The following is a 57,671-nucleotide window of genomic DNA, read 5'->3' on the forward strand; positions in this document are numbered from 1 at the left end:
AGCCATTTGCTGTTAACAAGATTTTATAACTTGAAAACCATGAATCACTATTAAATGTTGTGTAATTAATTGATGGGGTTGAATTATCAATGTAAACTTCAACAGTCGTAGTACCGGATTCATTTCCTGCCATATCTACAGCTTTACAATAAACTGTATATGAACCAGTTTTATTTAAAAGATAACTTGAACCTGTAGTCCAGTTATTTTGGTCTGTAGAAAACTTATAAGTCGATATTCCAGAATTTTCATCTGTACTCTTTGGTGTAATTGTAACTGAAGAACCATATTTATTTGCTTTTCCATTTACAATTGTTATTCCACCAACATTTGGATCTGTAAGTGTGAGAACAGGAGTTGATGGATTAACTTTATCGACTTTTAGTGTAATTTTTTCTGATATTGCATCATTTCCAGCTTTATCAGAAACATAGATATAAATATTATGAATTCCTGTGTCTAAATCAAAGACTTTATTAAAATCCTGACTTGGAGACATTTCAACTTTATCTCCGTTGTCAATACTATATTTCCATTTTGAAGTATCAAGAAAATAATTATCAGTAGCTGTTGCTGAAACTGTAACAGCTGATTTTGTCCAGTCTTTAGTATAAGGGTCAACTGTGATTACAGGTGGAGTTTTATCTACTGTAAAACTGATTTTTGAGCTAGAACCAGTATATCCAACTTTATCTTTGGCAGAAAAATAGAAATCAGTATATTTACCCTCTCTATCAAGAGATGCAGCGCTTCCAGTTCCAGTACCTACAACACCATTTAACTTGTATGAGTAAGAAACTGTATCAAGATTCGATTCTTCTACATTTGCTTGAATTATAGCTTGTTTAGAATAATCGTCTGGCATGCGTGAATAAGATACTTTTGGTGCAGTTTGATCGAGAATGTAAGTTCTTGATACTGTATTTCTATTTCCAAGATTATCACTCACACTAAAGCTTACAGTATAAGTTCCATCTGGTCTGTTGTTAAAATTAAAACTATTACTAGAAGATGACATTCCTAGTTGACTACATGAAACATTCCAAGACCCTGGATTTACACCAGATTGACCATCACTTGCTGAAGCACTTATTTCTACATTAGCACCGATACAGGCAGCAGTATTATTAATTGAAATTGAAGGTCCCTGAGTATCTTGTCTAAATAAAAAAGTATGAGTTTCAGAACTATCATATACATCATAATCTTGATTATGTCCCCAAAGAGGACCATCCCATACCCACTTTGTTTCTGTTCTATAATAATTTACAGTAATCGTTAGATTATAATCAGAAGAAATATATGAAGAACCACTTGCACTAACTTGACTTCCATATGATGACCATGAAACATTTACAGGATTTTTAAAATAAAATGTGCTACCTGATTTTATGGCAGTTGAATTTACAGTAAGATAGATACCACCTCTTTTTGAATTTGATATTGTGTATGTCTCAGAAAATAAAAGAGAAAATCCTAATGTTAAAATTAGAGCTAAAACAAACTTTTTCTTATTCATAAACCACCTCTGTATTGTTTACAATCAAAGAACCTTTGTTATAAACACAAGTTTTTGACTTATCATTTTTTGAATTTGTTAATATAAACTTTTCTTTGTTAGATTTATTAATGACATTTAATTCATCAGAAAGAAGAGTAACAGATTTTTCATCTTCAAAAATCCAAACATTCTGACTTTCTCTTCGTCTAATTTTTGTTCCAGCCATAATTGATTCTGCAGCTATATCTTTTACCTTTTGATAATCATCGAGAGAAATTACAATAAATTGTTTATTATCTAAATCTTCAAAAAGAATAAAATGATCATCAACATAATTTGCAAACTGATTTGTTGAAGCCAGATTTAATTCAACATCCTGAATATTGTTTTGAGTTATATTCAGTAATTTCCATTTATTATCAGTTTTATAAATCATCTTAACGTTATTTTCATCGCTGAAAATTATTTTTGCATCAGATGCAATATAACTGTCTTCAAGTAAATTTCTTTTTATTGTAAGTGTTGAATCATAGAATGAAATCTTATTTGACAAGCTGTTATTTGAAATTAATTCAGGATAATAAGCATATCCTTGTGTGTTTTCTTTTTCTTCAAAATTGAAATTATTATACTTTAATAAGATTGTTTTATTATCAGCAAAAAGCATCATATATAAATCTTTATTTTCAGTATAAAAGAAATCAACATATTCAATTACACCATTAGAGTTAATATCATTTTTTTCAAATTGATTACCATTTTTCTTTAAGAAGGTAATTTTTGTATTATCATTCGAAATATAATAACCAATCAAATCTCCTTCATACCAGTAATAAAACTTATATGAAGTTACAATATCATCTGGATTAGAAATTGATTTAATTTCATTTACTTCATTATCTGAAATTGAAATGTTGTATAAAATATTATTATTCAGGAAGGAATAGTTATAAACTTTTGATTCATCATTGTAATTCAATGAAAAATTAGAAAAAACACTTTGTTCAAAATTTAATGCATATTTTTTTAATTCAATTGAACTTTCATAATCAAGTCTAATAGTTATCAATTTGTAGATATCATTTTCTTTTCCGATACATACAAAATAATTAGAGTCTATCTCAGATAAACATAAACCTTGCACATCTGTTATAACCCCTGTTTCTTCAGGCAAATCAATTTTTTGTAACCTTGAAGACTCATCCGCGTTTATTGCTTTTAGAGAGCCATTTTGAACATAGAGAATTAATGCAGTACCATCATAATTCTGAGCGGCTTGCATTTCGGTAATTCCATTACCAACTCTCATTTCATTGGCAGACAGACAATAAATTAATACAAAAATTAGAAAAGAAAACAAATGTTTTTTCATAAACAAAACTCCATTCCCGTTATTTAGAGTTAAAGAATTTATGAAAAAAGAAATTTAATTTTTTTATTTTTTAAAATTCTTTTAATCATAAAACTTTTTTCCACCGCAATTTATAATGCATATATATAAAATTTGTCAATTAAGAAATCAGCCTCAAAATCACATTTATGACAAATGTCATAACATTTTGTTAATAATTTATGACAAATGTCATAACATTTTGTTATTATTTAATAATATATATTTCATTTTATGTTTACAATCACATAAAATAACCATGGTTATTTTAAAGTATACTTACATCCTACTTTAAAACTTCATAACTTCCGTTTATAATAAGACTATGACTTATCTAGCGAAAATTGGAGAACTTACTCTTAAAGGTTCTAATATTCAGGAATTTGAAAATCTTTTAAAACATAATGCAGCAAAATATCTGGAAGGCACTGGAGCAAAAATAGCGCTTCGTGCAGGACGTCTTTATATTGATTGCGAAGAAGCTGCTGCTGAAAAAGTAGAGTTTACACTTAATCATCTTATTGGAATTACCGGCTGGGCTAAGGCTGAAGTTTGCGAAAAGACTATTGAAGATATCAGCCGTGCCGTTTTTGAAATTGCTAAAAAGGAAGCTGAACGCGGATGCAAAACTTTTAAGATTGATGCCCGCCGTGCAGACAAAAGTTTTCCAATGAACTCTTACGAAATCTGCTGTGAAGCTGCAGGTGATGTTGAAGCAATAATGAAGGTTGATGTTCATCATCCTGATACAATCATTTATGTTGAAGTTCGAGAACGCTGTTTTGTTTATACTGATTCTAATACAGGCTGCCGGGGACTTCCTGTTGGCTGCAGCGGAAAAGGACTTTTGCTTTTGAGCGGTGGATTGGACTCTCCTGTTGCGGGTTACCGTATGCTTCGCCGCGGTATGAAAATTGAATGCTGTTATTTCCATTCTTATCCATATACATCTGAAGAAGCCAAGCAGAAGGTTGTTACACTTGCACAGAAGCTTGCTTATTACGGAATCACAACTTATCTGAACGTTATTCCTTTTACAGATGTTCAGATGAAGATTAAGGAAAAAGCTCCGGAAGCGTGGTCTACTCTTATGCTCCGTGTCTGCATGATGAAGCTTGCTAATCGTCTTGCACATCGCTGTAACGCTAAATGTATTATCACAGGTGAAAGTGTTGGTCAGGTTGCAAGTCAGACTATTGAAAATATGACAGTTACCGAGCATTTTGCTGAACTTCCACTTCTCCGCCCTCTCTGCGGTATGGATAAGGAAGAAATCATCAAAGATTCATATTTTATTGATACTTATGAGACTTCAATTCTTCCATATGAAGACTGCTGTGTATTGTTCAGCCCAAGACATCCTGTTTTAAGAGGTACTGCAGAACAGGCCGAAGAGATTTACAACTCGCTCGAAGTTGATGAGTTGATTGAGAAGTCTTATAAGGAACGGGAAATAATTAAACTTACTGTGAACGGAGAGCCTGTTAAGAAAACAGATTAAAAGATGCTGAACCAAGTTCAGCATGACGATGAATTATGAAAGCAGCTGATAAACAACTAATTTATACACTTCTCAAAACTGCAGATGCTTATGAATGCGGATATACAAGGGAGAAATTTGCCGCAGAGCCTGTATTTACAGACGATGCAGAAACTCCACAACAAGAAATGACTGTCGAGCCAATCCCGACAATGACAGATAGTTCTGCGAATGCAAATTCTGGTCTTACTATCGAAGAACTCAATGCAAAGATTCTTCGCTGTACACGTTGTGGACTTGCTCGTACCCGTAACAATGTTGTTCCTGGTATGGGTGTTCAGACTCCAGATGTTCTTGTAATTGGAGAAGGTCCTGGACATGACGAGGATATGCAGGGGCTGCCTTTTGTAGGAAAAGCAGGTATTTTGTTAGACCGAATGCTTGCTGCAATCGGATTGGATCGTAAAACTAACTGTTATATTGCAAACATTGTAAAATGCCGCCCACCAGAGAATCGTAATCCTCTTCCAGATGAACAGTCTGCCTGCTTCAGTTTCCTTGAGACTCAAATTCATATTCTCAAGCCAAAGATGATTCTTTGTATGGGAAAAATTGCAATCGAAAAAATTACAGGTCAGAGTATTTCAATAAATGCTCAGCATGGTGAATTCTTTGATTATAACGGAATCCCGGTTATGCCAACTTATCATCCGAGTGCCTTGCTTCGTAATGAACAGCTTAAACGCCCGGCATGGGAAGACCTGAAACTTTTCAAAAAACGCTTAGACGAAATAAATAATAATTAACGGCAGGTAGTTAATGCAGTATCTCGAAATCATACTGAATCTGCCTGTTAATCAGGGCTTTACATACTCTTATATTCCTCCAGAAAAAGAAAAACCTGAACTTATTCCTGCAATCGGAAAACGTGCAGAAATTATGTTCGGTAACAAGAAGACACAGGGATTCATCATTAATATCAGCGACAAATTACCGGAAAACTGTCCTGTTGCCCCTGAAAAAATCCGCCCGATAAAACGCGTAATAGATAAAGAACCTCTTTTTGGAAAAGAACTGATTGAAATGGCTCACTGGCTTTCACGCTATTATCTTTGTACACTTGGAGAAGCTGTTTTTTCAATGATTCCAAGTGGACGCCGAGAAACAAGTGCAGGCGGCTTTGGATTTGAAGAAGAAGTTGGTGAGAAAAAGAAGAATGAGTTGTCCCCTGAGCAATCAAAGGCGGTTGAGGAGATTCTTAGTGCAAGTGGATTGCTTCGCTCCGCTCGCAATGACGGAGGCGGACTTTTCCATTACCTTTACGGCCCGACGGGCTCTGGTAAAACCGAAGTATTTCTTTCACTTGCAGAAAAGATTCTTGAAATGGGAAAAGGGGTTATTTACCTTGTACCGGAAATTGGACTTACGGGTCAGGTTGTAAAAGCCGTAGCAGACCGGTTTGGAAATACTGCCGCGGTGCTTCATTCAGGACTCACTCCTTCTCAGCGGCTTTCTGAATGGCATAGAATCATGCACAGGGAAGCCCGCGTAATTGTTGGTGCACGTTCTGCGGTTTTTGCTCCGGTTCCTGATCTTGGACTTATTATTATTGATGAAGAACATGACGGTTCTTATAAATCCGGTAACAATCCACGTTATCACGCAAGACAGGTTGCTATGCACCGCTGTTCTACACTTAAGATTCCGCTTCTTATGGGAAGTGCTACACCAAGTGTTGAAGCCTGGTATGGAATGCAGGGCGGCTCTATTGTAAGACACCGTCTCACAAAACGTTTAGCCGGTGGAGAGATGCCTCACATTTCCTGTATAGATCTTTCATATTACCCCAATGACGGCTGTATTTCTAAACCTCTTGAAGATGAAATAAATAAAACACTCGCACAGAAACATCAGACAATTTTGTTTTTAAACCGCCGCGGCTTCACTCACTTTTTCCGCTGCAATCAATGCGGATATGAATTAAAATGCAAAAATTGTTCTGTACCACTAACCTACCATAAAATTGAAAACAGACTCCGCTGTCATTATTGCGGATGGTCAATATATCCACCGGAAAGCTGCCCACAGTGCGGTTCACTCGACATTGGAAGTTCTGGTTTTGGAACAGAATATATAGAAGCTGAAACACGTGCAAAGTTTCCGAATGCCCGTATTCTCCGTCTGGACACCGATGTCCTCAAAAATAAAGACGAACTCTTAACTTCCCTCGAAGATTTCCGACAGGGCAAATACGATATTCTGCTTGGAACACAGATGGTTGCTAAGGGACTAAACTTCCCTAACCTTCAGCTGGTTGGAGTTATTCTTGCAGATGCCGGACTCCATATGCCGGACTTCAGGGCCGGAGAGAGAACATTCTCTTTGATTACTCAGGTTGCAGGACGAGCCGGCCGTTATTTTCCGGACGGAAAAGTTATTGTTCAAACCTACAGCCCTGGTAAAGGACCTGTGCTTTATGCCTGCCAGAGCCGTATAGAAGATTTTTATGGAAGTGAACTTGCAGAACGCGAGATGCTTGACTTCCCTCCTTTCAGTCGACTGCTCCGACTTGTTTTCAGAAGCTTTAATAAATCACTTGCCGCACAGACTGCAGCAGATGCAGTAAAGATTCTCGAAGAAGGTGCTCCGCGCGGGATGGAAATTATTGGTCCTGCAGAATGTCCTATTGAGAAAATCAATTCTTCCTGGAGATATCAGATTTTATTAAAAGGTGGTTCAATCATTCCGCTTCAGAATGCAGCGCGTAAACTGCTTTTTGATTACACTCATAATCAGAATGTTTATATTGAATATGATGTGGATCCTGTGAGTTTATTATAAGATATCGTCATTGCGAGGAGCGCAGCGACGTGGCAATCCTGTAACTGGATTGCTTCGCTCCGCTCGCAATGACGGCAATTATACATGCCGGCGGATTCCGTCGAACTTGATTTCATACAAAAATAAACCGGTAGGTGGTGCTGTTACTCCGGCGACTTTACGGTCCTGTGCTTCCAGGATTTTTTTCATTGAATCTTCAGCAGCATTTGTTTTATCAAGATTCACAAGAGTGCCTGTAAGTGTTCTGACCATCTTCCACAGAAAAGCATTAGCTTCAATCTGAAAAACAAGCAGATCGTTTCCCCAGCGGTCTTTCTGTATAAAAAACTTTGCGTCATCTATATAGCGGTTATTTGAAACACTATCATCACCACTTGCAGCGAAAGAAGAACAGTCCAGTTCTCCCCTCAGACATTCACAGTATTTATTCAGTCGCTCAAGATTCGGTGTATAATTTTTTACAAGCCAGGTAAAGCGCATATTATCTGCAGCCGTAGTATCTCCAAAAGAAATAAAATAGCGATATACACGGCTTGTTGCAGATTTACGTGCACTGAAATCTTCCGTGACCTCACGGGCAGCCATTATCCTTACATCAGATGGCAAAAATGCATTCAAAGCCCTTACATAATTTTCTGCCGGCATTGAATCAATTGGTGAATAAAAATTTGCAGCCTGCCCTACAGCATGTACACCGCTGTCTGTTCTACCGGAACCGTAAAGAGTAGTTTTTTCTTTGTGGATTTTTTCAAGAGCCTTTTCTATTTCGCCCTGTACTGTACGTTCTGCTTCACCGCCGCTTACAGCATCATCCTGACGCTGCCAGCCACAAAAGTCTGTACCATCATATGAAATAGTTAGAAGTATATTGCGCATTTAGAACTCATCATCATTAACTAACTTTGAAAGATTATCATAGAGGTTTCGAGCATGCTCAAGCAATGGACCAGGTTTACTTTTAGAAGATTTTCCTAAACCAAAAATACGTGCAATTGCAGTTTTTGATTCGCTGAGTTTTTTCAACCTCATCTGAATATCTTCCTGCTGACCATACTTATATTCAAGAAGGCCGCAAAGATAGATTACTCCATCCCAGCCGTAGTTCTTATCAATATCAGGGCCCATATTATTTAAAGTAGAACTCTTTTCAATTCGTTCTGTTTCGTTTATAACAGCCTGCTGATAGAAGAACAATGCTTTACTGTAGAACATTTTCGAAATTAAATCATAATTATGATCTGCACAACGCTGGTTGATTTCTGCTGTGAGCCAGGCAAGTCTCAATGTAATAATAGCTTTTTTCATTGTTGGCAAAGCATAAGGTCCCATATCATCATAAGTCATGAGTGCAAGATAATACATTGCAGTACCATCAAAAAGAGAACGCTCATGCTTTAGATTATAATAAGGGAATATTTCTTCGCAGGCTTTATGACGTTTTTCTGAATGTTCAAAAAGTTTATCTGCATCATCTGGATCAATTTTTTCAGTAAAATCGTTCCAGAAAAGTGCTGTATGACAGTTAGGACAAACACCAATTTCATAAATCAGAGGATAGATCCGGCCGAATTTTGCTGACGGCTCATAAATACGATGAAGCTCTTCTGTAAGTCCACCGGCAATCATACGACCATTACCGCTTCGCATTACTTCTCGTTCAAAGGCTTTTTTGCAGACAGGACAACTTACCTTATCTTTAGACCAGTAGGAAATTCCAACTTTTTTTTCTGGTCCGCCTTTTTTTGATGTAGCCATTTTATCCCCCTGTTTAATCTATTTTTTTTCTAATATAACAAAAGCAACCGCATATTCTTTTTCATGACTAAGACTTACGAATGCATTGCAATCTCCAAGTCTTTCCTTGAGCAAAGAAAGCGCTGCCCCTTCAATATTCAACTCTGGCTTACCTTCACTGTTGTTTGTTATATAAACATCTTTCAGATTAAAGCCTATAATTCCTGTTCCAAGAGCTTTTGAAAAGGCCTCTTTTGCAGCAAATCTGACAGCATAGTGCTGACATTTTGCAGAATCAGACTTTGCAGATGAACGTTCCTTTTCATTAAAAAAACGTTCTATCATTTCGGGATTCTTCACCCATTTTTCAAAGCGCTTTACTTCAGCAATATCAGTTCCAATTCCTGCAATCATTACTGAACTCCAGCTTCGTCTGCAGAATTTGCTGCAGCTTCCTCTGATTCAGCTTTTTTTTCAGATTTTTTTATAACTGTTACGGTTATTTCTTCATCTGATTTTTCTACAAGCTGCAGATTTGCAGGTAGTACATATCTGAGAGGAATTTCATATTCGCCAGGTTCAGTTACATCTTTTAGATTCAACTGAACGGCATGCTTTGAAAGTATATAGTTTTCCAATACAGGCATTGTTCCGGAAAGCTTAATCATAACAGAAGGAAGTTCATCTTTAATTTCGAGAGAATCATCCAGATTAAAGATTTCAATTGGAATCCCCTGGAAAGTTCGTTCCATTGCCTGAGGTTTAATTGTAACTTCGGCTTTAAATGGACCTTCATCAAGAACTGTAAGAAGTTTATTTAATTTTTGGTATGAAGTTTCTGTAGAGAAATTGATTTCTGCATTAGATACGTTCAGACGAGTTGTATAAATCTGCTCAGTTGCATTTACCACTGATTCAGGACCAGCAATTTCTACTGTTGAAGGACTCATTGAAATTGAATCAATTTCATAACCATGCGCAACTTCACCTACAACTGACGGAACAATCGGAACATATTTGATTGCCTTTTTATCTACATCAATTGTAATAGAATCATCTTTCAGTTTTACTTCAAAAGGATCATAAGCCATAAGGCTTTCTGAAAGAGTGATTTTTACAGGAATCTTATAAGTTCCCTTTTGTGTAATTGTATCAAGACAAATTGAAGCAGAAATATCAGATGGAAGAACTGACTTAATTGTTTCTTCTCCGGCTCTCACCACAACAGAAACAGAACCTGGAGTATTTCCCATATGCATTACAATTCCATTCTCAATAATCTCAAGTGGAACAACGATAGTTTTTGAATCAATCATAGAGGCCTGATGAAAGAAATACAGGAAGATAGCAATAATAAGACAGATTACCTTAGCAGGCCACTTGTCGAGGATTTTATCGCGCAAATGTTTTGTGTTCATCTACAGTATCCTCCAGTACCTGAGCTTCAGAAGTGATTTCAAGAAGATTTTCAAGAATCTTTCGAACTTCTTCTATTGTAAGGTCGTAATTAAGCTTTGAATCATAAGCAAGACTAAGTGCACCAGTTTCTTCAGATACAACGAGTACAACTGCATCAGAAACTTCTGAAAGACCAAGGGCTGCACGGTGACGTGTACCGAAAGTCTTTTTGATTGTGTAGTTTTCTGAAGTTGGAAGGAAGCAACCGGCAGCAATAAGTTTTCCGCCCTGAATAAAGCAGGCTCCATCATGAAGAGATGTATCCTTACCAAAAATTGTCATAAGAAGACTTGAAGAAAGATCCGCATTCAAACGGGTTCCTGTCTGAATATGATTTTCCATTGGAGTATGGCGCATAAAAACGGCAAGCATACCGCGTCTCTGCTGAGAAAGCATTTCTGCGGCAATCAAAACGGCATCAACATAAGTATGCTTTGATCGGGTACCAAAAGCAAACCAGCCGTTCTGTCCAATTCTGATAAATAATTTACGGATTTCCGGCTGGAAAACAAGGGCAAACCCAATTATGAGTGCCGGTGCAATTATGTTCATTAACCAGAGGATTGTCTGAAGTTTTAAGAGAACTGCAACACCATAAACGATTACAACGATCAGAAGTGATTTAAGCATCTGAACGCCGTTTGTTTTTGAGATAAAATCGTATGCCTTAAACAGAATGAATGTCATGACAGCTATATCGAGGAACGGCCGTATGAAATCATAAAGATATAAGATTCTGTCAAAACCGAGCATTGAAACTTCCTAAACTACTGTGTCATTGCGAGCACGAAGTGCGTGGCAATCTATACAGATTGCTTCGTCGCAAGCTCCTCGCAATGACGTATTATGATAAATTATACTATATTATCGGAGAAATTTCATCACATTTAACGTATCAATTGCAGAAGAAACATCGTGTACACGGATTATTTTTGCGCCCTTTTGAACTGATATCATATCTGCAGCAAGAGTACCTGCCAGCCGTTCTTCTGCAGCACGACCTGTCATGTCACCGATACAGCGTTTTCGGGAAAGAGCCATAAGAACAGGGTAACGGTTACCGCAAAGAGCAGCTGGTTCTTTTATGAGTGCAAGATTCTGTTCTGTTGTTTTTCCAAAGCCAATACCGGGGTCAACGATGATTTTATCTGATGAAACACCGTTAGAAACACAGAATACAACCCGCTGTCCCAGAAAGTTAGAAACTTCTTCTATTGAACCAGGACCTGTATGCATGAGGATTACTGAAGCTCCGGTTTTAGCAATGTATTCTGCAGCTTCTATTGAAGGTTCAGCGGCAGCAGCGGCGGTTCCATCTGAGTTTGCTACGGTCTGTGTTCCGCTAAGTGCGGTTACGTCATTCCAGATGTCGGCTCCGGCAGCAAAGGCGGCACGAAAAACTGTAAATTTATTTGTATCTATAGAAATTGGGATTGAAGATTCTCGACGTACGGCTTCGATAACCGGCATAATGCGGCTGATTTCTTCTTCGGCAGTTACGGGGGTATAACCAGGACGCGTTGATTCGCCGCCGATGTCTAAGATGTCGGCGCCTTCTTCTATGAGACGGAGCGCACGGTCGACGCCGCCACGGCTATCTGGATAGAATGAATCTGGTGTAACATTTACGATTCCCATTACGAATGCTGGCCGTTCTGTTGCGGCGCGCTTTAAGCCAAACTTTAGTTGTAACATTCCTTTACCGCCTTTTTGATGTGAGACGGCGAAAGACCTGCCATCTCAAGAACTTCTTCACGTGAGCCATGACTAAAGAATTTATCTTCAAAGCCAAGAACACGTGTATTTTTCATTCCATTTTCGGCAAGAAGTCCTGCCAGATATTCACCCATTCCACCGGCAATTACACCATCTTCAACAAAAACAACGCCATTATAACGACTTGCCAGTTCAATAAAATAGGTTTCATCAAAAGGTTTAATAAAGCGAAGAAGATATACATCTGCATATCCGCCATCAAGCAGAACTGCACGAACAGCCTTCTGTACCTCGGAATACATTCCGCCTGTAGCTGTAATCAAAATCTTCTTTTTCTTTTTTTCTAGTTCAGCTTCACTTATATTTTCAATAACAAATTCTGTACAAGGAATAAAGATGCCTCGTCCAAGTTCAACCGGCTGACTCATCTGAGGAACTTCTGTAGGACAGGTAAGTTTAGGGTATCTGATTATAACAGAGGTTCCCTTATCTACTGCCCATTCAAAGCAAAGTTTTAAATCTGCTGCACTACAGACGGTCATCAATTCAAGTTCAGGAATTGGACGGAAAAGCGCTATATCATAAATTCCCTGATGAGTAACTCCATCAGCAGGAACAGCACCGGCACGATCAAGTATAAAAACTGAATGTGCTTTCTGAAGTGCTATATCATGCACCATTTGATCTACGGCTCTCTGTATAAATGTAGAATAGATACAGGTAACAGGAACTTTACCGCCTTTTGCGAGACCTCCTGCAAAAGTAACTGCATGCTCTTCTGCAATTCCAACATCAAAAAAACGATCCGGAAATCTGTGTGAAAAAGCAGAAAGCCCTGTACCTTTTGCCATGGCAGCTGTAATTGCAACAATATCTTTGTTTTTTTCACCTTCTTCACACATCAAATTACTGAAGGCTTCTGTAAAACTCTGAGCATCAAACTTTTCTACGGTACCATCACTAATCTGGAATGGTCCAATACCATGGAATAATTCCGGATTATTTTCTGCCGGACTATAGCCTCTTCCTTTTTTTGTAACTACATGTACTACCACAGGACGATGAAGCTGGCTTACACGACGCAACTGTTTTTCAAGGGCAGCTTCATTGTGTCCATCAAGAGGACCAACATATTCAAAGCCTAAATCAACAAAAAGATTGTTTGTAAGCAAAAGGCCTTTGACAGCTCTTTTTACGCGGAAAATAAATTTCTCAAGAGGACGTCCGATATATGGTATTTTATCAATTGCTTTATCAACACGATAACGGAAGGTCTGATAACCGGCTGTCATTGTAAGGCGGCTGAGATAACGGGATACAGAGCCTGTGTTATGGTCAATTGACATCTGATTATCATTCAAAATTACAATAAGATTTTTTGAAAGCTGACCGGCGTGAGAAAGACCTTCAAAAGCCATTCCACCTGTAAGTGCACCGTCACCAATAACTGCTATAACCTTTCCCTTTTCACCATTTAATTCACGTGCTGTAAGAAGTCCAAGAGCTGAAGATATTGAAGTTGATGAGTGTCCGTTTATAAAATAGTCATGTACACTTTCGTTTTTATTTGTGAAACCGGAAAGTCCTCCAGCTTTTCGGAGGCTTGGAAACTCTTCATAACGGCCAGTAAGAAGCTTATGTGTATAACACTGATGGCTTACATCCCAGACAATTGCATCTTCGGGACTGTTGAAAACGCGATGAAGCGCAATTGTAAGTTCAACAACTCCAAGATTACTTGCAAGGTGACCGCCATTTTTTCCAACAACATTTATTATAGTAGTACGGATTTCTGAAGCGAGTTGCTTGAGTTCTTTTTGAGAAAGCTTTTTTATATCCTGTGGCGAATGTATTTTTGAAAGTAAAATTTTTCAACCTCTTAAAGGTGGTTTCGACAAGTTCAACCACCGCGGTGCAAAAAAAAGACCGCGTAATACGCGGTCTTTCAACACATAGTCTCGACCTAAAAACTACTTGCTCTTATGTCGATTACGTCTAAGCATCTTCTTTCGCTTATGTGTCGCCATCTTCTGGCGCTTTCTTTTCTTTCCACAAGGCACGATGGCACTCCTTAAAACTTATATAAGTTTTTATATATTGCCAAAAATCACCCTCTCTGTCAAGGGGAAGACTGACATTTTTCTAAATCAGAATATCTCATGGAATTATCAAATGATTATCGGCAAACACTTTAACTAAGCCACACACTTTTTCAAAATCTTTTTCTGTGCCATTAAAATCTATTACTGTGCTTCCCGGAATTCCCCGAATATATGTATATTGTTTTTTTGCATATTTACAGCTGTGATGTTTAATAGCTTCTCTGATTTCATCCAGCTTATCCGCGCCAAGTAAAGATCCATCCTCATCAAACCATTCACTATAGCCGATTGCTTTAAGGCCGGGAGTATCTTTGTGATAACCCTGTTTAATCAGGGCTTTTACTTCTGAATCCAGGCCATCAGCAAACATAATATCTACCCTATCTCTAATACGCTGATAAAGAATATCCCTTGGAGGCTCAAGTACTAAAAACAGAAAATCATACTGACTGCGAAGCTCGGGTTCAATTTTGAATTCAGTTCTTGTTTTACCGGAAAGGTAATACACTTCTAGGGCACGGCAAATACGATATGCATCATTAGGATGAATTCTGGCAGCACTTTCGGGATCTATCTGTTTTAATTCCTCATATAAAACATCATTTCCTTCAGTTTTAATTCGGCTTTTCAGTTTTTCGCGTAATTCAGGATCAGAAACTGGAGTTGGAGCAATTCCATATAAGAAACTTCGGATATAAAAACCAGTCCCACCACATATAACAGGCAGTTTATGTCGTGAATATATATCGCGGCAAGCCAGATCAGCTGCATCTATAAAGTCGGATACATTAAACTGCTGTTCTGGAGAAAGAATATCAACAAGATGATGCGGGATTTCCTGGCAAAGTGCAGCATCAGGTTTGGCAGTTCCTATATCCATTCCTTTATAGACTGCCTGAGAGTCTGCACTTATTATTTCGGCGTTTAAAATAAAATGACTGCCTTGAGGTGAAAATAATTCCCTCGTTAAGGCAGTCTTTCCTGAAGCTGTAGGTGCAAAAATAACAAGAACTGGTATTTTGCCTTCTTCAGCAGGTTTGTTAGTCTTTGTGCTCAATACGGTAAGTTACTCTTTTTGTAAAAAGCTGTTTTGCAGCTGCACAAACAACCTTATCCTGATTTGCAGCGATTTCCGGGTCATCAACCTTAGCCATCTGATATGCACGAAGGCTTGCTGCAACTGTTATTTCATAGATATTTTCATCAAACTCAACTAACTGTTCCAAAGGAAAAACCATTATAGTACCCCTCAAAAGTAATAGATTATTTTAACAATTCCATGGGCTTATGTCAATTATATGTTGTAAATCATAATGCACTATAAATGATATTCCGCGCCTTTCTTGCTGCAGAAGTAGTTCCTGAATCACAGCGCTGCATTGTCATTACAATTGTAATTCCTGATTCACGATCTACACTCACATAAGGTCCAAGCCAGCCATCCCAGCCAAACTCGCCCTTATTTGTAATTACATTACAATTTCCAGGATTTGCCGCAACTCTTAAAAGATTACAATAGGTGTATCCTGCAAGATGAGGCATTTTCATATCAAAACGAGTCTGAAGTGCTGGTGTAAGTCTTGCTTCTGATAAATATCTGACTGTATTTTCACTAAGGATTCGTCTTCCTTCGTAAATACCGCCATTTACAAGCATCAGTGCAAACTTCATATAATCATCAATTGTAGAACAAAGTCCCGCACCACCACTTTCAAAAGCCGGTTCATGATTCATTTTGTCCTGAATACCTAAATTGCAGTATGTAAAAAGCTCTCCACCTGCACGGTATACCTTTGCAAGCCGGCCTCGTTTTGAATCTGGAACATAAAAAGCAGTATCGTTCATTCCAAGAGGGTCGAATATGCGTTTTTTAAGGAAGTCACTGAACTTCATTCCACTGGCAACCTCTATTACCGCGCCAAGAATGTCTGCAGAAAGACCATAGTTGTAGTCGGTACCAGGCTCAAAGCTGACAGGGATTTCCGAAAGACGTCGGGCTACTTCGCGGGTAGTAATCTTATTAGGACCGTTTTCTGCCTGATCTTTATTTAATTCCGCAATAAAATCTGATGTAAGATGTTCTCCAAGAGGGCAATCCTCACTCCAGGCACCGTAAGTATAGCCGCTTGTCATATTCAAAAGGTCAGAAATAAGAATATGTCTTGATACAGGACGAGGAATTCCTTTACGACCAGGCTCAGAACATACCTTTACTCCGCCAAATTCCGGTAAATATCGGAATACTTCCTCCGCAAAATCCAGTCGCCCCTCTTCCATAAGCACCATAGCGGCCGCCGCGGTTACAGGCTTTGTCATTGAATAAAGCCGAACAATCGTGTCGCGTGAATATGGTCTGCCAGCCGCCACATCAGCAAAACCAGACTCCCAGTAGCCGATTTCCTTCCCATCTTTACACACCAGAAGGTTCAGTCCGGCCGCTTCCTTTTTAGCCACAAAATCATCTAAAACAAATTGTAATTTATCGGAATTCTTAAAAATCATATTATTATCATACCATATAATAGTGGTTAGAACATCATAGAGATTACTTATAAAAAAAGACCTGCAGATATTTAATCTACAGGTCTTTTTAGTTTATTTCAAAGAAGTAAACTTATTTTTTCATTGCATAAACAGTTACTTTAGCTGTTTCTCCGTAATTGTTAGTAATTGTTGTTTCTCCAAAATATTTTGTCTTACCTTCATTTGTTTTTACAGGAACCGAATTTACAACTTGGTTAAGCCTATTAATATAAAAATCAGTATTTGCCAAGTCTTCAGCTGTTGCTTCTTCAACTTCAACCTGTACAAATGAGTTTCCTGAAATAATAACACCCTGTGCTTTTGCTGCCTCAATCATCTCGTCTGTCAATGCTCCCTCTGGGAAACTTCCTTTCTCAATCATTGTGGTCACACCTTTAGTAAAGGTAAAATCACCACCTGAAACAGTAAATTCAGCTCGCTCAATTTCAGTAAAGTAAACAGGACCTGTATAAGGACTTTCTTCCTCATATTCAGCTTTGATAGTAGCAGCCCAGTCTCCATCAGCGAATGTTATATCAGCAGGATCAACAGCTACAGAAACATCATCACTTGAGAAGAGTACACCAGTATCAACACCTGCAAGAGGATCTTCATCAGCATCCTTCTTACATCCAGCAAACATAGCTGCAGCTACTAAAAGAAGAGCAGTTACTTTTACAATTTTTTTCATATTTGACCTCCAACGTCAAGCAAGCATCTACTTGCGCAAAAATTTAATTATATAATAAATATACAATGAAATATTTTTTCTCTCAACAATCTTTTTTATAGAGATTAATAGTTTTTCTTATTCTTATGATAATATAACAGAAAATTATTTATAAACCATAAAAATATATTGAATTATACCTTTATAATAAAAACTCTTGATTTTTATTTTTAATAGCACTTTTAATTTTATGCTATCCGTAAAATTTTCCACATATTTCCCTAAGAATCTTAATTGTATAAATGACTAATATGGAATATAATGAATTTATAATTAGTTAAACCTTTAACTAAAAATGTCATACACAAATGACTGTCATGCTGAACTTATTTCAGCATCTATTTATAAGATCCCGAAACAAGTTCGGGATGACATTTAAGGAAAAAACGATATGGGAAACAAAGAACTTATTGAAAGCGGCAGTGCCGTTCTTGGAATTGAATTCGGTTCAACACGTATTAAGGCTGTACTGATTAACGACAAATATGAACCAATTGCAGGCGGTTCATATACCTGGGAAAACACACTCGATAACGGTATCTGGACTTACCCTCTTACTCAGATTCACGAAGGTCTTCAGACCTGTTACGCAGACCTTAAAAAGGATGTTCAGGAAAAATACGGCATAAAGCTTACAAAGTTCCGTGCAGGCGGTATTTCTGCAATGATGCACGGTTACCTTGCTTTTGATAAGGACGAAAATCTTCTTGTTCCTTTCAGAACATGGCGCAATACAATTACTGGTCAGGCTTCTAAAGAGCTTTCAGACCTTTTCAACTTCCCTGTTCCAGAGCGCTGGTCTGTTTCTCACCTTTATCAGGCTATTTTGAACAAAGAGCCACATATCTCAAAGATTGAAAACGTATACACTCTCGCAGGCTACATTCACTATATGCTCACAGGCAAGAAGGTTCTTGGGGTTGGCGATGCAAGTGGTATGTTCCCTGTAAAATATGATAACGGCAAGGCTGACTACAATCCTGATTTCAAGGCTAAGTTTGAAGCTCTTGATGGCGTAAAAGCTCTCGGTCTCAAGCTCGACAATGTTTTCCCTAAGGTTTTAATGGCTGGTGAAGAGGCTGGTACTTTGACTGATTCTGGTGCTAAGTTCCTTGATCCGACAGGAGATCTTCAGGCAGGTATTCCATTCTGTCCTCCAGAAGGAGATGCCGGAACTGGTATGGCTGCTACTAACTCTGTTGCCGCTAAAACAGGTAACATCAGTGCAGGTACATCAGTATTCAGCATGGTTGTTCTCGAAAAAGACCTTAAGAAAGCTTACCCTGGAATTATCGATATCGTAACTACACCTGCAGGACTTCCAGTTGCAATGGTTCACGCTAATAACTGTACAGGCGAGCACAACTACTGGATGGATTTGTTCTATGAAGTAGCAACTCTTATGTGCGGTGCAGAAAATACACCAAAAATTGGTAAGTTCTTTGATGATTTGATTGGTAAATCTCTTGAAGCTGATAAGGATTGCGGCGGTCTTCTCGCATACAACTATCTCTCAGGTGAAACAATCACAGGCTTTAATTCTGGCCGCCCATTGTTTGCCCGTGCAGAAAACGCTAAGTTCAATGTTGCAAACTTTATGCGCGTTCAGATGTTCGCTTCTCTCGGCGCTCTTCGTGCAGGTATGAACATTCTTTATGATGAAGAAAAAGTTCCTGTAGAAAGTATGACTGGTGCCGGCGGATACTTTAAGACAGAAGCAGGTTTGAAATATATGGCTGCTGCAATGAAGACTTCTGTAAGTGCTATGGAAACAGCCGGTGAAGGCGGACCTTGGGGTATGGCACTGCTTGCTGCATTTGCGGCTGAAGGCAAGAAAGACCTCGGAGACTTCCTGAACAAAGAAGTATTCGGTAACTGCAAGAAGACAACTTCTGCACCGGAAGCTGAACTTGTTGAGAGTTTTAATATTTACTTTGAAAGATATATGAAAGGATTAGCAATCGAGAAAGCTGCGGTTGAGAATCTTTAATATGGATTGCCACGTCGCTACGCTTCTCGCAATGACGTCATTGTGAGCGTAGCGACGCAATCCATCATGGAGAATAAATTATGACATTTGAATCACTTAGAAACGAAGCTTACGAAGCTAATATGAAAATCCCGGAGAATCATCTTGCTCTTTATACATGGGGCAATGTTTCTGCTTTTGATAAAGACAAGGGAGTTTTTGCGATTAAACCTTCTGGAGTTCCTTATCCAGAACTTACACCTGAATCAATGGTAGTTATTGATTTAGAGGGTAAAAAAGTTGATGGTTCTTTGAATCCTTCAAGCGACACCCCTACTCACGCAGTACTCTACAAGGAATTTGCTGTAAATAAGGGCGGCGAAGTTGGTGGTATCATTCATACTCACTCAACATGTGCTGTTGCATGGGCTCAGGCTGTTCGCTCTGTACCACTTTTTGGAACTACACACGCTGACCACATTCAGAAATCAGTTCCATGTACTCCATACCTCAGCCGCGAAGCCGTTGAACGCGATTACGAAAAAGAAACTGGTCTTTTGATTGTAAAACACTTTGAAGAACTCGGTCTTAATCCAAGCGAAGTAAACATGGTTCTCTGCGGAGGCCACGGACCTTTTGCATGGGGCAAGAACGCAGACAAGGCTGTTTACAACGGAACTGTTCTTGAAGAAATCTGTAAGATGGCAATGTATACACTTCAGATTCGTCCTGACGCAACTGAGCTTCCTGATTATATTGTAAATAAGCACTATATGCGTAAGCATGGACCTAACGCTTACTATGGTCAGGGTAAATAAAAAAATTAATCCTGGCTCCCGGTCCTGATCCATAAGTCAAAACGCGCAATATTGCGCTAGACGTTTTTTGGGGTTTAGAAACTATTATAATGCCACTCTCGCGGTATCCCCAAAAAAAGTCTTTTTGACTTATGTCTCACTCCCTCGCGCCAAATTCTCTGTATATTATAAAATCACTTTCATTGTATTTATTTCCCCACCGTAATCGTGTTATAATTAAGAAAAATGAACAGATCATCTTCCACCTCTGCAATAATACTCTCTTTAAAACCTCTCGGAGAAAATAATTCTTCAGTCACTCTACTCACTCCAGATAACGGTATAGTTTACGCAGTTTTATACGGTGGACCCAAAAGCCGCATGCGTTCGCTTGTTTCTCAATGGAACAGCGGTAAAGTGTGGCTTTATGAAAATCCTGAAAAAAATCAAATCAAAATAAGTGACTTTGAAGTTTCAAATTATCACACAAGCTTCAGTCAGAATCTATTTAAGTCTTATGCAGCATCACTTGCAGCAGAACTTGCCATTAAAACCCGTTGTGCCGGAAGTGCTCAGCAATGTCACCGACTAGTCAGCGGTTTTCTGGACGGAATGGAGCTTTGTGATGAAGAACAGAGCCGTCTCGGGCTTCTTCGTTTTTTATGGCGATATCTGGAACTGCTTGGAATTCAGCCGCAATCACATGCCTGCAGTAACTGCGGCAAAACTTTTTTAGATACAAGGTTTGCACCTGAGGCCGTTTCCTATTATAATAGTATGGAAAACAGTTTTATCTGTCCTGATTGTGCAGACCATCTTCAAGGCGAAAATATGCTTAGTGTAAAAAATACTGCCGTACAGTATCTTTCTGCACTGACCGTTCTAACTCCTTCCGAGGCCCGCAAACTTACAATTGATGAGGAAATCTACGGACAGATTCGACAGCTGGTTTTCTTTCTGATTGAAAACAGTATAGACCAGAAATTGAACTCGATCGAAACTGGGATGGGGATTTTGTGAGAGCCGACGCTTCTATTTCTAATGATTCATCAAGATGGGTAAAAAAGCCCGTATCTAAGCAGCAGATTGAACCGCTTTGTAATTTATTTAACCTGACACCACTACAGGCTTCTGTTTTTGTACGCAGAGGCATTACTGAAGGTAAGGAACTTCTTTATTATCTGGAAGATGATCTTCGTTTTCAGCATAATCCTTTTCTTTTTTCCGGAATGGAGGATGCAGTTGAACGCATTCTGCAGGCAAAAGAAGAAGGCGAAAAAGTTCTGATTTACGGTGACAGTGATGTTGACGGTGTTACCAGTACAGCAATTTTATATGAAGAACTTGTAAGACAAGGTATTGATGTTCAGTGGCGACTTCCTTTAGAAGATGACGGCTATGGACTGTCTATAAAAGCTATTGATGATTTTGCCGCTCAGGACGGCACTCTGATTATTACCGTTGACTGCGGTATTTCAAACAATGATGAAATTGCTCATGCAAATGATCTTGGAATTGAAGTAATTGTAACTGACCATCATAATCCGCCGGAAGAACTTCCTGAAGCAATCATAATTCTTGACCCGAAACTGGAAGATTCACTCTACCCGTTTGACGGAATCTCAGGAGCTGCAGTTGCCTATAAACTTGTCAGTGCGCTCCGTTTTGCAGACACAGATTTTTATAATGCAGAAATCAGCCTGCTTCAGCTTTCTGAAGATACACAAAACCAGTGTTATAACGTAGACTGCATCAAAATAAAAAATCTTGTAAAGATTAAAGAGCTTCACGAAAAAATTGTTCCGGGCCAGACTACTATTTATGATCTTAAGCTTCCTTACTTTCTGCAGGGACAACTGATTTATTCCTGGGATTCAAGACAAACTCTGAATCTTCTTGGTCAGATTTTTGGAAGTGGAATTGAGTTTAATCTGAATGATCTGCGCTCAGAAATCAGTAATGTAATTCCTTCTGTAAGGAATAAAACTTCAGCTCAGATAAAGGCGCTTTCTCAGATTGCAAAATATTCAGAAGGTGACGCATCTGAACTGGAAAGCATATATAATTTATATGTTACTTACTGTAAAAAAGTAATTGCAGCTAAAAAGCCAGAGCAGACCTTAAATGAACAAAAAGACCTTCAGCTGGTAGCTCTAGCAGCAATGGCCGACATCATGCCGATGAAAAATGAAAACCGCATTTTTGTTAAGGCCGGTATTGCATCAATAAAGAAAAACAGACCTCGACAGGGGCTTGCTGAACTTTTTAATAAGCTGAACATCAATCTGGACAGTCTTTCTTCTACAGATCTTTCATGGAATGTAATTCCTGCAATGAATGCAGCCGGCCGTATGGGACATCCCGAGATTTCTCTCAAGCTTCTTATTTCCAGCGAAGCACGTGAACGCGAACAGCTAGCCGCTACAATTCATGATATGAACGAAGAACGAAAGGATATGGTAAGCAATTCCTTTTATAAAATTCATGATGCAGCTCAACAGAGTATTGCATTACACAACAATAAACTTTGCGTTTCTGTTGATGAAAGTATTAACAAAGGCGTTACAGGTATCCTTGCTTCCCGACTCATGCAGGATTTCAACGTTCCTACAATCACAATTACTTACGAAAATGAGGTATGTACAGGCTCAATGAGAAGTTGCCGCGGTTTCATTGCCACCAGCTTCCTGGATAATCTTGGAGACATATTTATAAATCATGGTGGCCATAATTTTGCAGCCGGCTTCAGTTTTTATAAATCAAACCTTGAAGTTTTTCTAAAACGCGTTCAGGAAAATTCTGCAGCCGTTTCTCTTGAAGAAGAAAATACCTGTATTGACGTTGATGCTGAAATTCCAGAAGAACATCTAACACCTGAAAACTTCTGCCTCATTGATATGTTTGAACCATGTGGTGCAGAAAGCCCTGAACTTGTTCTTATGACCCGTGGAATTAAACTTATCGATACAATGGTTCTTGGAAAAAAGGAACCTCGTCATCTTAAGCTGATTTTTGATACAGGAAAATATAAAATTCCTGCAATGTTCTGGGGACAGGCAGAAAGACTTAGAAAAGACATTTTAATCGGAAAAAAATATGATGTGCTTTATAATATGAGCCGAAACTATTATAACGGGACAAAATCAAATCAATTGATTATCAAAGAAATTGTTCCTTCTACAGGAGATTAAAATGAAAAAAATTCTGATTGTTATTTTCTGCTTACTTCAGTTCAGCTTTATTTTTGCAGCCAGTGCAAAATATGAATCAGAAAACTATAACCTGAACATCAGATACAATGATGTTATTACTCCAGGAGATGCAATCTTTGTAAGGATGAATATCACTGTTCCTAAAAATCATAAAAAAACAAAAACAGAACCTGAAAAAAAAGCTACTCTTCAGCTTTTACAGGACAAAAAAGTAATTGAATCAGCTCCTTTCTATCATCTGAAAAATAAAAAGACAAACTATACAGAGATGCTCTGCGGTATTCCGGTTTCTCTGTGGCTAAAAGAAGGAAACTACAGCATTAAAGTAATTTATGCTGATTCAGATTCTGACATTAAAGAGTTTATTCTTCCTTCTAAACTTGAAATGAGAACCTTCCCGGAAGAAATCCTTAAGCTTGACGAACGTAATACAAGCATTAAAACTGATAACAGTCCTGAACGTGCAGCTCAGATTGATAAGCTGAATAATATTCTTTTTACAACAATGCCTTCAGATATCTTTTCTTTGAAAAAGTTCACAACTCCAACGGAGTCTCAGCGATATACGGCTTATTGTGGAGACCGCAGAACTTATGTTTATACAAACGGAAAATCTTCTACAAGCCTTCACTACGGAAATGATTATGGAGTTCCAACAGGAACAGAAGTACATTCCTGTGCAGCCGGAAAAGTTGTATTGGCAGAAAGCCGTATTTCAACCGGCTGGAGTGTAGTTGTTGAACATCTTCCAGGTCTTTACAGCCTTTACTATCATATGAATGAACTTTCGGTTAAAGAAGGTGATATGGTTACTCAGGGACAGCTTCTTGGAAAATCAGGAGCAACTGGTCTTGCAACAGGACCACACCTTCACTGGGAAGTACGACTTAACGGAAGTGCTGTACGTCCTGAGTTCTTCTTAAACAACTTTACTTTTGAAGAAGACTAGAGTTCTTCTATAACGTAGCCGCCATCCGCATTAAACCCGATCGAATAATATCTGTCGGGGCGGCATCCCGATAGATCAATAGAAAACCGTGACATCAAACTAAACCCCGGCACATGATATTTTCCGGTGGCAAAAACCGCAATCCTGTAAAGCAGCTTTCTCTGGCGAAGCGTTGAACCGTAACCTAAAAGCATACACTGCCCGTAATCATCGTAATATTTTTCAAGCAGAGTTCCATGTGAACGTTCCCTGCGCTCTTCGATAATTCTGTTTTTACCGTAAATCCGCGAAGGGAAAATAAAATATTTTCCGTCCACACCTACACGTGCAAATTCAACAGCAAGATAAGATCCACTCCAGGAACGTTCAATAACTGCAATTTCATTTCCGTTAGAGTCTATGATAGAAAAAGTTCCGCTGACTGTACTTCCAGTAGAACCAACGCCTTCAATCTCAGAAGAAGAACCATAAATTTTAATTCTCAAGAACTCCTGCGGAATATTGGAAGGCAATGAGGTTGCAGCATTCCAAGAAGAAAGATAAGTCCAGCAGGTAAAAACTATGAATGCAATTACAAAAAGTGTCAGTAAAGGAGAAAAAAGTTTAATGAAATAATTTGTCTTTTTCAAAGTACCTCAAAAAAAGATCCCGAAGCTCTTCGGGATGACAGTTATTTCAAAAGTTCCAGAAACTGCATTTCATCAATAACTGGAATTCCAAGCTTTGCCGCTTTCTGATTTTTTGAAGAACCGCTGGTTGTATCGTTTGTTACCAGATAAGACAGGTCCTTTGTAACAGATGATTTTATAGAACCGCCGTTTTTCTTAACCCGCTGCTCTGCATCTGCTCTCTTCATTGTAACAAGTTCTCCGGTAAAACAAAAGGATTTTCCTGCAAGTTTTCCTTCACCAGCAGATTCAAGTTCAATCACACCAGTCTCTACAAGATTTCGCATTTCTTCTGCATTTTCAGCAAGGCCTTCAACAATTATATGTGCCATGATTTCTGCAAAACCATATACAGCTGCAATCTGTTCTTCTGTTGCAGTCAATAACTTTTCAAGGGTATTAAAGCCGGCACCAATAAGTTTTTCTGCTGAAGTCTCACCTACTCCTTCAATATCAAAAGCACCTACAAAAGTTGCAAGTCTCATACGGCGGTGATTCTGAATTGAATTATATACCTTTTCTGCACCGAGAGATTTTTTATCTGCTTCCATACTCTCTTCATTTAAGAAATATGGAACAAGGTCTTCTACCTGAAGGCTGTAAATATCTGAAATTGATTTAAGGCGCTTATCATTGAAAAGCGAAGTAATGAGTGTTTCTCCAAGATCACGAATATCTACTACCTGCTGATATTTCAAAAGCTGATGAAGAACTCTTTTTGAACAGGCTTTATTTGGACAGAACAATCTGCTGCCTTCATCTACAAGAAGTGTTCCGCACACTTCACAGACTTTTGGAAATTCTATTTCTGTAGTCTCAAGTCCTTTTTCTTCAACAACGCTTTCGATTTTCGGAATAATTTCACCGCGCTTTACAACGACAACATGACTTCCAATCCGAACACCAAGTTTACGCAATGTATCCGGATTTGCAAGACTTGCACGCTGAACCTTTGTTCCGTTTAATTCAACTTCATCAAAAATTGCAACAGGAGTATAGGTACCGCCGCTGATACTCCACTCAACTTTACGAAGAGTAGAAACAGCTTCTTCAAGACTAAACTTAAAGGCAATCTGGCGGTCTGGTCTGTCGCGGCTTGCGTCTGCAAAATTTATGGCACTTTCTTTTACAACAAGGCCGTCAATATCGTACTCAAGGTCTTTACGCTCTTCCATTATTTTTGCACGGTAAGCAATTACGCGGTCGGGGCTTTTACAGATTACAAGTCGAACTACATTAAAACCGCAGTCCATAAGCCAGCGGATTTTTTCTTCTTCGGTATTAAAATATGATTTTCCGTCTGTAGAAAGTGCATCATAAACAATAAGCTTAAGATATTCGCTGCCCTTTCCATCCTTGCGTTTCATAAGACCATTAGCTGCATTACGGCAGTTTGCTTTATCCGGGAAGTGAATTTTATGAACCTCGTGTGTCATAATTACTTCACCGCGGATTCCGCCGGTAAAAGGCACAAGCTGACCATCTTTATAAATGGCAGCATTTACACCGCCCATCTTACGGGCATTGGCAGTTATATCATCACCAATAGAACCGTCACCACGAGTAACAGCTCGTTTCAGGTAGCCGCCTTCATATTGTAGTTCAAGTGAAGCGCCATCGAGTTTATATTCTACAAGATATGCGTCATAAACATGCTTTTCTGCCCAGGCTAAAAACTGTTCAGGATTAGCAGCCTTTTCCTGACTACCCATTGGCATTACATGTTGAACTTTTTCAAAGTTTCCAGAATCTGCACCAACGCGATGTAAAATAGCATTAGCAGGATCCAGCTCTTTTAATTCATCCCAGAGCTTATCAAATTCTGCATCGCTTATTTCACCTTCGCCGTCGTAATAGGATTTCTGATAACGGGTTATGAGTTGTTCGAGTTCTTTGATTCTGGATTCGGCCATTTTTAGACCTTCTCAAAATAGATTTCTGTAATGCTTCTGTCTGCTTTCAGACCTTTGCGTTCAAACTTTGTCTGTGCACGCCATGGCTGTGGCTCTGCAAATCCTTCATATTTGTTTTTAAGATGCTCAGTCTGATTTAATTCTTCAAGAGCAAATTCAGCGTAATCAATAATATCAGTTACAAAATAAAGGTATCCGCCTGGAGCAAGTTTCTGTGCAAAAAGATTTGTTCGAGGGCGCTGAACCATACGTCGTTTATGATGTCTCTTTTTAGGCCATGGGTCAGGGAAGAAAATATGAAAGCCGTTTACTGAATTATCGCCAATCATATATTCAAGAACTTCAAGAGCATCGTATTCAATAATGTAAAGATTCTTTAAGTCTTTCTTCTGGATTTCTGAAAGCACCTTACCTACACCAGGTGTGTGAACTTCAATTCCAAGATAGTTGATTTCAGGATTAGCTTCTGCGAGGGCAATAGTTGCATCACCCATTCCAAAGCCAATTTCAATTACGATAGGATTTGTATTTCCAAAAACATCAACAAAGTTCAGTTTTTTGTGTTCAAATGGAATACACCATGAAGGAGCAAGTTCATTATATGCACGCTCCTGTGCTGCAGTCATACGTCCTGCACGCAACACATAAGTTTTTACTTCTCGTCTCAAACCCGAGGGTGGGACCGCTTCCGGCTGTTCGCCGTTTTCAATTTTCTCTACAGTATTATTTTCCATATATTTTCTAGTTTCCTTCTTCTGGAGTTACGGGCTTTTCTGGAGTAACACAGATTAAATTGCCCTTATCTGCATACCATATTACCTGATAAGAAGCAGCTTCTCTATAACGGTTCCAGATAGCTCTTGTTGTTAAAAATTCTTCTGTTCTGTCACCAAAGTAAATCAGAATATGTTCCTTATCATAAACAGCAATTTTTTCTATTCCACGTTTTTTTGACATAACTTCGGGCAAAGCCGGGAGCAGTACATCATAAAACTGGACATCATATTTTACATCAACGGTTAATGAATATTCCTTTTCATCAGCATTATAGTAAGTAATCTCATAAGTTCCTACAGGAAGTTTTTCATTTTCCGGAGGAACAAGATTTGTACACCCTGCCCACTGTGTATCATCTGATTCAAGCATTGCAAGAATTTCTGTATCCCAGCACCAGTCGTTTTCAAGTGAAGTTATCTTTATTCTCTGATAGCGGCGAACCTCTGAGGCAGAATTAGCAAAAACAGAAAGTCTTGCAGAAGGCAGTGTTGTTTCATCAGAATAATCAAAAATAACTGAATAATCAGCAGATGCAACTTCCGGAAGATTTTGTGAACAGGACATAAAAAGACCTGTACACGCTGCAAGAACAAGAGAAATCAGAATGTAGATACGGGAGTGATGCTGCATAAAGATATCAGAAGTTGAAGTTCAGGTTGATGACGGTAAGGTCTGAAGCTGAGAACTGATTTACCAGAGATTCAAACTTTACATTAACTTTCTTACATGCATCATCAAGATAAGAAAGATAGTAAAGTCCAAGATCTGTTCCCTCCTGACCTTCCGGCAGCTCGCGGTAGAAGTCAATAAGGGATTTTTTATTGGTATTTGAATTCTTAGCAGACTCAATGTTGTCTTTCATTTCCTGGAATTCATCATCTTTGTTATAAAGTGTAATTGAAAGGCGGCCCTGTTTACCGATAGAGGTAGAACCACCACCGAGCTTCCATGAAAGGAATACAAGCTCATGTTTTCTCTGAAGTTCCTGTACAATCTTAGCACGTACTTCAGGATCAAAAATCAAAGCATCAATATCATCAATACCATGATACATATTTCTTGCTTCTTTTCTAATATTTGTATTTTCGTTGTTAAGGGCAAGCTCCATTACCATTACAGAAATGTATTCTGCAACTTTTGATTTGTCCATGTAAGAACTCAAAAGATTGCGGATGGCAACATACATTTCAGCAGCACCTTCATTCTTTGCAAAAAGAGTGATGATATACCAGTTCATAAGACCAAGACGGTTCATAAACTTTTCTGACATAAGAAGATAGATATTCTTTTCTTCAGAAGAGTAATCCTTATTAGTCATAATTGACTTCCAGATTGGATCAAGGATTGTACGTCTTGTATTCTGAATTGTATTTTCCTTATTCTGCAGAATTGAACGCAGCTGGCGCTCAGACATATTTGTTCTTTCATCAATAAGATGAGAAGGATTGGCACGGTTATGCTTTCTTACACATTCACACTGAATAAGTGCAGAATATACGTCACGGTCAAACTGCTTATAAAGAAGTGAATATACGATTACCTTTGACAAATCCATTACTTCCTGGCGGGAAGAAACGAATTCTGACATAGAAATTTCGATTTTAGAAATATAATCAAGGAGAATCATGCTCTGAATCGACTGTGGAGAGAACTTATCCAGAGAGATTCCGTATTCTTCGATATTATCTGCAAGTCGGAAACGCAAGAGCTTTTTGTTATGACTTATGAAATTAGAAGCACCATCTTCGGTTAATACAACTTTTAGTGGCAGTTCCAATATGAATTTCTTATCTGATCCCATACACCCTGCTATATGCAAATCTTTTTTATATTTTTATCTATTATACACGATAGGACTTGCATTGTAAACAATAAAAATTTAAACTGAAGGAGATGAAAACACGGCGCATTCTTTGCTACATCCTGATTTTTCTTTTCTGCTCCATTGCAAGTGCACAAAATAAAGGTCCATCGGGTATAGAATTATGCAGTGAGGTTCATTCCTTCCTCAAAAAAAATGGCTTTTCACCTTATTCACAAAGTCTTGTAATTTCCGGTGAAAATACATTTCCTTATAATATTATCGTCACATTTCCCGCGGAACAGAACACTTCTCCCGAAAATTTACTGCTGGTTTTCTTTCAGGAAGATGTTCCGGATAATAAAGAGCTTATAAAGCAGTGTCTTAAAGAAATCAGGGAAGGAAAATACCCTTTTACCGTTACGGCGCTGTTTGCTTACGGTGAAAAGCAGAAATTTGAAAAACCAGATATGATTTACGGCACCAGAGTTTATCTTGAAAGTCTGAATACAAATCTTTCCTACAGTGCAGTCATTCTTGACCTTGAAAGCGAAGAAAATGAGATTGAAACAACAGCCTCTGGCCTTTCATCACCTCCACTGCTTATAAAAAACTCACTGAATCTATATAAAAACTATGGAATCGGCGACAAACTCCCTGTTTTTATATTAAGCCAGTCATCTTCTTATAAATTTATTTCCAGCCCTATTCTTGGAAGATTTTTTGATTATGAAATTCCAGCTATTAAACTGTCTCTTGGAGGAATTCCAAAAGAACAGAAAGACAAAACCGCCTGTGATGTCATTACTGATTTTGTAAATTTATTTTCAAACATCACAGATAACAGCTGGGAACATCACTTTTTAATTATCAGTCTTTTCGGGCACTATCATCTGATTTCCGAAAGAATGATTCTTCGCATTGTAACTCCTACTATTTTTATATGGATTATTTTTATTTTCCTGCTTATTTTTGTAAACCGGAGATTAAAAAAACATACCTGGTATACAGTTGGTGATATCTGGTGGTCAGTTCCACTCACCTATGTTGTTTTAGTAGTAGTTTTCTTTATATCAGGATATTTCTATAAAAATCTTTTTCCACACGCTTCTTATGCAGGAAAAATATATGGTCAATTGATTCTTCAGATTATTGTTTCTCTGTTTATTATTCTTTCAATGTATCTGCTTATTTTAACCCGTAATTTTACTTTTAATGAACGTTCAATTGATTATCTGCTGGTTATAAGCTGCTTTATCAATCAGTCAATTTTTATTCTTGCTGATATTTCACTTAGTCCGATTTTTATTGCTATCTGTCTGCTTTCGCTTCTGGCTTTGTACGTCAAAAATAATTATCTTCATATAGCAGTTTTTATTCTGATGATTGCTCCTCTTATTCCTTACTGTCACAGAATGATTACAGCCAGTAATCTGCGCGAACTTTCAGAATTTATTACCAGAAATCCAAAAGTAAATATTGTTATTCCGTTTGTATTATATCCTGTTTATATAGTTCTCTTCAGAATTATTGCATCTGTCCGTACAAACCGTCAGAAAATACATTTTATGGCTATTTCTACAGCAATTGCATTTATGCTTGTCAGTACAGCTCTTATCTTACTGGGTGTATTCCGAACTTCCAGCCTTAATAAACAGCAGATAACTCAACCTGATATCAGTATCAGCCCGCTTGGTAATGAACTTATCGAAATTTCAGTTAATGACAATATGATTTTTGAAGATACTATCCGTACACTGGATATAAATCTTAAGGAAAAATGCATTTTATGTGATGTTCTGATTACAACAGAATATCTTAATCCGGTGCTTTATTCTGATAATGATTATTCTAATCCTTCATTAAATACAGTACGTTTCCGTATTCCGGATTATCCGCCTGAAAAAATGACTTTCAGTTACGGAGCTGCAAAAACTCCTTGCAGAATTACTGTATCAGCAGTTATTGAAGGTACTGATGACGACAATTATTATTTTATCAGTAAATCTCTTGCGATTGGAGATATCTGATGCAGAATATCCTTCACTGGTATCTTCATGTAGATCTGGACGCTTTCTTTGCCTCTGTTGAGCAGCTTGATAATCCTGAATTAAGAGGAAAACCTGTAATTGTAGGCGGAAAACCAGAAGACCGGCGAAGTGTTGTTTCAACTGCATCTTATGAAGCACGGGCCTTTGGAGTTCATTCTGCAATGCCAACCTTTCAGGCTTATAAGCTTTGTCCACAGGGCATTTTTGTACATGGAAGAATGCACCGTTATGCTGAACTTTCCCATCAAATCATGAATATATTCCGTGATTATTCACCTGATGTAGATCAGATGTCCATTGATGAAGCATTTGTAGACCTTACAGGAACAGAAAAGCTATTTGGCCCGCCGGAAGAAACAGCAAGAAAAATAAAAGCACGTGTAAAAGAAGAAACAGGACTTACAGTATCAATCGGACTTGCAACAACAAAATATCTTGCAAAAATTGCTTCAGGACTTTCCAAACCGGACGGTTTTTATGTTATCAAGCCGGGAACAGAAGAAGCTTTTATGCTGAATCTTCCGCTTAATAAAGTCTGGGGACTTGGTCCAAAATCTCTTGAACTGATTCGAAGCAAAGGTTTAACTTCTACACGTGATATTTATGAAAGAGATTATAACTCTCTTGAATTTCTTTTCGGCAAAAACATGGCAGGCTTTCTGTATAACGTAGTCAGGGGTGGAGAAAAAGAATCCTTTTCACGAGAAGCAAAATCACATTCAATCAGTGCAGAAACAACATTTCCATTTGATCTTACCGATATTTATACGATAGAAACCGAATTGCTGGAACTTGCTCACGGTGTTTTTTTCCGTCTGCTAAAGGAAGAAAGCTTTTCAAGAACAGCATTTGTAAAGATTCGTTATGATGATTTTTCTACGTCAACAGTCCAGGAAACAGTTGAACGGAATATCATTACTCTCGATTCCTTTTTTGAAATAATCAAAAGACTATTTGAAAAACGCTATGAAAATGGCCGTGGAATAAGACTGCTTGGTGTTGGCTTTGAAAACATCACAAAAGAAGAAAAGCCTTATCAGCAGGATTTATTTGATACCAATAATGACAAAAAAAAGCAGGCTGTTGAAAAAGCAATTCTGAATCTGTCTAAAAAACATCCGGAAATTAAAGTAAGTAAAGCAAGAACTCTAAAAGCTGTTCTCCTTGCTTTTTTACTTGCTACAGTTTCTTCTAAAATACAGGCAGAACAGCCTGTATATCTTTTTGATTATGAATTAAATGACAATAATCATGTTGATTTTTCTGTAAGCGGACTTTGGAAAATGGAGTTTACAGGTGGTATAGATATCACTTTTGGAAACGATACGCTTACAGCCTTTTCTCCTTCCGTACCTGTTTTTACTCAGGAAACTGATATTTCTGCACTTTTAATGCTTAATAATCACTGGTATTTTGAAGCAGCCTTTGCAGACAAATTTACAAAAAACACCTTTGCCTTTGGCTATAAAGGAGATGGTCTGATCCGTCACTTCAGGCTTGCAAATCGTGGAATAACAATGAATGAAGGCTATTCTGCAGAGCACTTTGGTTATTCACTTCGCGGAGGAAATAATCAGGCTCCGGGAATCTCACTTCAGCTTGTTTCTCCTTCAGAAAAAATAAAAGCAGATTTTCTTTTACGATATGATATGACAGAAACCAAAAGTCAGATTTATTACGGAATGAATAAAGTTTCTGATGTAAAAATCCGCGCAGAAGATTTTGCTTATGGACGGGAATTTCATTTCCCTTCAGAATCATCACAAAAGCTTTTTGAAATTCAAAACGTTTATCTTGAAGTAAAAGGCGGCTCTTATACAGATGACCGTGGAATAAAATACCGTAAACTCCGCACAGATGAATACAGTATTATCCAGACAAGCGGCTCTGACAGTGAACCAAGACTTTATATTTCACAGGAAACTGAAAGCGGTAAAAATGCAAACGGAGAAATTCCAAGTATTCTTATAACATTTGATTTTTCACAGAATGCTTCAGCAATAATTTCAGATGCAGGCAACTGGAACAATGAATCAAGTTTTCTCGGTCAGATTCAAAAAACTCTGGGAAACGGCGGTGAGTTTAAGCTTGAAGAATATGATTATGAAATGCTTACAGCCATTGAAGGAGAACCTGCCCTTATCATTCAAAACTATGAAGGTTTTTCTCCATTTCTCTGCCCTTCTATTTATAACAGAGGAACAAAAGATGCAGCAGATTTTCTTGTAATAGCAGATAAATCAGAAATGCCTGTTGCAAAATTTAAAGCCTTTGAAGCAGATGAACTATATATAAGATTATATGAAAACTTTTTTGATACCAAACAGAGCAGCATAAGAGTTGCAAATAAGGAGACTCCGCAAAGTGTTTATCCGTTTGCAGAAGACTGTCCTGAAATATATCTGGGATTTCCCCAGAAAACCGACCTTGCAATCAGAGCCAGAACCTACAGCCCTGTAACAGAAATTCAGATTTCAAAAAAAGCAGCAGCTGGAACAGTACAGGTTTATAAAAACGGAAATCTTTTAACAGGAACAGTTTTTAATGAGAACACCGGAGTTCTTGAATTAAATCAGGCAGTTTCAGAAACAGACCAATTGTTAATAACCTGGCAGGAAGAAAACTCAGATTTTACAAGTGGAGCGGTATCTGCGGCTGCAGGCTTTAAAATTGATTTTTTTCCGGAGCTTACAGGAGATATAGCACTTACAACAAGAATTCCTGTTTATAAAAAAAATACATTTATAGAAAATGGAACTCAAAAAAGCAGCTTTACTGCACTTACAACCGGAATAACTTATGATAAAAACGGACTTATTCTTAAAGAAAAAGCCGCCATATCCTTATTAAATGACAACACTGCAGAAGGACTTTTACTTTACTCGTGGGAAGGTATCTGGGAAGATTATCAGGATGAAAAAGAAAGTTCTCCAGATGCCAAAATTCTGGAACCACAGAAAACTTCGTCAGTCAGCTTTACTGAACAGGATTTTTCAGCCTATCAAAACATCAATATAGAATTTGAATTCAAAAATGAAAATGCCACAGGTTTTACAGGGCCAATCCTTTTTATAATAGATCAGGATACAGGTACAAAAGATACAGGAGACACAGCGGTTTATCTTGAAATTAAAAATGCATATACGCTGCTTCAAGATAAAAGTTCTCACACAATTAAAATTCAGACAGATGGAACTGAAGTTCTTTTTGATGAAAATAAACTCTCAGAAGATATCTATACTCTGAAACTTACAAAGGAAATCATACCATCCAGAATCAGTATTGAAGCCGAAGGTATACAATCAGTTTCTGGCGAACAGCAGTTTTTTATAACTAAAGTCAGCTTTAATGATGCTCTAAATTATGGTACTGCAAGAAATTATATTTCTGCAGAATATAAAAAAGAAGGCAATCTAATTACAATAAAAGACTACGAACTTTTAAAGGATGTATATATTTCCGTAGAATCCGATCAGGGAAGCGGAAACTTTTCCGAGCCAGATCCATTTATCAGTATTAAAACAAAAGGAAGTGCAAACCTTAGCGGAGTAAAACTTTCTGCAGATGCAGCCGTACAGAATGTACTCGACAGCCCTAAAATCTCAGAAGCCGGTCATAGTATAAAAACAGACAATAATTTATTTATCTTTAAGCTTTTTTCAATAGAAGATACCTACCGCTACAGGCCTGCTGTAAATGAACTTAGAAAGGAAAACTCCTTTTCTATAGATTTTACACCTTTGAAGATTCCTGTAAAAACGGCCCTTAAAACTTCCGCGGTAGATTCAGCATATCAGGGAAAACAAAATGCAGAAATTACTGCTGCATATAATCAGAAAATTTCTGATTCTGAAATTGGAATCAATGCTAAACTTTCCGTCTCACAAAAAAATCCCGGTTCCACCCCTCTGGACGCCCTCGCCTCATACAGTAAGAGCTGGCTGAACATTTCCGCACTTGAATATTCACTGGGAAAAGAAAATGCCGTTCTCAGAAATTCCCTCTGGTCTGCAAATATTTCCGGCATAATTCCCATACAACTGAAAGACAGTCTTATTACATTAAAACCAAAGCTGATTTATGAACTGTCAGACACATATCAGCTGGAAATGCTGGAAAGTGAGGAAAACAATAATACCGTGTTTGCAGACAAAGAACACCTTGCACTTCATTTTCCGTTTACAAAAGATAAAAACTATATAAACTTTGAAATCTCAAGAACAGGCGGTGGAATTCAAAAAATTAAAAACGGCGGAAATTATAAAACAGATAATCAGCTGCTTTTCTCACTTCAAGATGAACGAGACTGGTTTTACACAAGCATTCCTTTTTATGAATTATTCGATCAGAATCTGAAAGATAAACTTTCTTACGGCTCAAGTTATGCTGCAAAATATGAAGGAAACTTCCGCAGAAATCTTTATAATTCCAAAAAGGATTTATATATACCGTCAGCATTAACCCTAGCCCTTACCCGAGAAATCAGCATACAACAGCCGGTAAAAGACCTTTATCAGATTAAACTTGTTCTAACAAATAATTCTGTAAATAATTTTGGAAGAAACAGTTTAAATAAGACTTTCAAATGGTTTAATCAGGAAGAGCTTACAACCAGCATTTCCGCAATTATGAAAATCCCTGCTACAGACGCTTCAAACTTTAAGATAAACATACAGGCTTATGCACAGCTGCTTTTATTTATTTCAGAAAAAAAAGTATTAAACGAACAGTTTAATTTCTCAATTGAAGATACAGCAAATTGGGATGTAAAGGATTCTCTTTCTTATTCAAGGCCTTCCAAGACAAGCCTTATAACAACTTTAGCGCAATATATTGTTCCACAGGCAAAACAAACCGATTATTCGATTTCACGTAAAGACAGTATTACTGCAGAAATTGGAAAGAATGAAGATGTATTGAAGCAAACCTATTCAATCAATCATACAGTTAGAATTGATTTCCTTGATTACTACAATGTTTATGCAGGAATAGATGGCAAATTGATTTTTAACCAGAACCTGGCTCACAGATTTAATTTGAGTTTAACGCTTGGTGCAAAAGCCGAGTTCTAGTTTTTTATTACAAACTTAATGATTATTGCAGAGGTGCAAAATATCCTGTTTCATCTCTTCCACTTCTGTTCAAAAGATAAACTTCTGATTCAAGAGGAAGATAATTTGTTCCAAAGTTTGTAGACATTGCAGATGTAAATGACAACTGATAGATTCCCTGAGGAAGTTCAATAATATCCTTTACAACATCACTTAAGCCCTGAGGACGGAAAACGTAATAAGTGTTTCCCGAAGTACTTTCAGCAACATATGAAAGTTCATCTCCCAGAGCCCCCTGGTCCAGCTGAATAACAGATAAAGAAATAGAATTGTTATTCATGTAAGAAGAAAGCTCTGCAAGATTATATTTTTCAAAGGTAAGTGAATTAGCCGCGCCTGCAGTAATCAAAACAATGCCTCGTTTTTTTGCTGCATTTATCAGATCATTAGAAGCAAGGCGTAAAGCAAGATCACAGGCAGCAGATTTTGTCTGCTTTGTTTTTAAAGCTTCGAGACTGAAATCCCCAAGCAAATCAGGTCTACCCACATATTCAACCGCAGGGATCGCTCCGGCCGCAACAATTCTCAGCGTACCAATTCCATTCATCGAGGCGGCGACCTCTTTTACACTGCTTTCGATCTCACGGGCATATTCAGCAGAGTTAATTGAACGGTCAATAATAATTGTAATGTCGGCATCTGTGTTATTGGAAGCCGCGCCCAGAAGCTTAAGCTTTGAAACCGGCCGCATATTTTCTGTGAGATAAAAGTTTTCTTCCTGCAGACCAACTACAGGCTGACGATGTCTGTTTTCTACACGTAATTCAACAGTTACATTAGGGAACTTTGAAGCATCAATCTGTTCAATCTGAACAAATAAACCGCCGACAAGTTCCTGAACCTTAGACATTACATAAACTTCATTTGCAGTAAAATCAGTTACAATTACATTTCCATTTACATCTGGATTTGCAGAAGTTACTCGTGAAGGAGCATTACCAGTGCGTACATATTCAAAAATCGCACCAGAATCTGAATCAACAGAAACCACTCTGTTTGAATCACAGACAATAAGACTGCCGTTCCAGTATTTTATTGCTTCAGGCTTCTTAAAAGTTCCTTTTTCAACGAGCTCACGGATAAAGTTACCTGCACGGTCAAACTCATAAATACTTCCAGTCTGATCATCAGCAACAAAGACGCTCTCATCAATTACAGCAATTCCGGTAGGTCCTTTAAGCCCTGCAAAATCACCTGATTTTTTTCCAAAGAAAAATACAGGCTCTCCGTCTTTATCAAAAACATCAATGCGGCGGTTACCGTAATCAGTTACATAAATACGTTCCAGATAATCCTGAGCCAGATACAAAGGTCCTACAACCTGACCTGTTCCGCGCCCCTTAGAACCAATATATTTTTCAAAACGACCTTTAGAGTTTAATAATGCAAGTCTGTCACCGGCCTGTTCACAAACCAGCAGATTTCCATCATGCAGGCGGATTATATCACTTGGACGGTCGAATCCATTTACAGGTCCTTCAATTCTGTTTACAACCTTACCATTCTGATTCAGAAGAATAACTTCATTTGTGTTATAGGCTGCAACCCACATTGTTCCGTCATAATTAGGCTGAACAGAAACCGGTCCGCTGAAAATCAGATTACCCTTAAACTCTCCTGGAAATGCTCCTGCTTCAGAAAAACGCATAAGCTTATCTGTAGAGTCTCCGGTAACACGACGTTCCCGTACAATTTCTATTTTATTTTCAAGAAGAAGTCCGCCATATCCGTTTTCGCTGGCATTATTCCAGTAACTTAAAGCAGAACCTTCAAGACCTGCCTTATAATATGCTTTTCCAAGCCAGTCCAGAATAAGGTTATCATCAGGAAGATATGCAAGTGCTTTTTCAAACTGAACGATTGCTTCATTAAAGGCTCCTTTATAGTAAGCCTGTACACCGCGCCTGAATTCCTCAGAAGCAAAACCTTCGTTACCGGTTCTTATTCTGTCTTCTGGTACACGGAATCCTGCATCATCAGTTGTTACCTGAGCAAATAGAGCTAATCCTGAGAATAAAACGGAAATGATTATAGCGGCACTTTTTTTCATCGGCTAATGACCTGCCTTAAGTCTTACAGACTTTATATGCTCTGTAATTTCTACATTCATTTTATCAATATCTTCAGCCTGCTGCAGATATTGAAGAGCATCTTTATATAATCCAAGCTTATAATATACCCAGCCAAGAGAATCCAGACATGCAGCTGACTTTGGAGCAGATTTTACAGCCTGCTTACAAAGAGAAAGAGCTCTTGTTAAATCCTTTTCCTGGCAGGCAAGAACATAGCCAAGTCCATTCAAAGATGAAACATTTTCAGGATCTTCTCTAAGAGATTTTTCATAGTAATTCAGACATCGCTCAGTATCATTCTGTTCCCATGCAACAAAAGCTATTGCTGCATATACAGAGGCTGTCATATAACCTGTTTCTAAAAGCTTATTCAATTCAAAATCTGCAAGACGCTTTCTGCCTGAAAGTGCATAAATTACAGCAAGAAGAAAACGACACTGAAGAGTTCTCTCTAAGTTTCCGCCCGAAGTTACTACCTGTTCAAGAAACAAAAGGGCATCATCATAACGTTCAAGTTTAGTATAACAAAGACCAAGATAATAAGAGACTTCAATTTTATCTGCAGGTGAATCGGTTGGTAAGCCTAAGAAGAAAGCAAGAGCCTTATCGTATTTTTTTTGAGTATAAAGGACTTTACCTTCATTTAAAATATTATTGTTCTGCAATTTCCCCACCCTTTTACTTATTATACTATTTTACAACTTAAATTGCATACCGTCCACTATTTCTGTCGCTAAAGGGTCTGCATAAACCCTGGATATTGCAATAAAGCCCTCTTTTACTGCATAAGCATCGCAGTTTTCATTATGTTTAGGAACAGCTCCTCCTATAACATAAGAAACAGGCATTTCGCCATCTCCTTTTTCTACATGGAGTGAATCTCCATAATTACGGATACAAAGATCCTTACAATATTTTACGCCTTTATATGAATCCAGAGAGCCTGCATTTACATTTACAAAAATACGAGGAGGTTCAATGCTTGCAAGTGCAGCTAACTCCTTTAAGTTTTTTGCAGCAAAATCAGCAAGGGCTTCATATTTCATATTATTAACGTGTTCTTCATCCCAGATTTCCGGGTTAACACTTAATGCAATTGCAGGGACACCATTTAAAACTGCCTGACGAGCCGCGCCGCAGGTTCCTGAATATATGATATCAGTTCCCATATTGGCGCCTTCATTTATACCGGATATTACAAGATCAAACTTAAAATCAAAAAAATCACTTATAAGCCCAAGACAGGCACAGTCTACTGGGAATCCGGAAATAGCCCACTGATTCTTTTTATGTTCTTTTATCGTATAACCTTTAAACATGGTTATATGATGAGAAACAGCAGAACGGTTTGAATCAGGGGCAATTACATAAACTTCGTTTTCACTATCCTGAATCAGTCTGTTATAAAGAATCTGTATTCCCTTTGCCTGTATTCCGTCATCATTAGCAAGAAGAATCTTCATAAACTATTACCTGCTAATCCCGAACGATTGAAGCACCATCTGCTGGTTCAACTTCATATACATCCGGATGGAAACCGAAAATCTTTTCAAATTCAGTAATCTTTGCCTTAAAGTTTTCTACGTCGCCTTCACGCATGATTGCATAAAGGCAGCGTCCAAAGCCTTTTCCTGTAATACGACCGCAGGTTACCGGGTTACGAACAAAGTCCAGATTAGGTTCAAGCTCATTTACGCGCTTCAAAATCCAGTCAATTTCTGGACATGAAATATTAAACATATCGCGCATTGTTTCATGGCTGTGGTTTACTGAGCGTGCAAACTTAAAGAAGTCGCCTTTTTCAATTCCTTCACGGGCATCAAGAATATCATTATGCTCATAAAGAACAGAAAGCAGCTTACGTCTTACGTCTTCGCTTACAACAGAAAGCTGTTCATTGATATCTGTAACATCATCAATGTAGCGCCAGCCGCCATATACATTAGGCTTACGCTCCCTCATATCACCCATAATAAGCGCATACTGAGGTTCATGGAGTGTTTCTTCATTCCAGACTGAAACACGAGGTACCTTTGTATCAACAAGAAGAACCTTTTTATCTTCAAAATTGAAAGGAACATAGTCCCAGGTGTTTTTGAAGTGATCTGTAATTATGATATTGTTTTTCTTGGAAAAAAGTGCTGCAAAGTTATCTGCAATGTAGTTGTTATTCTGAAGGAAACGGCGGTTACCGCGTTCAATGACTTGAAGGAGCTCTGAATCTGAGCAGTTAAGATTAAAAAGATGTTTGATTGCAACGGCTGTTGCGGCTTTTGCAGCTGTCGTTATTCCGAAGCCGGCAGAAGGAATTATTTCGCTGTAGATAGTGATATTCATACCGCCCAGCGAAAAACCACCGGAAGTAAAACCGTAGACAACTGCTTTTGCCGCATTAGCCCACCGATCTTCCTTCTTAAGCTTTAAGGACGTTATGCTTGCTTTTTTCCTTTCATTAAGCTGATGGAAGTAGAACTTAATGGAAGTATCATCTCGTTTCGAAATTGCAACATAGACGGGCAGATTTACTGCCATCGACATTGTTTTATCTTTGAAGAACCAGGAATGTTCACCTATCAGATGAAATCGGCCTGGAGCTTTTGCAACGGCGTCGGGTTTAGTGCCATACTCCAATTCGTGTGCATCATTAACTGCTTTCATTTATTGGACCCTCCCTTTATTAATTCCCCTATTTTTACTTGAAATATTTCAATGTATATTGTTAAAATAATAATATAATGGAATTGATTTTACAAGTTATTTTTTCTTCAGTTTTCTCTGGATTGATGTTATCAGCAGCTATACCTAACGAATTCTACCTTTTCGGCTGTCCTGTATACACACTTCTGGCTTTCATTCCACTATACCTGATTTACAACAAAATCAAGGATTTCAAAACTGCCTTTCTGGCCTTCTTTATTCAAACGCTTACTACACATCTGATTTCAAGCTTCTGGCTGGCCTATTTTAAGGATTTTGCAATCTTTACACTGGGAGCCTCAGCTTTGGGAACTGCCGTTATCGGCGGCGCTTTCGGACTTTTTTTCTACATTCCCTATTATACTTCTAATTGTCAGAACAAACTGTATGAATATTCACTGGAAAACTACGCCAATCACGGATATTTATTCCGTATTTTCAGAAATACACCTCTGTTCCGTATTTTGTACTTTGCCAGTATTTATACTCTGTATGAATGGGCAAAATCGGTAGGTTTTCTTGGATATCCATGGGGAACGGTTTCTTCTGCAATGTATAAGTGGCCGATTATAATGCAGACGGCCTCTATTACGGGAACTTACGGCATTACGTTCATGACTGTCCTGTTTAATGCGATTGCAGCAGAAGCCTTTATGCTTTATTACGGAGATTCTTCACTGAATAAGGAAAAAGCCGCCCAAACCTTACAAGTTGCAAAGCTTTTTGGAGCGCTTTTACTGCTCATGCTGATTCATGGAATTATTCAGTATGACTTACCTAGAAAACCTGTCAAAGAGCTTACAGCAATTACTGTGCAGCAAAACAGTGACCCCTGGAAGGAAGATTCCGATAAAAGCTCTATTCTGAACTCACAAAGACTGACTAAAGATAAAATTGCTGAACTTGAACTTCAGGGGCGTAAGGCTGATCTAGTTGTCTGGAGTGAAGGTTGTCTACAGAGGGCTTTCCCTGCTTCGGAAAAATATTATTCCTGGTATCCTTCGGAAAAACCGCTTGCAGATTTTGTAAAAGAAATAAATGTTCCATGCATTTTCGGTGGATCTGTTGTAAAAACTCAGAAAATTACTGAGCGGGGTAAGCAGCGCGAACGCAAGGAATATTATAATTCGGCGCTGCTTTATGACGCGGACGGTCATTACCGTGGATATTATGCTAAAAACCATCTGGTTCCTTTTGCAGAGGTGCTTCCTTTTATGGAATTTCCTCCAGTTCATGCTTTTATGCAGAAAGTAGTTGGTATTTCTGCAGGATGGACACCGGGAAATCAATATGTATATTTTGATGTTCCATGTCGAATTACACAAAACTTTAAGTTACCGGCTGTAAAAGATATTGATTTGACAAAATCTTATGAACAACAGCATCTGGAAGAAAGCAAGCCTTACACAACACGTATTGCCTGTCCTATATGTTTTGATGATGCTTTTACAGATATAATGCGCCCTCTATTTTTGAATGGAACAGAGCTCTTTATTAACATTACAGACGATTCATGGTCACGAAAGGATTCAAGCGAATTACAACACTTTGTAATTGCTTCCTACAGGGCTATTGAATACCGGACAACTCTCGTACGCTCTTCAAATGCAGGCTATTCTGTAGTTGTTGATCCTTCGGGAAAAATTATTGCAGACCTTCCTCTTTTTGAAGATACCGCCCTTTCCTGTGATATTCCGGTTTATAAACGTACAATGACAACTTATGCAAGATTCGGAAACTGGCTTCCTTATCTTTGTATTATCATTTTCTTCAGCTGTGCTATATGGTCATATTTTGATTTTGTGCCTTATGATTATATTCCAAGCGAAAGAAAATCCAAAAAAGATAAGAAAAAAAAGAAAAAGAATTCTAAAAATAAAAAATAGTCAATAGCATCGACCTGTTTTTTCGAGACAAGCATAAAAAAAATATTTGTCAAGCAAAAAAGTTTAAAATAAATTCACGAATTTTTCAAAAATTCTCTTGTCTATCCATATCTAGTGTACTATGATGTTATTATCAAAACAAAGACGCTAGAAAACAAAAACGTGAGAGGAAACAATGCGCTGCCCCTATTGTGGTAACATTGAGGACAAAGTCCTTGAGTCAAGAACAATGGTAAATGGAGAAAGCATCAGAAGAAGACGTGAATGTCTCTCCTGCGGCTATCGTTTTACCAGCTATGAACGTATTGACGAAAAGCCCTTTATGGTTATTAAACGCGACGACCGCCGCCAGCCTTTTGACCGCAAAAAGCTCGAAAAAGGTATTGAGCGTGCTCTTGAAAAAAGACCTGTCGCAACTTCCATGGTGGAACAGCTTTCCAATGACATTGAAGATCTCGCAATTAAAAAAGGTCGTGAAAACCGCGAAATTTCTACGTCCGAGCTGGGAGAGCTTGTGCTTGAAAAATTATACGACATAGACAAAGTTGCATACATCCGATTCGCATCCGTCTACCGGCATTTTGAAAATCTGGATGAATTCATTACTGAAGTAAAGAACATAGAAAAGAGGGGAAAATCAAATGAGTGATCAATCAATCTTTCCAGAATGGAGAAGCTTCCTTGGATCAAGCTCCGACTCCGAGACGAAAGGCTTCCTGAAATCTGTAGTAAAGCGTTCTGGTGAAATCGCTGACTACGACAGAAACAAAATCGAAGCTGCTATCGGCAAGGCTATTGAAGCTGTAGAAAAGCGTAAGGATCCGGATCGTGCAGCATCTCTTACCGACATGGTTGAAGAAAAGCTTAGAATTCAGCTTGCCGGCAACAGAGCACATTCCATTCCTGCTATCGAAGAGATTCAGGACATTGTAGAAAGCGTTCTCATCGAGCACAAGGAAGTAGAAGTAGCTAAGGCTTATATTCTCTACCGTGCACGCCATGAAGCTATGCGCGACGCTAAGAGTCTTATGATTGATATCAACAAGACTATGGACGGCTACCTTGCACAGAGTGACTGGCGCGTAAATGAAAACGCAAACGTTAACTTCTCCCTTGGTGGACTTATTCTCCATAACTCAGGAACTATTACAGCTAACTACTGGCTCAATAATATTTATTCTAAGGAAATCGCAGAGGCACATAAAACTGCAGCATTCCACATTCATGACCTTTCAATGTTCTCAGGTTATTGTGCAGGATGGTCTCTCCGTCAGTTAATCGTAGAAGGTCTTGGTGGTGTACCAGATAAAATTACATCAACACCAGCAACTCACCTTTCTACACTCGTAAACCAGATTGTAAACTTCCTTGGAATCATGCAGAACGAATGGGCTGGTGCACAGGCTTTCTCTTCTTTCGATACTTACCTTGCTCCATTTATTCGTGCTGACCACCTTACAGAAAAACAGGTTCGTCAGTGCATTCAGAGTTACATTTACGGTGTAAACACTCCTAGCCGCTGGGGTTCACAGGCTCCATTTACAAACATCACACTCGACTGGGTATGTCCTGATGACCTTAAAAACAAGAAGGCTATCGTAGGCGGAAAGGAACAGGACTTCACTTATGGTGACTGTCAGAAAGAAATGGATATTCTCAACAAGGTATTCATTGAACTTATGATTGAAGGTGATGCTAACGGCCGTGGATTTGCTTACCCTATCCCAACCTACAACATCACACGTGACTTTGACTGGAATTCAGAAAATGCAAAACTTCTGTTTACAATGACTGCACAGTATGGAACTCCAAACTTCCAGAACTTTGTAAACTCAGATTTGAACCCAAGCGATGTACGCTCTATGTGCTGTCGTCTCCAGCTTGATAAGCGCGAACTCCGCCGCCGTGGTGGTGGTCTGTTCGGTGCAGACGAATTCACAGGATCTATCGGTGTAGTAACAATCAATATGCCACAGATCGGCTACCTCGCTAAAAATGAAGAAGAATTCTACAAGCGTCTTGATTACCTTATGGAACTTGCAAAGGAAAGCCTCTGCACAAAACGTAAGGTTATTCAGAAGCTTTATGATGGCGGACTTTTCCCATACACAAGACGTTACCTCAAAACTCTTGTTAATCACTTCAACACAATCGGTTTGTGCGGTATGAACGAATGTTGTATGAACTTCCTTGGAGTTCCTATTACAGATCCTAAGGGAAAAGCATTTGCAGAAAAGGTATTGCAGCACATGAGAGAGAGAATGCAGGACTTCCAGGAAGAAACAGGAGACCTCTTCAACCTCGAAGCAACACCTGCAGAGTCTACTTCTTACCGTCTCGCAAGACACGACAAGGAGCAGTTCCCTGATATCATCACAAGCGGCAATAATGAACCGTTCTATACAAACTCTTCACAGCTGCCTGTTGATTACACTGCCGATGTATTTGAAGCACTCGACCATCAGGAACCACTTCAGACTAAGTATACAGGCGGAACAATGTTCCACGTATTCATGGGTGAAGCACTTAAAGACTGGAAATCATGCGCAGACCTTGTACGCACAATCGCAAGCAAGTACCGCATTCCATTCTTTACAATTTCCCCAACCTACTCTATCTGTAAGGTTCACGGCTATCTCATTGGACAGCAGTTCGAATGTCCTAAGTGTAAGGCCGAGAAGGAAAAGGCTCTTAAGGAAAAACTTAAGGCTCTTGAAGCAGAAAAAGAGAAGGTTCTTGCAGAAAAGAACTAAAAAAGTACTGCCAACATTAAAGATTTTAAGGTACTTTGCCGAGAATTCTAGTGTTGGTCATATTGACAAAACGTACATTCCACACTACATTTAGTGTGGGTGTGAAAAATTACAATAATTTTGGGAGGAGAAAAAGATTATGGAAAAAAGAACACTTGCACAGATTGAAGCAGAAATTGAAGAGACAAAGGCAGCTCTCAATGATGTTCATGGAACCGAGACAGAGGTTTACGCACGTATCGTAGGTTACTACCGTGCTGTAAAACATTGGAACAAAGGTAAGCGCGACGAATTTGACCAGAGAAAAATGTTCTCTCTCGAAGCCAGCAAAGAATATGATATTACAGCTGCAGACTGTATTTGCGAAGCAAAGGCTCCTGCTAAGATGTCTGCTGTAGATACAACAAAAGAATTGAATAGCGTTACATACGAGATGTATACAAGAAAGACTTGTCCTAACTGCCCACCAGTAAAAGACTTTATGGCTGATCTTGATATGCCAGGACGTTCAATTGACGTTGATACAAAAGAAGGTCTTGCTGAAGCAGCAAAGAAAGGTGTATTCGCATCTCCTACTGTAATCTTCTACAACGAAGCTGGTGTTGAAACAGCTCGCTGCCACAGCGTTGAAGAACTTGAAGCTGTATTCAGCAAGGTAGCAGTTTCTGCATAATGTCAGAACTTGACCTTAATAAACCTGCAGGCGTACTTGTAAAAACTACTTGTGTAGATTTTCCTGGACGTGTTGCAGGTTCTTTTTTTCTAAAAGGCTGTAATATCCGCTGCCCGTACTGCTACAACATCGGGCTTGTACTAGAAGATTCTGCTTATGATTCAGAGCCTCTCAGTACTGTTGCAGAGCTTTTTGCTCATCTCGAAAAACGACAGGGCATCTTAAGCGGATTGGTTATCAGTGGCGGAGAACCAATCTTAAATCCGTATACACCAGTCATAATCAAAAAAGCCCGCGAACTGGGATATAAAATCAAAATAGATACAAATGGAACTCTGCCGGAAAAACTCCGCGCCCTTGTAGAAAATCCTGAGCTTCGCCCGGACTTTATTGCAATGGATATAAAGACAACTCCTTCACGCTATGCAACTTTAATCTGTGGCGATAAATCACCGTTCTTTGGTAAATCTGATTATTTCGAAAAGGTACTATGCGAGAGCGCAGAAATTGTTGCAGCCTACCCTGCTGACTGCCGCGAATGGCGTACAGTACTCGTGCCGGGACTTGTTACAAAAGAGGATATAACAGAAATGGCAAAACTGCTGCCGCAAGATGCAAGCTGGCAGTTTGCGCAGTTTATGAATTCGAACTGCCTCGACCCTGCATATAATGACATTTATCCTTATACAGATGCGGAAGCAGGTGAAATCGTAGAATATGCTAAATCATTAATAAAAGGCAGTTCACTTCGGTAGCGTGTTCGTGATGCTGAACTTGTTTCAGCATCTATTACATTACGCGGGCAAATTCTTTTACTATCTGAGGAATCAGGGTTTCAACTTTTCCGTTACAGCTCATGCCGCTGGCGTTTTTGTGACCGCCGCCACCGAACTTTGCTGCAACTGCTGAAACATCAATCTTATCCTGAGAACGGAAGCCGCCTGTACAGGTTGTCGGAGTGTCCTGTCTTAAAAATACTACGGCCTCTACACCTTTTGCAGACAGCATAAGCTGATACAAAGAATCTGAATCACGACCTTCCAAGCCCCATTTCTTTGTATCTTCAAGAGTTTCATAAGTAACTACAAGGCGACCATCAAGGTAACGCTCAGCACGTCCAAGAAGAACTCCAAGCAGTTTACGGGTTGAATATGGTTTTCCGGAATTAATTTCTCTATAAGTAGTTCTAGGATCTGCCCCATCAGCAACAAGACGGCTTACAGCGGCAAAGACTTCTGCAGAATTATCTGTCAGAAAGCGGAAAAAACCTGTATCCGTACAAATACCAAAGAATAATATTTTGGCAAGTTCTGAAGGAACAGGACCTATTAACGCTTCATAAAACAGCTGTACAAGAAAAGCACATGCCGGAGCATCTGCATTTACATAACCTTTTATTTCATCGCCGAGTTCGCTTGTCTTGTGATGATCTATTACAAAAGTATCAAATCCTTTCAAATCCCCGTCTATATCTCCAAGACGGATAATCTCAGAACAGTCAGCAATAAAAAGCCCTGTAGACTTTCGTTCACTTTCGTCCTGAAATTCCATAGTATCAGAAAACTTTTCCTGCCAGCGGATTACTTCATTTCTCTTAAAAGGACCTGCAGAAAGCAGCTGATATGGTTTACCAAAATAATCAAGAATTGCAGCAAGGCCAAGACAGGAAGTAATACAATCTCCATCCGGTTCTTTATGACCGATTATAAAAAAGAAATTATGATTTTCTATAAAGTCCCTGATTTCCTGGACCTTTTCCTGAGATAATTCAAACATAAAACACCTGTGAAAGCAAAAAAAAAGAGGGTCTCAAAACCCTCTTTTATAATACCGTATTTTTGCTTAGAATTCCAAGTCTTCCAGAGTATCTTTATCGGCACCCTCAAGATTCTTTCTTGAATCAACCATACCCCAGATTGAATTATTTTTATCCATTGGAATAGAAAGAATTACACGCTTAAACTCTCCGTTATCCTTAACAACAGTCATGTAAGAACCAAGAGCAGTTTTTACAGATCTGAATTTAAGTTTTCTGGGAGTCTCTGGATTTCCGTGAGCCCAATTCTTTGGAAGAATTACATTTCCAACTCCAGTTCTATTTTTCTGATAAATTACAACATAACCATCTTTTCCTTCAAGAATTTTAAGAACCGGAACATTTACATAAGAAATATCTGTCCATTTACCTTCTGTGCGAGCTGGAGCAGATGCGCTGCTATTTGTATCTGCAAAGATTGCTGCAGAGAACACAGCAAAAAGAGCAAGAATCATCAAAATCTTTTTCATAATTACTCCTTTATCTAAGTCGTAATATTTATTATAAACCGATTATTTTATTTTAACAACTTTTTTATTTGATTTGTGATAAAAATGAATTTCATTAAAATATTAAACGGATTAACAAAATATTAAAAAAATTAACAGATTAACTAATGATAGCCAGGAAAAACTAATGGTGATAAAAAAAATCCAGTGAATAATTCACTGGATTTTAGTAGCGACTAATGGGATTGAACCATTGACATCACGGATATGAGCCGTGTGCTCTACCAACTGAGCTAAGTCGCCAAACGATGTTACTATATTATCATTTTGCAGTATTCAGGTCAAGTATCCAGGGCTATAAAATCGCATTTTTTCTGATTTATTATTCTTTTCTTTCAGTTGGCACATAAATTGCAATAATATCCTCACCAGAATAAGCATTTTCGTAAGCTGTTTATTCTGAATAAAAAATACTAAGAGGTAAAAAAAATGAAGACCCACGAACTGAACCTGCTGGTAGAAAACCTGCGTACCGGCAAAATGAGCGAGAAAGAAGTTATCGACAAGATAGCTGTCTTTGTAATCAAAAATTATCCTATCTATGGACTTCACAAATATGATGAAGATTTCAGACAGGATATTCTTCTGGGCCTGCTGGAAAGAGGTCCACATCTGCTTCACCTGTTTAATCCCAATTATGGAGATTTCTTTACCTTTCTTTACTGTTATATCTGTACACTAATCAATTCAAAATTAAAAACCTGTGCTCAGAATTCAATCAGGGAAAAACTGAATTTTGAAGAATGTGTTCAACAGTACGAAGAAAAAGAAATTAAATATCACAGGATTAACTATCAGAACTTTGAAGTCCCTAAAATTCCTTTTAACTGGAAAAAGCTTTCTACAGAAGAATTCCAGCGTGCAATAAAAGATTTATCACTTCACAGCGAAGAAAAGAAAGTCTTAATTCTTGCATTAAAATCATCTTATTATCTTACTGATAAGCAGATTCACAGAATCTGTAATATGTATGGCATTGATCCAGAACAGTTCTATCAAATGATTCAATACTGTAAGGAAACTCTTGATTTTAAGCGTTCCAGACTTGAAAAGGAACATCAGAAAAGGAACTTTGCCTATTATCATCATAAAAGATACAGACATATCATCAAAAAGTATCAGGATGATGATTTTTTTGATAATAAATATTTCATTAAAGACCTTTACATCTACAGAGAACGAAAACATAAAAACAGCATGGTCAGGCTTAATACTGCTTTTCAAAAAGGTTATCTGTATTTAAGGACAACAAATAAAACCGTTGCCAATGTAATGGGACTCAGTGAAAGACAGGTAAATTACTATATGAGAAGTGTCAGAAACGAATATAAAAATCAGGAAGATTTACCTGAGAAATCAACCTCTTCTGACACAGAAATCCAGATTGCAGAAAAAGAGTGATAATTGTTTAGAACAATAATTTTCATTATATTGTAATAATGAAAATTTACTTAGCAACTGGAAATAAAAATAAGAAAAAAGAAATGTGTGAACTTTTACCGGAACACACAATTCTTATCCCTTCTGATGAAGGAATTGAATTTGATCCTGATGAAACAGGAACAACCTTCTATGAGAATAGTCTGATTAAGGCTCGTACACTTTATGATATTGTACACTGCCCTGTAATTGCAGACGATTCAGGAATTTGCGTGGATGCTTTGGGTGGAGCACCAGGCATTTTCTCTTCACGTTACGCCGGTCCGGACTTTATGCACGGAAAACCAGACGGAACAAAAATCTCACAGGAAGAACAGAATATCTTCCTTATTCAGCAGACAAACGAAGCCATTAAAAACGGAAATCTCCCGAAAGGTGCATATCTCCATGGAGAACGCAGCTGTCACTATACCTGCGCAATGGTAATGTACTGCGGAACAGATCGCCTCTTTGTTGCCCAGGAAACCTTTGAAGGTGCCCTAATCGACGACATAAGCAAACAGGCTGGCAACGGCGGCTTCGGTTACGACCCAATCGTATTCCTTCCAGAGTTCAATAAAACTGTTGCCGAACTAACCGCCGACGAAAAGAACGCTATTTCTCACCGCGGCAAAGCCGTAAGAGCCCTCAAACGAATAATTGATCAAATGTAATTTAATTAAATTACGTAAATTATTTTTTGAATGCCGTAAGCAAAAAATACCCTAAAAAAATTCTGCACAAGCGAAGCGCGGAAGCCTTTTTTAGGGTATTTTATTTCTGAGAGGCATTCAAAAAAAATATTTCGATATTTATATATTTTTTTTCATTTTTTTCTAAAGTAATTCATTTAACATGCCGATAAATTATGAAGAAGTGTCATGACTGTATCGACTTCGCTGAAGCAGCAGGCAGACACTTTTGGCAAAAATGTGTAGATGTAGCCTTGTAAAAACATTTACGCATTTTTGCATCTTTTAACAGAAGAAAGGATTCTTCTGCTCACATTCCAAGGAGGAATACTATGGTTATCAACCACAACATGTCGGCAATGTTTGCCAATCGTCAGCTCGGAGTTACAGGTCTCGGTCTTAACAAAGACATGGAGAAATTATCTTCAGGCGAAAGAATCAACCGTGCAGGTGATGATGCTTCAGGACTCGCAGTATCTGAAAAGATGCGAGCACAGATCCGCGGTTTGAACCAGGCTTCACAGAACTGTTCAAATGGTATCAGCTTTATCCAGACTACAGAGGGTTACCTCCAGGAAACAACTGACATCATGCAGCGTATTCGTGAACTTGCAGTTCAGGCTTCAAACGGAATCTACTCTGAAGAAGACCGCATGCAGATTCAGGTTGAAATTTCGGCACTTGTTTCTGAAGTTGACCGCGTTGCAAGTTCCGCTCAGTTTAACGGAATGAACATGCTCACTGGCCGTTTCGCTCAGCCAACAGGAGAAAATGTTGTAACTGCTTCTATGTGGTTCCATATTGGTGCTAACATGGATCAGCGTGTACAGGTTTACATCGGTACAATGTCAGCATCTGCTCTTGGAGTTCGCGAACTTGGTTCAGAAGAGAAGATTTCACTTGCTACACCGGAAGATGCCAACCGCGCAATCGGAACTATTGATGAAGCTTTGAAGAAGATCAACAAACAGCGTGCTGATCTCGGTGCTTATCAGAATCGTCTTGAGCTTACAGTTAAGGGATTGGATATTGGAGCTGAAAACCTTCAGGCTTCTGAATCTCGCATCCGTGATACTGATATGGCTTCTCAGATGGTTGAGTTCACAAAGAACTCTGTACTGCAGCAGGCAGGTACAGCTATGTTAGCTCAAGCAAATAGCCAGTCACAGAATGTTCTTAGTCTTCTTAGATAATTGCTTGTCTTTACTAAGATAGTGAGTTATAATTAATAGTCGTCAGAAATGACGGCTATTAATTAGCGCGGTGTTTTTTTTGTTGCTCTCCCCTTTTAATTTCATCAAAAACATCGTAGAATTAGTAGTATAACTATGCTTATATTACAATGTGCCGGTTCAGCGGTGCATAGTTCTTTGACATACGTGCCCCCATGGGGATGCAGGTGACGGTAGGAACAGTCGGTTTTGAAAAAGACTGACTATTCCTGCTGAATGGTCTGAAACTAAATCAGAGGCGCAGTACTGATTTAGCCTTCACCCGCAGGCGAAAAGCATGAGGCTTTTTGTTTAAAGCAAACATGGAGGCACAAATATGATTATTAATCACAATATGAGCTCACTCTATGCAGATCGTGTGACTAACATCTCGAATGAGTCAATCATGAAAAACATGGAGAAGCTCTCATCTGGTGAACGCATCAATCGCGCCGGAGACGATGCATCAGGACTTGCTGTATCTGAAAAGATGCGCAGCCAAATCCGTGGTTTGAACCAGGCTTCAAAGAACATCCAGAATGGTGTTTCTTTCATCCAGACAACCGAAGGTTATCTTGCTGAAACAACAGACATCCTTCAGCGTGTTCGTGAACTTGCTGTTCAGGCTGCAAACGGTATCTACAGCGATGAAGACCGCATGCAGATTCAGGTTGAAGTATCACAGCTCGTTGCTGAAGTTGACCGCATTGCCAGCGTAGCTCAGTTCAACGGTATGAATATGCTTACTGGACGCTTCGCTCTTGAAGGCGACAGCACAATGCAGTTCCAGATTGGTGCAAATATGGATCAGAATGCTCGTGTATACATTGGTACAATGACAGCTTCTGCTCTCGGACTTAAAGGTGTTCAGGGCGGAGAAGAGCAGATCACAATCAATTCACCAGAAGAAGCAAATATGACACTTGGTGCTGTTGATGCTGCATTAACTCAGGTTAACAAGCAGAGAGCAGATCTTGGTGCATATCAGAACCGCTTCGAAATGGCTGCAAAAGGCGTAAACATTGCTGCTGAAAACACCCAGGCTGCAGAAAGCCGTATCCGTGATACAGACATGGCTTCTGAGATGGTTGAATTCACAAAGAACAGCATTCTCACACAGGCTGGAACCGCAATGCTCGCTCAGGCTAATAATCAGTCACAGACTGTATTGGCTCTCTTGCAGTAGACTAATTAAAAAAAAGAATTAAAGAGATAACTGGATGTCATCTTTTTGATTTGAATATGGAAGGAAGGGGTATGCGCCCCCCTTCCCTTTCCATTTTTTCAAGGAGGAGAACTATGAATACTATAAATACGAATTCAATGGTTCATGTGGCAATGGATGGCCAGTCTCTTTACAACACAAATAAGAATTCAGCTAGCAATTCTGTACAACAGCAGAATGTAGCGGCTTCCATAACTCCCACAGGAGCCCAGGTAGCGCAGAATATAGAACAGAATATTGCCGAAATAAAGGCAGATTCTCAAGCGCTGCAGAAAATGACTGAGATGGTTGGCGGAAACAAGCTTTTGTTCAGTGTGAACAAAGAACTTGGAAGTGTGGTCGTTTCTATCGTAGATTCGGAAACAAATCAGGTTATAAAGCAGATTCCGTCAGAAGATATGCAGAAACTTAAGCTTCGCATCAGAAAAGCCATAGGCTCAATGTTCGACGAAGTAATCTAAACTATGGCCGGACTGAACATTCCAGGCGTTACTGATCAGTATAATACAAACGATACTGTAGAAAAGCTCATGAAAATTGAGCGAATCCCTCTCACACGGGAACAGAATCAGCTTGAAAATTTAAAAACTGAAAAGGACGCCTGGCGCGAAATTAATACAAGACTTACCTCTCTTAGAGACAACACTAAGACTCTCTATTCTTTTGAAAATCCTTTTAACAGTAAACTCACCTCATCTACAGAAGAATATGCTGTTACTGCAGAAGCAAACCGCAGTGCCAGTTTACAGTCTTTTAAAGTCGATGTATTACAGGCAGCCTCTTCAGACCGTTTTCTTACAGACGAACTCGATAACGATTATAAAGTACCGACAGGAACCTATACTTACAAGGTTGGAGAAAAACAGATTATCTTCAACTGGAAAGGAGGATCCCTTAAAGACTTTTCTGCAGCAATCAACAAACGTGGAAACAATGTTATTAAGTCTTCAATAATCGGTGCAAGTGCCGGAAAAAAATCTCTGCTCATAGAAGCAATACCGACAGGAAAAGAAAACCGTCTTATTTTTGAAGATGATGCAAAAACCTTTGCCTTTGATTCAGGCATGGTTGATAAAATTAAATCACAGACACAAACTTTTGCATCTTCTCAGACTGAAATTTTACCGGTAAATAAAATTGAATATGATGAACCGGTTTATATGCCAGTTCTTTCACTTACAAATACAAAATACGATGAAGAAAAACAGACTGCAGTTGTAGAACCTAGAGGAGCTTATCAGGTCAAAATCCCTGAAAAAATCCTTCGTGATACAGACCTTCATCTTCAGTTTACAGTTACTCAGAAAGAAACAGAAGATATTACTCCAGAAATCAATAAAACCTTATTACAGCCGGAACTTCCTGATGCCGGAACAGCAGAATATAGCGGTATTGTAATCAGCAATAATGCATCTGATACAAACCTTAATCTTCCGCCAGAGCCCCCTGCTCCGCTTGAACCTGTAAAAACAAATTCAATTCTCTATGCAGTTATGGACGATGGAACAGAAAAAGAAATTCCATACACTCCTTCAGAAGACGGAAAACCTGCACAAATTGATGTAAAACTTTCAGATTTCAGTGGCATAAAAGCTCTTGCAATCAGAAACAAAAACACAGGAACCTCTTACGAAATTTCCAGTATTACAGCCTTAGACCCGATAAAAGATCTTGGTTATGGACCAAAGCATCCGGTTTCTACAGCTGATGATGCCATCATAAAATATGAAGGAATTACAATTACACGTTCTTCAAATAAGATTGATGATGTAGTCCCGGAAATTACTCTTAATGTTCATGATAAGACAGAAAAAACAGCAACAATTTCAGTTAAACCGGATGTTGATGCATCAAAGGCAGCGATAATTGATTTTGTCGGTAAATATAACCAGGCAGTTGCAGAACTTAACATTCTTTCTCAGAATAAACCTGAAATCGTTGATGAACTTGAATATCTTTCAAAAGATGAAAAAGAAGCTGAGAAAAAGAAGCTTGGACTATTCCAGTCTGATTTTTCTCTGACAAATATTAAATCAAACATGGCTTCTACAATCGCAGCAAGATACATGTTCTCCGACAGTGCAGAAATCACAATGCTTTCACAGCTTGGAATTGCTACAAATGCAAGTGGTTACTCAGGAGGATATTCTCAGAGCAAGCTGCGCGGTTATCTTGAAATTGATGAAAAGAAACTTGATGATGCACTTGCAAATCATCTTGATGATATAAAAATGCTTTTTGGTTATGACTCAGATGGAGATCTTATAGTTGATACAGGAATTGCCTTTAAGCTGGACAAGCAGATTTCTGCTTATACACAGACAGGCGGAATCCTCGCAATGAAAACTTCAACACTGGATTCAAAAATCAAAAGTTCTGAAACAAAAATTACAAAACTCGAAGCTCAGATGGCTAAAAAAGAAGCTGAACTTCGTAATAAATACAGTCAGATGGAAGGCTCGCTGAACAGCCTTGAAGCACAGCAGAATACAATCTCGAACTTCACAAAGCAGCAGCAAAATCAGAATCGATAAGGCAGGTACAATATGATAGAATTTTACATAAACGGACAGCAGGTTGACGTTCAGATTGAAGATGAACAGACAATTGGAGATGTACTTAAATCTTTTCAAAGTACCTGTGAAGAAAATCAGGCAGCAGTAATTGGAATTACAGTTGATTCAAAACAGGTTACAGCAGACAACTTCGATGAAAAAGCCGCTGAACCTCTTGGAAAGGACACTAAGTTTGAATTCCATATTGTTACAGTAAGCGAAATCAAAGCCTCTTTTGACAAACTTTCAGATCTTTTTGCAGAACTTGCAAAACAGATGGAAGAAGTTCCTGTTGCACTGCAGAGCGGTAAAAATCTCGAAGTCAGTGAATCCATCAAAAATCTTGCAGACAGCATCGAACAGTTCTGCCATGTTGCAACACTCGCCTCTCTTTTCCCAGAGACATTTACAAATACCAGCATGAACGGAATAAATTTCAAAGATTTCTTTGCTGAATTCTCACCAATCCTTAAAGATTTCGAAGATGCATTACAGAATAATGATACGGTTATGCTCGGAGACCTTTCTGAATATGAAATCTGTCCGAGATTAAAAGATATTTCAAAGGCGCTAAAAGCCATGTAGAGAGGTGCCTATGCTTTTTTTATTAGGTTCAGGTAGCGGTTCCCCAATAGAAGCACGACAAACTCATGCACCGGATATAGTAATAATTCTGATTCTTCTGGCTGCATTCGCAGCAGTTCTTGGAGTTATCTTCATAATCTTTATGAGGATCAAGAATTATTATAAATCAGAAGAATATATCGAAAAAGAAAGAAACCGCAAAACAAAATACAAGGATGTTCAGAAACTTGGAAAAGAAAACAACCTTTCCCAAATCGAAATTGACACTCTATGGGATGTTTGTAGAATAACTGATTCAAATAACATTCTTTATTCAATCAAAAGCAACAATGAAGTAAATGAATTATTCCGCAATGCTTATGAAATAATGAAGCAGCAGAATCTTTTCAACGACGAAAAACTTAATAATTTCTTCACTACACTTTTTAAGCTCGAAATGATAGTTGCTCAGTACAAAAAAGTTCTTTCAACAAGACAGATTGCCGAGCAGACACTTATATTTTATATATCAAACGAAGGTGAACAGTATCCGTTTACAGTAACTCAGAATCAGAAAGATTTCTTTACAGCAGAGATTCCTGAGTTCATATATAAATCACCACGAAGACCAGAACTGCTCACACGAAGCCGATTTACCTTCAGAACTTCAGATGGACTTTCCTATAATTTAGTTACCAGAATTATCCGCTATAACGAAGGAAATGACGGAAAATTCTATATGGTACTCTCTCATTCAGAACAGCTTGAATGTCAGGCACAGCGACATTACAAACGAGACTTTTTTGAAAAGGAATGCCATTTTAAATCTGTTAAACATATTGATAAACCTCAGAAAAGCGAATCAGAGTATACGTT

The 57,671-nt window shown here is 38.4% G+C and carries 47 protein-coding genes and 1 tRNA gene (1 of these 48 running past the window's edge); 23 read left to right on the plus strand and 25 right to left on the minus strand.

Features of this window, described 5'->3' with window-relative positions; translation table 11 throughout:
- Both BMY21_RS12535 and BMY21_RS12540 read right to left on the minus strand, forming a co-directional pair.
- The coding region (locus BMY21_RS12535) for an OmpL47-type beta-barrel domain-containing protein (RefSeq protein WP_143064234.1) at positions 1–1,519 on the minus strand (1,519 nt) is incomplete at its 3' end.
- Complete coding sequence (locus BMY21_RS12540) at positions 1,512–2,873, minus strand: hypothetical protein (RefSeq protein WP_074644741.1); 1,362 nt, start codon at positions 2,871–2,873, stop codon at positions 1,512–1,514. The genes BMY21_RS12535 and BMY21_RS12540, both read right to left, overlap by 8 nt.
- A 343-nt stretch (positions 2,874–3,216) precedes the next feature.
- On the opposite strand from BMY21_RS12540, the gene thiI reads away from it, so the two are divergent.
- The 3 genes from thiI to priA are packed head-to-tail and all read left to right on the plus strand — an operon-like array spanning position 3,217 to position 7,212.
- Positions 3,217–4,392 carry a tRNA uracil 4-sulfurtransferase ThiI gene (gene thiI, locus BMY21_RS12545; protein ID WP_074644743.1) on the plus strand — a complete coding sequence of 392 codons (1,176 nt, stop codon included), beginning with the start codon at positions 3,217–3,219 and terminating at the stop codon, positions 4,390–4,392.
- A gap of 35 nt (positions 4,393–4,427) precedes the next feature.
- A complete protein-coding gene (locus BMY21_RS12550; RefSeq protein WP_074644745.1) occupies positions 4,428–5,177 on the plus strand; it encodes a uracil-DNA glycosylase in 750 nt (249 codons plus the stop codon).
- Between the two features lie 13 nt (positions 5,178–5,190).
- Positions 5,191–7,212: a replication restart helicase PriA gene (gene priA / locus BMY21_RS12555; protein WP_074644747.1), complete on the plus strand. Its 2,022-nt coding sequence runs from the start codon at positions 5,191–5,193 to the stop codon at positions 7,210–7,212.
- Between the two features lie 78 nt (positions 7,213–7,290).
- Here priA and truA read toward each other — a convergent pair whose 3' ends face one another.
- The 11 genes from truA to BMY21_RS12610 form a co-directional block, all read right to left on the minus strand.
- Positions 7,291–8,088, minus strand: a complete 798-nt coding sequence (gene truA / locus BMY21_RS12560; RefSeq protein WP_074644749.1) for a tRNA pseudouridine(38-40) synthase TruA — start codon at positions 8,086–8,088, stop codon at positions 7,291–7,293.
- Positions 8,089–8,967, minus strand: a complete 879-nt coding sequence (locus BMY21_RS12565) for a DUF2225 domain-containing protein (protein ID WP_074644751.1) — start codon at positions 8,965–8,967, stop codon at positions 8,089–8,091.
- An 18-nt stretch (positions 8,968–8,985) separates the two neighbouring features.
- Positions 8,986–9,360: a holo-ACP synthase gene (acpS, locus tag BMY21_RS12570; protein ID WP_074644753.1), complete on the minus strand. Its 375-nt coding sequence runs from the start codon at positions 9,358–9,360 to the stop codon at positions 8,986–8,988.
- Positions 9,360–10,364 (minus strand): CdaR family protein, encoded by a 1,005-nt coding sequence (locus BMY21_RS12575; protein WP_074644754.1) that lies wholly within the window; start codon positions 10,362–10,364, stop codon positions 9,360–9,362. The genes acpS and BMY21_RS12575 overlap by 1 nt, the downstream gene beginning before the upstream one ends.
- Positions 10,339–11,157 (minus strand): diadenylate cyclase CdaA, encoded by an 819-nt coding sequence (cdaA, locus tag BMY21_RS12580; protein WP_074644756.1) that lies wholly within the window; start codon positions 11,155–11,157, stop codon positions 10,339–10,341. Before cdaA ends, BMY21_RS12575 begins: the two co-directional genes overlap by 26 nt.
- Before the next feature lie 111 nt (positions 11,158–11,268).
- Positions 11,269–12,099 (minus strand): dihydropteroate synthase, encoded by an 831-nt coding sequence (gene folP, locus BMY21_RS12585; RefSeq protein ID WP_074644758.1) that lies wholly within the window; start codon positions 12,097–12,099, stop codon positions 11,269–11,271.
- On the minus strand, positions 12,087–13,988 hold the full coding sequence (gene dxs / locus BMY21_RS12590; protein WP_074644760.1) for a 1-deoxy-D-xylulose-5-phosphate synthase: 1,902 nt from the start codon (positions 13,986–13,988) through the stop codon (positions 12,087–12,089). Before dxs ends, folP begins: the two co-directional genes overlap by 13 nt.
- A 289-nt stretch (positions 13,989–14,277) precedes the next feature.
- The gene (gene miaA, locus BMY21_RS12595; RefSeq protein ID WP_256210449.1) at positions 14,278–15,279 is read right to left on the minus strand and encodes a tRNA (adenosine(37)-N6)-dimethylallyltransferase MiaA; all 1,002 of its coding nucleotides are present in this window, start codon (positions 15,277–15,279) and stop codon (positions 14,278–14,280) included.
- Positions 15,263–15,460 (minus strand): DNA-directed RNA polymerase subunit omega, encoded by a 198-nt coding sequence (locus BMY21_RS12600; RefSeq protein ID WP_074644762.1) that lies wholly within the window; start codon positions 15,458–15,460, stop codon positions 15,263–15,265. The genes miaA and BMY21_RS12600 overlap by 17 nt, the downstream gene beginning before the upstream one ends.
- 70 nt (positions 15,461–15,530) lie before the next feature.
- Positions 15,531–16,724, minus strand: a complete 1,194-nt coding sequence (locus tag BMY21_RS12605) for a serine hydrolase domain-containing protein (RefSeq protein ID WP_083379869.1) — start codon at positions 16,722–16,724, stop codon at positions 15,531–15,533.
- Between the two features lie 112 nt (positions 16,725–16,836).
- Entirely contained in the window at positions 16,837–17,436 is a 600-nt protein-coding gene (locus BMY21_RS12610) for a hypothetical protein (RefSeq protein WP_074644764.1), read from the minus strand.
- 430 nt (positions 17,437–17,866) lie between these two features.
- On the opposite strand from BMY21_RS12610, the gene BMY21_RS12615 reads away from it, so the two are divergent.
- From BMY21_RS12615 to BMY21_RS12635, 5 genes are all read left to right on the plus strand, one after another.
- On the plus strand, positions 17,867–19,465 hold the full coding sequence (locus tag BMY21_RS12615; RefSeq protein ID WP_074644766.1) for a xylulokinase: 1,599 nt from the start codon (positions 17,867–17,869) through the stop codon (positions 19,463–19,465).
- A gap of 80 nt (positions 19,466–19,545) precedes the next feature.
- A complete protein-coding gene (gene araD / locus BMY21_RS12620) occupies positions 19,546–20,262 on the plus strand; it encodes an L-ribulose-5-phosphate 4-epimerase AraD (protein WP_074644767.1) in 717 nt (238 codons plus the stop codon).
- 225 nt (positions 20,263–20,487) lie between these two features.
- A complete protein-coding gene (gene recO / locus BMY21_RS12625; RefSeq protein WP_074644769.1) occupies positions 20,488–21,261 on the plus strand; it encodes a DNA repair protein RecO in 774 nt (257 codons plus the stop codon).
- Complete coding sequence (recJ, locus tag BMY21_RS12630; protein WP_256210450.1) at positions 21,258–23,432, plus strand: single-stranded-DNA-specific exonuclease RecJ; 2,175 nt, start codon at positions 21,258–21,260, stop codon at positions 23,430–23,432. The genes recO and recJ overlap by 4 nt, the downstream gene beginning before the upstream one ends.
- Before the next feature lies 1 nt (position 23,433).
- Positions 23,434–24,402, plus strand: coding sequence for a M23 family metallopeptidase (locus tag BMY21_RS12635; RefSeq protein WP_074644771.1), 969 nt, complete (start codon positions 23,434–23,436; stop codon positions 24,400–24,402).
- Here the strand turns inward: BMY21_RS12635 and BMY21_RS12640 are convergent.
- From BMY21_RS12640 to BMY21_RS12660, 5 genes are all read right to left on the minus strand, one after another.
- On the minus strand, positions 24,399–25,031 hold the full coding sequence (locus BMY21_RS12640; protein WP_074644773.1) for a hypothetical protein: 633 nt from the start codon (positions 25,029–25,031) through the stop codon (positions 24,399–24,401). The two genes, BMY21_RS12635 and BMY21_RS12640, sit on opposite strands and share 4 nt — an antisense overlap.
- 41 nt (positions 25,032–25,072) lie before the next feature.
- Positions 25,073–26,983, minus strand: coding sequence for an NAD-dependent DNA ligase LigA (gene ligA / locus BMY21_RS12645; RefSeq protein ID WP_074644775.1), 1,911 nt, complete (start codon positions 26,981–26,983; stop codon positions 25,073–25,075).
- A 2-nt stretch (positions 26,984–26,985) separates the two neighbouring features.
- Positions 26,986–27,609, minus strand: coding sequence for a tRNA (guanosine(46)-N7)-methyltransferase TrmB (trmB, locus tag BMY21_RS12650; RefSeq protein ID WP_256210456.1), 624 nt, complete (start codon positions 27,607–27,609; stop codon positions 26,986–26,988).
- A 115-nt stretch (positions 27,610–27,724) separates the two neighbouring features.
- The gene (locus tag BMY21_RS12655; protein ID WP_074644777.1) at positions 27,725–28,390 is read right to left on the minus strand and encodes a hypothetical protein; all 666 of its coding nucleotides are present in this window, start codon (positions 28,388–28,390) and stop codon (positions 27,725–27,727) included.
- Positions 28,391–28,397: 7 nt separating this feature from the next.
- The gene (locus tag BMY21_RS12660; protein ID WP_074644778.1) at positions 28,398–29,561 is read right to left on the minus strand and encodes a DUF8084 family protein; all 1,164 of its coding nucleotides are present in this window, start codon (positions 29,559–29,561) and stop codon (positions 28,398–28,400) included.
- Between the two features lie 92 nt (positions 29,562–29,653).
- Here BMY21_RS12660 and BMY21_RS12665 point away from each other — a divergent pair, with 92 nt between their 5' ends.
- Positions 29,654–31,591: a hypothetical protein gene (locus BMY21_RS12665; protein ID WP_074644780.1), complete on the plus strand. Its 1,938-nt coding sequence runs from the start codon at positions 29,654–29,656 to the stop codon at positions 31,589–31,591.
- The gene (gene dinB, locus BMY21_RS12670; RefSeq protein WP_074644782.1) at positions 31,591–36,684 is read left to right on the plus strand and encodes a DNA polymerase IV; all 5,094 of its coding nucleotides are present in this window, start codon (positions 31,591–31,593) and stop codon (positions 36,682–36,684) included. Before BMY21_RS12665 ends, dinB begins: the two co-directional genes overlap by 1 nt.
- 22 nt (positions 36,685–36,706) lie before the next feature.
- Here dinB and BMY21_RS12675 read toward each other — a convergent pair whose 3' ends face one another.
- From BMY21_RS12675 to BMY21_RS12690, 4 genes are read right to left on the minus strand one after another with little or no spacing between them, the layout of a single operon-like run.
- Complete coding sequence (locus tag BMY21_RS12675) at positions 36,707–38,773, minus strand: hypothetical protein (RefSeq protein ID WP_074644784.1); 2,067 nt, start codon at positions 38,771–38,773, stop codon at positions 36,707–36,709.
- Between the two features lie 3 nt (positions 38,774–38,776).
- Entirely contained in the window at positions 38,777–39,469 is a 693-nt protein-coding gene (locus tag BMY21_RS12680) for a tetratricopeptide repeat protein (protein ID WP_422100124.1), read from the minus strand.
- Positions 39,470–39,490: 21 nt separating this feature from the next.
- On the minus strand, positions 39,491–40,258 hold the full coding sequence (gene surE, locus BMY21_RS12685; RefSeq protein ID WP_074644787.1) for a 5'/3'-nucleotidase SurE: 768 nt from the start codon (positions 40,256–40,258) through the stop codon (positions 39,491–39,493).
- A 13-nt stretch (positions 40,259–40,271) separates the two neighbouring features.
- Entirely contained in the window at positions 40,272–41,453 is a 1,182-nt protein-coding gene (locus tag BMY21_RS12690) for a galactokinase (protein ID WP_074644789.1), read from the minus strand.
- Between the two features lie 77 nt (positions 41,454–41,530).
- Between BMY21_RS12690 and lnt the strand changes: the two genes are divergently transcribed.
- The 5 genes from lnt (at position 41,531) to BMY21_RS12715 (ending at position 47,559) form a co-directional block, all read left to right on the plus strand.
- A complete protein-coding gene (gene lnt, locus BMY21_RS12695; protein WP_074644791.1) occupies positions 41,531–43,378 on the plus strand; it encodes an apolipoprotein N-acyltransferase in 1,848 nt (615 codons plus the stop codon).
- 175 nt (positions 43,379–43,553) lie between these two features.
- On the plus strand, positions 43,554–44,027 hold the full coding sequence (nrdR, locus tag BMY21_RS12700) for a transcriptional regulator NrdR (RefSeq protein ID WP_074644792.1): 474 nt from the start codon (positions 43,554–43,556) through the stop codon (positions 44,025–44,027).
- Positions 44,020–46,131 (plus strand): ribonucleoside triphosphate reductase, encoded by a 2,112-nt coding sequence (locus BMY21_RS12705; RefSeq protein ID WP_074644794.1) that lies wholly within the window; start codon positions 44,020–44,022, stop codon positions 46,129–46,131. Before nrdR ends, BMY21_RS12705 begins: the two co-directional genes overlap by 8 nt.
- A 139-nt stretch (positions 46,132–46,270) precedes the next feature.
- Positions 46,271–46,804 (plus strand): glutaredoxin family protein, encoded by a 534-nt coding sequence (locus tag BMY21_RS12710; protein WP_074644795.1) that lies wholly within the window; start codon positions 46,271–46,273, stop codon positions 46,802–46,804.
- Positions 46,804–47,559: a radical SAM protein gene (locus tag BMY21_RS12715; protein ID WP_074644797.1), complete on the plus strand. Its 756-nt coding sequence runs from the start codon at positions 46,804–46,806 to the stop codon at positions 47,557–47,559. The genes BMY21_RS12710 and BMY21_RS12715 overlap by 1 nt, the downstream gene beginning before the upstream one ends.
- 34 nt (positions 47,560–47,593) lie before the next feature.
- On the opposite strand, the gene BMY21_RS12720 is transcribed toward BMY21_RS12715, so the two are convergent.
- The 3 genes from BMY21_RS12720 to BMY21_RS12730 all read right to left on the minus strand — a co-directional run bounded on the left by BMY21_RS12720 (position 47,594) and on the right by BMY21_RS12730 (position 49,372).
- The gene (locus BMY21_RS12720; protein ID WP_074644799.1) at positions 47,594–48,580 is read right to left on the minus strand and encodes a DHH family phosphoesterase; all 987 of its coding nucleotides are present in this window, start codon (positions 48,578–48,580) and stop codon (positions 47,594–47,596) included.
- Between the two features lie 66 nt (positions 48,581–48,646).
- The gene (locus BMY21_RS12725) at positions 48,647–49,090 is read right to left on the minus strand and encodes a hypothetical protein (RefSeq protein WP_074644801.1); all 444 of its coding nucleotides are present in this window, start codon (positions 49,088–49,090) and stop codon (positions 48,647–48,649) included.
- Positions 49,091–49,299: 209 nt separating this feature from the next.
- Positions 49,300–49,372, minus strand: a tRNA-Met gene (locus BMY21_RS12730).
- A gap of 186 nt (positions 49,373–49,558) precedes the next feature.
- Here BMY21_RS12730 and BMY21_RS12735 point away from each other — a divergent pair.
- The 8 genes from BMY21_RS12735 to BMY21_RS12770 form a co-directional block, all read left to right on the plus strand.
- Positions 49,559–50,530: a hypothetical protein gene (locus BMY21_RS12735; protein ID WP_074644803.1), complete on the plus strand. Its 972-nt coding sequence runs from the start codon at positions 49,559–49,561 to the stop codon at positions 50,528–50,530.
- Between the two features lie 38 nt (positions 50,531–50,568).
- The gene (locus BMY21_RS12740; protein ID WP_074644805.1) at positions 50,569–51,222 is read left to right on the plus strand and encodes a non-canonical purine NTP pyrophosphatase; all 654 of its coding nucleotides are present in this window, start codon (positions 50,569–50,571) and stop codon (positions 51,220–51,222) included.
- Positions 51,223–51,572: 350 nt separating this feature from the next.
- On the plus strand, positions 51,573–52,433 hold the full coding sequence (locus BMY21_RS12745) for a flagellin N-terminal helical domain-containing protein (RefSeq protein ID WP_074644806.1): 861 nt from the start codon (positions 51,573–51,575) through the stop codon (positions 52,431–52,433).
- A 355-nt stretch (positions 52,434–52,788) separates the two neighbouring features.
- Positions 52,789–53,637 carry a flagellin N-terminal helical domain-containing protein gene (locus BMY21_RS12750; RefSeq protein WP_074644808.1) on the plus strand — a complete coding sequence of 283 codons (849 nt, stop codon included), beginning with the start codon at positions 52,789–52,791 and terminating at the stop codon, positions 53,635–53,637.
- A 113-nt stretch (positions 53,638–53,750) separates the two neighbouring features.
- Positions 53,751–54,137 (plus strand): flagellar protein FlaG, encoded by a 387-nt coding sequence (locus BMY21_RS12755; RefSeq protein WP_074644809.1) that lies wholly within the window; start codon positions 53,751–53,753, stop codon positions 54,135–54,137.
- A gap of 3 nt (positions 54,138–54,140) precedes the next feature.
- Positions 54,141–56,210, plus strand: a complete 2,070-nt coding sequence (fliD, locus tag BMY21_RS12760; RefSeq protein ID WP_074644811.1) for a flagellar filament capping protein FliD — start codon at positions 54,141–54,143, stop codon at positions 56,208–56,210.
- A gap of 12 nt (positions 56,211–56,222) precedes the next feature.
- A complete protein-coding gene (locus BMY21_RS12765) occupies positions 56,223–56,816 on the plus strand; it encodes a DUF8042 domain-containing protein (RefSeq protein ID WP_083379873.1) in 594 nt (197 codons plus the stop codon).
- A gap of 10 nt (positions 56,817–56,826) precedes the next feature.
- A protein-coding gene (locus BMY21_RS12770; protein WP_074644813.1) for a PilZ domain-containing protein crosses the window boundary here: on the plus strand, positions 56,827–57,671 show its 5' portion. It continues 259 nt past the right edge of the window; 845 of the gene's 1,104 nt are visible here — the first part of the coding sequence; it begins with the start codon at positions 56,827–56,829; its stop codon lies beyond the right edge, outside the window.

Origin of the sequence: Treponema bryantii, assembly GCF_900111035.1 — a bacterium.
Taxonomy (GTDB): domain Bacteria; phylum Spirochaetota; class Spirochaetia; order Treponematales; family Treponemataceae; genus Treponema_D; species Treponema_D bryantii_C.

Coding starts and splice junctions, on each gene's coding strand:
- BMY21_RS12540 (WP_074644741.1), bottom strand. CDS start 2,873: ATGAAAAAACATTTGTTTTCTTTTCTAATTTTTGTATTAATTTATTGT.
- thiI (WP_074644743.1), top strand. CDS start 3,217: ATGACTTATCTAGCGAAAATTGGAGAACTTACTCTTAAAGGTTCTAAT.
- BMY21_RS12550 (WP_074644745.1), top strand. CDS start 4,428: ATGAAAGCAGCTGATAAACAACTAATTTATACACTTCTCAAAACTGCA.
- priA (WP_074644747.1), top strand. CDS start 5,191: ATGCAGTATCTCGAAATCATACTGAATCTGCCTGTTAATCAGGGCTTT.
- truA (WP_074644749.1), bottom strand. CDS start 8,088: ATGCGCAATATACTTCTAACTATTTCATATGATGGTACAGACTTTTGT.
- BMY21_RS12565 (WP_074644751.1), bottom strand. CDS start 8,967: ATGGCTACATCAAAAAAAGGCGGACCAGAAAAAAAAGTTGGAATTTCC.
- acpS (WP_074644753.1), bottom strand. CDS start 9,360: ATGATTGCAGGAATTGGAACTGATATTGCTGAAGTAAAGCGCTTTGAA.
- BMY21_RS12575 (WP_074644754.1), bottom strand. CDS start 10,364: ATGAACACAAAACATTTGCGCGATAAAATCCTCGACAAGTGGCCTGCT.
- cdaA (WP_074644756.1), bottom strand. CDS start 11,157: ATGCTCGGTTTTGACAGAATCTTATATCTTTATGATTTCATACGGCCG.
- folP (WP_074644758.1), bottom strand. CDS start 12,099: ATGTTACAACTAAAGTTTGGCTTAAAGCGCGCCGCAACAGAACGGCCA.
- BMY21_RS12600 (WP_074644762.1), bottom strand. CDS start 15,460: ATGGTTTTTCCTTTGGAACAGTTAGTTGAGTTTGATGAAAATATCTAT.
- BMY21_RS12605 (WP_083379869.1), bottom strand. CDS start 16,724: ATGATTTTTAAGAATTCCGATAAATTACAATTTGTTTTAGATGATTTT.
- BMY21_RS12610 (WP_074644764.1), bottom strand. CDS start 17,436: ATGAAAAAAATTGTAAAAGTAACTGCTCTTCTTTTAGTAGCTGCAGCT.
- BMY21_RS12615 (WP_074644766.1), top strand. CDS start 17,867: ATGGGAAACAAAGAACTTATTGAAAGCGGCAGTGCCGTTCTTGGAATT.
- araD (WP_074644767.1), top strand. CDS start 19,546: ATGACATTTGAATCACTTAGAAACGAAGCTTACGAAGCTAATATGAAA.
- recO (WP_074644769.1), top strand. CDS start 20,488: ATGAACAGATCATCTTCCACCTCTGCAATAATACTCTCTTTAAAACCT.
- BMY21_RS12635 (WP_074644771.1), top strand. CDS start 23,434: ATGAAAAAAATTCTGATTGTTATTTTCTGCTTACTTCAGTTCAGCTTT.
- ligA (WP_074644775.1), bottom strand. CDS start 26,983: ATGGCCGAATCCAGAATCAAAGAACTCGAACAACTCATAACCCGTTAT.
- trmB (WP_256210456.1), bottom strand. CDS start 27,609: ATGACTGCAGCACAGGAGCGTGCATATAATGAACTTGCTCCTTCATGG.
- BMY21_RS12655 (WP_074644777.1), bottom strand. CDS start 28,390: ATGCAGCATCACTCCCGTATCTACATTCTGATTTCTCTTGTTCTTGCA.
- BMY21_RS12660 (WP_074644778.1), bottom strand. CDS start 29,561: ATGGGATCAGATAAGAAATTCATATTGGAACTGCCACTAAAAGTTGTA.
- BMY21_RS12665 (WP_074644780.1), top strand. CDS start 29,654: ATGAAAACACGGCGCATTCTTTGCTACATCCTGATTTTTCTTTTCTGC.
- dinB (WP_074644782.1), top strand. CDS start 31,591: ATGCAGAATATCCTTCACTGGTATCTTCATGTAGATCTGGACGCTTTC.
- BMY21_RS12675 (WP_074644784.1), bottom strand. CDS start 38,773: ATGAAAAAAAGTGCCGCTATAATCATTTCCGTTTTATTCTCAGGATTA.
- surE (WP_074644787.1), bottom strand. CDS start 40,258: ATGAAGATTCTTCTTGCTAATGATGACGGAATACAGGCAAAGGGAATA.
- BMY21_RS12690 (WP_074644789.1), bottom strand. CDS start 41,453: ATGAAAGCAGTTAATGATGCACACGAATTGGAGTATGGCACTAAACCC.
- lnt (WP_074644791.1), top strand. CDS start 41,531: ATGGAATTGATTTTACAAGTTATTTTTTCTTCAGTTTTCTCTGGATTG.
- nrdR (WP_074644792.1), top strand. CDS start 43,554: ATGCGCTGCCCCTATTGTGGTAACATTGAGGACAAAGTCCTTGAGTCA.
- BMY21_RS12705 (WP_074644794.1), top strand. CDS start 44,020: ATGAGTGATCAATCAATCTTTCCAGAATGGAGAAGCTTCCTTGGATCA.
- BMY21_RS12710 (WP_074644795.1), top strand. CDS start 46,271: ATGGAAAAAAGAACACTTGCACAGATTGAAGCAGAAATTGAAGAGACA.
- BMY21_RS12715 (WP_074644797.1), top strand. CDS start 46,804: ATGTCAGAACTTGACCTTAATAAACCTGCAGGCGTACTTGTAAAAACT.
- BMY21_RS12720 (WP_074644799.1), bottom strand. CDS start 48,580: ATGTTTGAATTATCTCAGGAAAAGGTCCAGGAAATCAGGGACTTTATA.
- BMY21_RS12725 (WP_074644801.1), bottom strand. CDS start 49,090: ATGAAAAAGATTTTGATGATTCTTGCTCTTTTTGCTGTGTTCTCTGCA.
- BMY21_RS12735 (WP_074644803.1), top strand. CDS start 49,559: ATGAAGACCCACGAACTGAACCTGCTGGTAGAAAACCTGCGTACCGGC.
- BMY21_RS12740 (WP_074644805.1), top strand. CDS start 50,569: ATGAAAATTTACTTAGCAACTGGAAATAAAAATAAGAAAAAAGAAATG.
- BMY21_RS12745 (WP_074644806.1), top strand. CDS start 51,573: ATGGTTATCAACCACAACATGTCGGCAATGTTTGCCAATCGTCAGCTC.
- BMY21_RS12750 (WP_074644808.1), top strand. CDS start 52,789: ATGATTATTAATCACAATATGAGCTCACTCTATGCAGATCGTGTGACT.
- BMY21_RS12755 (WP_074644809.1), top strand. CDS start 53,751: ATGAATACTATAAATACGAATTCAATGGTTCATGTGGCAATGGATGGC.
- fliD (WP_074644811.1), top strand. CDS start 54,141: ATGGCCGGACTGAACATTCCAGGCGTTACTGATCAGTATAATACAAAC.
- BMY21_RS12765 (WP_083379873.1), top strand. CDS start 56,223: ATGATAGAATTTTACATAAACGGACAGCAGGTTGACGTTCAGATTGAA.